Origin of the sequence: Pelomonas aquatica (assembly GCF_026712205.1) — a bacterium.
GTDB lineage: Bacteria > Pseudomonadota > Gammaproteobacteria > Burkholderiales > Burkholderiaceae_C > Pelomonas > Pelomonas aquatica.
In genome coordinates this window covers 1-51,956 of record NZ_JAPPUW010000017.1, presented here as the reverse complement: position 1 = coordinate 51,956, position 51,956 = coordinate 1, and the positions used below count along the sequence as shown (strand labels likewise).

Annotated in this window: 60 protein-coding genes, 2 tRNA genes, 1 pseudogene and 1 riboswitch (1 of these 64 running past the window's edge); of the genes and pseudogenes, 36 read left to right on the top strand and 27 right to left on the bottom strand. The window is 69.9% G+C overall.

Features of this window, described 5'->3' with window-relative positions; translation table 11 throughout:
* On the top strand, positions 1-305 hold the end of the coding sequence (locus tag NYP07_RS17615) for a glucosamine inositolphosphorylceramide transferase family protein (protein WP_268152762.1). It extends 616 nt beyond the left edge of the window; only the last 305 of its 921 coding nucleotides appear in the window; the start codon falls outside the window, past its left edge; the stop codon is at positions 303-305.
* Positions 306-366: 61 nt separating this feature from the next.
* Positions 367-1,635, top strand: a complete 1,269-nt coding sequence (locus NYP07_RS17610) for an amidohydrolase (protein ID WP_268152760.1) — start codon at positions 367-369, stop codon at positions 1,633-1,635.
* Here the strand turns inward: NYP07_RS17610 and NYP07_RS17605 are convergent.
* From NYP07_RS17605 to flgB, 8 genes are read right to left on the bottom strand one after another with little or no spacing between them, the layout of a single operon-like run.
* Positions 1,611-2,360, bottom strand: a complete 750-nt coding sequence (locus tag NYP07_RS17605) for a hypothetical protein (protein WP_268152759.1) — start codon at positions 2,358-2,360, stop codon at positions 1,611-1,613. The genes NYP07_RS17610 and NYP07_RS17605 overlap by 25 nt on opposite strands.
* A gap of 55 nt (positions 2,361-2,415) precedes the next feature.
* Positions 2,416-3,087, bottom strand: a complete 672-nt coding sequence (locus NYP07_RS17600; protein WP_268152758.1) for a flagellar basal body L-ring protein FlgH — start codon at positions 3,085-3,087, stop codon at positions 2,416-2,418.
* Between the two features lie 11 nt (positions 3,088-3,098).
* Positions 3,099-3,881 (bottom strand): flagellar basal-body rod protein FlgG, encoded by a 783-nt coding sequence (flgG, locus tag NYP07_RS17595; RefSeq protein ID WP_268152756.1) that lies wholly within the window; start codon positions 3,879-3,881, stop codon positions 3,099-3,101.
* Positions 3,882-3,883: 2 nt separating this feature from the next.
* The gene (gene flgF / locus NYP07_RS17590) at positions 3,884-4,609 is read right to left on the bottom strand and encodes a flagellar basal-body rod protein FlgF (RefSeq protein WP_268152754.1); all 726 of its coding nucleotides are present in this window, start codon (positions 4,607-4,609) and stop codon (positions 3,884-3,886) included.
* A 19-nt stretch (positions 4,610-4,628) separates the two neighbouring features.
* Positions 4,629-5,945: a flagellar hook protein FlgE gene (gene flgE, locus NYP07_RS17585; RefSeq protein WP_268152751.1), complete on the bottom strand. Its 1,317-nt coding sequence runs from the start codon at positions 5,943-5,945 to the stop codon at positions 4,629-4,631.
* Between the two features lie 31 nt (positions 5,946-5,976).
* Positions 5,977-6,621 (bottom strand): flagellar hook assembly protein FlgD, encoded by a 645-nt coding sequence (locus NYP07_RS17580; RefSeq protein ID WP_268152749.1) that lies wholly within the window; start codon positions 6,619-6,621, stop codon positions 5,977-5,979.
* A gap of 21 nt (positions 6,622-6,642) precedes the next feature.
* Positions 6,643-7,059 (bottom strand): flagellar basal body rod protein FlgC, encoded by a 417-nt coding sequence (gene flgC, locus NYP07_RS17575; protein ID WP_268152747.1) that lies wholly within the window; start codon positions 7,057-7,059, stop codon positions 6,643-6,645.
* 3 nt (positions 7,060-7,062) lie between these two features.
* Positions 7,063-7,476 (bottom strand): flagellar basal body rod protein FlgB, encoded by a 414-nt coding sequence (flgB, locus tag NYP07_RS17570; protein ID WP_268152746.1) that lies wholly within the window; start codon positions 7,474-7,476, stop codon positions 7,063-7,065.
* Positions 7,477-7,620: 144 nt separating this feature from the next.
* Between flgB and flgA the strand changes: the two genes are divergently transcribed.
* From flgA to NYP07_RS17555, 3 genes are all read left to right on the top strand, one after another.
* Positions 7,621-8,319 carry a flagellar basal body P-ring formation chaperone FlgA gene (gene flgA, locus NYP07_RS17565; protein WP_268152743.1) on the top strand — a complete coding sequence of 233 codons (699 nt, stop codon included), beginning with the start codon at positions 7,621-7,623 and terminating at the stop codon, positions 8,317-8,319.
* 139 nt (positions 8,320-8,458) lie between these two features.
* On the top strand, positions 8,459-8,803 hold the full coding sequence (gene flgM, locus NYP07_RS17560) for a flagellar biosynthesis anti-sigma factor FlgM (RefSeq protein ID WP_268152741.1): 345 nt from the start codon (positions 8,459-8,461) through the stop codon (positions 8,801-8,803).
* A 4-nt stretch (positions 8,804-8,807) separates the two neighbouring features.
* On the top strand, positions 8,808-9,200 hold the full coding sequence (locus NYP07_RS17555; RefSeq protein ID WP_268152739.1) for a hypothetical protein: 393 nt from the start codon (positions 8,808-8,810) through the stop codon (positions 9,198-9,200).
* 156 nt (positions 9,201-9,356) lie between these two features.
* Here the strand turns inward: NYP07_RS17555 and NYP07_RS17550 are convergent, their stop codons facing one another.
* From NYP07_RS17550 to kefF, 3 genes are read right to left on the bottom strand one after another with little or no spacing between them, the layout of a single operon-like run.
* The gene (locus NYP07_RS17550) at positions 9,357-9,788 is read right to left on the bottom strand and encodes a DUF1841 family protein (RefSeq protein WP_268152737.1); all 432 of its coding nucleotides are present in this window, start codon (positions 9,786-9,788) and stop codon (positions 9,357-9,359) included.
* Positions 9,789-9,828: 40 nt separating this feature from the next.
* Entirely contained in the window at positions 9,829-11,676 is a 1,848-nt protein-coding gene (gene kefC / locus NYP07_RS17545; RefSeq protein ID WP_268152735.1) for a glutathione-regulated potassium-efflux system protein KefC, read from the bottom strand.
* Positions 11,673-12,329: a glutathione-regulated potassium-efflux system oxidoreductase KefF gene (gene kefF, locus NYP07_RS17540; RefSeq protein ID WP_268152733.1), complete on the bottom strand. Its 657-nt coding sequence runs from the start codon at positions 12,327-12,329 to the stop codon at positions 11,673-11,675. Before kefF ends, kefC begins: the two co-directional genes overlap by 4 nt.
* A 51-nt stretch (positions 12,330-12,380) precedes the next feature.
* Here kefF and NYP07_RS17535 point away from each other — a divergent pair, with 51 nt between their 5' ends.
* Positions 12,381-12,836, top strand: coding sequence for a MaoC family dehydratase (locus tag NYP07_RS17535; protein WP_268152731.1), 456 nt, complete (start codon positions 12,381-12,383; stop codon positions 12,834-12,836).
* Between the two features lie 16 nt (positions 12,837-12,852).
* On the opposite strand, the gene NYP07_RS17530 is transcribed toward NYP07_RS17535, so the two are convergent.
* The 5 genes from NYP07_RS17530 to NYP07_RS17510 form a co-directional block, all read right to left on the bottom strand.
* Positions 12,853-13,695 (bottom strand): segregation and condensation protein A, encoded by an 843-nt coding sequence (locus NYP07_RS17530; protein ID WP_268152730.1) that lies wholly within the window; start codon positions 13,693-13,695, stop codon positions 12,853-12,855.
* 3 nt (positions 13,696-13,698) lie between these two features.
* Positions 13,699-13,902 carry a DUF3460 family protein gene (locus NYP07_RS17525; protein WP_268152728.1) on the bottom strand — a complete coding sequence of 68 codons (204 nt, stop codon included), beginning with the start codon at positions 13,900-13,902 and terminating at the stop codon, positions 13,699-13,701.
* A gap of 21 nt (positions 13,903-13,923) precedes the next feature.
* The gene (locus NYP07_RS17520) at positions 13,924-15,570 is read right to left on the bottom strand and encodes a SulP family inorganic anion transporter (RefSeq protein ID WP_268152726.1); all 1,647 of its coding nucleotides are present in this window, start codon (positions 15,568-15,570) and stop codon (positions 13,924-13,926) included.
* Between the two features lie 140 nt (positions 15,571-15,710).
* Positions 15,711-17,756, bottom strand: coding sequence for a methionine--tRNA ligase (metG, locus tag NYP07_RS17515; RefSeq protein ID WP_268152724.1), 2,046 nt, complete (start codon positions 17,754-17,756; stop codon positions 15,711-15,713).
* Between the two features lie 31 nt (positions 17,757-17,787).
* A complete protein-coding gene (locus NYP07_RS17510) occupies positions 17,788-17,976 on the bottom strand; it encodes a hypothetical protein (protein ID WP_268152722.1) in 189 nt (62 codons plus the stop codon).
* Between the two features lie 605 nt (positions 17,977-18,581).
* On the opposite strand from NYP07_RS17510, the gene minC reads away from it, so the two are divergent.
* From minC to minE, 3 genes are read left to right on the top strand one after another with little or no spacing between them, the layout of a single operon-like run.
* Positions 18,582-19,409 (top strand): septum site-determining protein MinC, encoded by an 828-nt coding sequence (gene minC / locus NYP07_RS17505; protein ID WP_268152720.1) that lies wholly within the window; start codon positions 18,582-18,584, stop codon positions 19,407-19,409.
* A 28-nt stretch (positions 19,410-19,437) separates the two neighbouring features.
* Positions 19,438-20,253 (top strand): septum site-determining protein MinD, encoded by an 816-nt coding sequence (gene minD / locus NYP07_RS17500; RefSeq protein WP_268152718.1) that lies wholly within the window; start codon positions 19,438-19,440, stop codon positions 20,251-20,253.
* 12 nt (positions 20,254-20,265) lie between these two features.
* Positions 20,266-20,529 carry a cell division topological specificity factor MinE gene (minE, locus tag NYP07_RS17495; RefSeq protein WP_268152716.1) on the top strand — a complete coding sequence of 88 codons (264 nt, stop codon included), beginning with the start codon at positions 20,266-20,268 and terminating at the stop codon, positions 20,527-20,529.
* On the opposite strand, the gene NYP07_RS17490 is transcribed toward minE, so the two are convergent.
* The 3 genes from NYP07_RS17490 to NYP07_RS17480 all read right to left on the bottom strand — a co-directional run bounded on the left by NYP07_RS17490 (position 20,526) and on the right by NYP07_RS17480 (position 21,764).
* Positions 20,526-20,765, bottom strand: a complete 240-nt coding sequence (locus NYP07_RS17490) for a VF530 family protein (RefSeq protein WP_268152714.1) — start codon at positions 20,763-20,765, stop codon at positions 20,526-20,528. The two genes, minE and NYP07_RS17490, sit on opposite strands and share 4 nt — an antisense overlap.
* A complete protein-coding gene (locus NYP07_RS17485) occupies positions 20,762-21,352 on the bottom strand; it encodes a 1-acyl-sn-glycerol-3-phosphate acyltransferase (RefSeq protein ID WP_268152713.1) in 591 nt (196 codons plus the stop codon). The genes NYP07_RS17490 and NYP07_RS17485 overlap by 4 nt, the downstream gene beginning before the upstream one ends.
* Before the next feature lie 130 nt (positions 21,353-21,482).
* Positions 21,483-21,764 (bottom strand): 2Fe-2S iron-sulfur cluster-binding protein, encoded by a 282-nt coding sequence (locus NYP07_RS17480; protein WP_268152711.1) that lies wholly within the window; start codon positions 21,762-21,764, stop codon positions 21,483-21,485.
* Between the two features lie 55 nt (positions 21,765-21,819).
* Positions 21,820-21,970: riboswitch (FMN riboswitch) on the top strand.
* Between the two features lie 88 nt (positions 21,971-22,058).
* Here NYP07_RS17480 and NYP07_RS17475 point away from each other — a divergent pair.
* From NYP07_RS17475 to NYP07_RS17465, 3 genes are read left to right on the top strand one after another with little or no spacing between them, the layout of a single operon-like run.
* Positions 22,059-22,541 (top strand): 6,7-dimethyl-8-ribityllumazine synthase, encoded by a 483-nt coding sequence (locus NYP07_RS17475; protein ID WP_268152709.1) that lies wholly within the window; start codon positions 22,059-22,061, stop codon positions 22,539-22,541.
* 56 nt (positions 22,542-22,597) lie between these two features.
* Positions 22,598-23,092, top strand: coding sequence for a M48 metallopeptidase family protein (locus NYP07_RS17470; protein ID WP_268152707.1), 495 nt, complete (start codon positions 22,598-22,600; stop codon positions 23,090-23,092).
* A 14-nt stretch (positions 23,093-23,106) separates the two neighbouring features.
* A complete protein-coding gene (locus NYP07_RS17465; protein WP_268152842.1) occupies positions 23,107-24,018 on the top strand; it encodes a tRNA dihydrouridine synthase in 912 nt (303 codons plus the stop codon).
* A gap of 20 nt (positions 24,019-24,038) precedes the next feature.
* Here NYP07_RS17465 and NYP07_RS23965 read toward each other — a convergent pair whose 3' ends face one another.
* The 3 genes from NYP07_RS23965 to NYP07_RS17445 all read right to left on the bottom strand — a co-directional run bounded on the left by NYP07_RS23965 (position 24,039) and on the right by NYP07_RS17445 (position 27,197).
* A complete protein-coding gene (locus NYP07_RS23965; protein WP_276597505.1) occupies positions 24,039-25,715 on the bottom strand; it encodes a methyl-accepting chemotaxis protein in 1,677 nt (558 codons plus the stop codon).
* 36 nt (positions 25,716-25,751) lie between these two features.
* On the bottom strand, positions 25,752-26,216 hold the full coding sequence (locus tag NYP07_RS17450; RefSeq protein WP_268152705.1) for a chemotaxis protein CheW: 465 nt from the start codon (positions 26,214-26,216) through the stop codon (positions 25,752-25,754).
* A gap of 321 nt (positions 26,217-26,537) precedes the next feature.
* A complete protein-coding gene (locus NYP07_RS17445; RefSeq protein ID WP_268152703.1) occupies positions 26,538-27,197 on the bottom strand; it encodes a peroxiredoxin in 660 nt (219 codons plus the stop codon).
* A gap of 125 nt (positions 27,198-27,322) precedes the next feature.
* On the opposite strand from NYP07_RS17445, the gene NYP07_RS17440 reads away from it, so the two are divergent.
* The 6 genes from NYP07_RS17440 to NYP07_RS17415 all read left to right on the top strand — a co-directional run bounded on the left by NYP07_RS17440 (position 27,323) and on the right by NYP07_RS17415 (position 32,872).
* The gene (locus tag NYP07_RS17440; protein WP_268152701.1) at positions 27,323-27,715 is read left to right on the top strand and encodes a hypothetical protein; all 393 of its coding nucleotides are present in this window, start codon (positions 27,323-27,325) and stop codon (positions 27,713-27,715) included.
* Between the two features lie 51 nt (positions 27,716-27,766).
* Positions 27,767-29,980, top strand: coding sequence for a S9 family peptidase (locus NYP07_RS17435; protein ID WP_268152699.1), 2,214 nt, complete (start codon positions 27,767-27,769; stop codon positions 29,978-29,980).
* Positions 29,977-30,321: a translation initiation factor Sui1 gene (locus tag NYP07_RS17430; protein WP_268152697.1), complete on the top strand. Its 345-nt coding sequence runs from the start codon at positions 29,977-29,979 to the stop codon at positions 30,319-30,321. The genes NYP07_RS17435 and NYP07_RS17430 overlap by 4 nt, the downstream gene beginning before the upstream one ends.
* Before the next feature lie 99 nt (positions 30,322-30,420).
* Positions 30,421-31,128 (top strand): hypothetical protein, encoded by a 708-nt coding sequence (locus tag NYP07_RS17425; RefSeq protein WP_268152695.1) that lies wholly within the window; start codon positions 30,421-30,423, stop codon positions 31,126-31,128.
* Positions 31,125-32,270, top strand: a complete 1,146-nt coding sequence (locus NYP07_RS17420; RefSeq protein WP_268152693.1) for a M48 family metallopeptidase — start codon at positions 31,125-31,127, stop codon at positions 32,268-32,270. Before NYP07_RS17425 ends, NYP07_RS17420 begins: the two co-directional genes overlap by 4 nt.
* A gap of 11 nt (positions 32,271-32,281) precedes the next feature.
* Positions 32,282-32,872, top strand: a complete 591-nt coding sequence (locus NYP07_RS17415; protein WP_268152691.1) for a hypothetical protein — start codon at positions 32,282-32,284, stop codon at positions 32,870-32,872.
* Positions 32,873-32,882: 10 nt separating this feature from the next.
* Here the strand turns inward: NYP07_RS17415 and NYP07_RS17410 are convergent, their stop codons facing one another.
* A complete protein-coding gene (locus NYP07_RS17410; RefSeq protein ID WP_268152689.1) occupies positions 32,883-33,377 on the bottom strand; it encodes a hypothetical protein in 495 nt (164 codons plus the stop codon).
* A gap of 150 nt (positions 33,378-33,527) precedes the next feature.
* Here NYP07_RS17410 and dbpA point away from each other — a divergent pair, with 150 nt between their 5' ends.
* A complete protein-coding gene (dbpA, locus tag NYP07_RS17405; protein ID WP_268152687.1) occupies positions 33,528-34,934 on the top strand; it encodes an ATP-dependent RNA helicase DbpA in 1,407 nt (468 codons plus the stop codon).
* A 123-nt stretch (positions 34,935-35,057) separates the two neighbouring features.
* Positions 35,058-35,279 carry a hypothetical protein gene (locus NYP07_RS17400; protein WP_268152685.1) on the top strand — a complete coding sequence of 74 codons (222 nt, stop codon included), beginning with the start codon at positions 35,058-35,060 and terminating at the stop codon, positions 35,277-35,279.
* Positions 35,280-35,300: 21 nt separating this feature from the next.
* On the opposite strand, the gene NYP07_RS17395 is transcribed toward NYP07_RS17400, so the two are convergent.
* The 4 genes from NYP07_RS17395 to NYP07_RS17380 all read right to left on the bottom strand — a co-directional run bounded on the left by NYP07_RS17395 (position 35,301) and on the right by NYP07_RS17380 (position 39,797).
* Entirely contained in the window at positions 35,301-37,067 is a 1,767-nt protein-coding gene (locus NYP07_RS17395) for a glutamine--tRNA ligase/YqeY domain fusion protein (RefSeq protein WP_268152683.1), read from the bottom strand.
* 56 nt (positions 37,068-37,123) lie between these two features.
* Positions 37,124-37,930 (bottom strand): hypothetical protein, encoded by an 807-nt coding sequence (locus tag NYP07_RS17390; RefSeq protein WP_268152681.1) that lies wholly within the window; start codon positions 37,928-37,930, stop codon positions 37,124-37,126.
* A gap of 12 nt (positions 37,931-37,942) precedes the next feature.
* Positions 37,943-38,200 carry a hypothetical protein gene (locus NYP07_RS17385; protein ID WP_268152679.1) on the bottom strand — a complete coding sequence of 86 codons (258 nt, stop codon included), beginning with the start codon at positions 38,198-38,200 and terminating at the stop codon, positions 37,943-37,945.
* 70 nt (positions 38,201-38,270) lie between these two features.
* Entirely contained in the window at positions 38,271-39,797 is a 1,527-nt protein-coding gene (locus NYP07_RS17380; protein ID WP_268152677.1) for a helicase HerA-like domain-containing protein, read from the bottom strand.
* A gap of 75 nt (positions 39,798-39,872) precedes the next feature.
* On the opposite strand from NYP07_RS17380, the gene NYP07_RS17375 reads away from it, so the two are divergent.
* The 16 genes and pseudogenes from NYP07_RS17375 to NYP07_RS17300 form a co-directional block, all read left to right on the top strand.
* Positions 39,873-40,595, top strand: coding sequence for a YebC/PmpR family DNA-binding transcriptional regulator (locus NYP07_RS17375; protein ID WP_268152675.1), 723 nt, complete (start codon positions 39,873-39,875; stop codon positions 40,593-40,595).
* A gap of 2 nt (positions 40,596-40,597) precedes the next feature.
* Positions 40,598-41,884, top strand: a complete 1,287-nt coding sequence (gene purD, locus NYP07_RS17370; protein ID WP_268152673.1) for a phosphoribosylamine--glycine ligase — start codon at positions 40,598-40,600, stop codon at positions 41,882-41,884.
* Positions 41,881-42,510, top strand: a complete 630-nt coding sequence (locus tag NYP07_RS17365; RefSeq protein ID WP_268152671.1) for a 1-acyl-sn-glycerol-3-phosphate acyltransferase — start codon at positions 41,881-41,883, stop codon at positions 42,508-42,510. Before purD ends, NYP07_RS17365 begins: the two co-directional genes overlap by 4 nt.
* Positions 42,507-43,442, top strand: coding sequence for an oxygen-dependent coproporphyrinogen oxidase (hemF, locus tag NYP07_RS17360; RefSeq protein ID WP_268152669.1), 936 nt, complete (start codon positions 42,507-42,509; stop codon positions 43,440-43,442). Before NYP07_RS17365 ends, hemF begins: the two co-directional genes overlap by 4 nt.
* Positions 43,439-44,026 carry a nicotinate-nucleotide adenylyltransferase gene (gene nadD / locus NYP07_RS17355; RefSeq protein WP_268152667.1) on the top strand — a complete coding sequence of 196 codons (588 nt, stop codon included), beginning with the start codon at positions 43,439-43,441 and terminating at the stop codon, positions 44,024-44,026. The genes hemF and nadD overlap by 4 nt, the downstream gene beginning before the upstream one ends.
* Positions 44,027-44,695, top strand: coding sequence for a ribosome silencing factor (gene rsfS / locus NYP07_RS17350; protein WP_268152665.1), 669 nt, complete (start codon positions 44,027-44,029; stop codon positions 44,693-44,695). It abuts the gene before it with no gap.
* Complete coding sequence (gene rlmH / locus NYP07_RS17345; protein ID WP_268152663.1) at positions 44,695-45,162, top strand: 23S rRNA (pseudouridine(1915)-N(3))-methyltransferase RlmH; 468 nt, start codon at positions 44,695-44,697, stop codon at positions 45,160-45,162. Before rsfS ends, rlmH begins: the two co-directional genes overlap by 1 nt.
* Before the next feature lies 1 nt (position 45,163).
* Positions 45,164-45,835, top strand: a complete 672-nt coding sequence (locus NYP07_RS17340) for a Maf family protein (protein WP_268152661.1) — start codon at positions 45,164-45,166, stop codon at positions 45,833-45,835.
* Between the two features lie 48 nt (positions 45,836-45,883).
* Positions 45,884-47,368, top strand: a complete 1,485-nt coding sequence (gene rng / locus NYP07_RS17335; RefSeq protein ID WP_268152659.1) for a ribonuclease G — start codon at positions 45,884-45,886, stop codon at positions 47,366-47,368.
* A 189-nt stretch (positions 47,369-47,557) separates the two neighbouring features.
* Entirely contained in the window at positions 47,558-48,835 is a 1,278-nt protein-coding gene (gene tolB, locus NYP07_RS17330) for a Tol-Pal system beta propeller repeat protein TolB (protein WP_268152657.1), read from the top strand.
* Between the two features lie 99 nt (positions 48,836-48,934).
* On the top strand, positions 48,935-49,474 hold the full coding sequence (pal, locus tag NYP07_RS17325) for a peptidoglycan-associated lipoprotein Pal (protein ID WP_268152655.1): 540 nt from the start codon (positions 48,935-48,937) through the stop codon (positions 49,472-49,474).
* Positions 49,474-50,253, top strand: a complete 780-nt coding sequence (ybgF, locus tag NYP07_RS17320) for a tol-pal system protein YbgF (RefSeq protein ID WP_268152653.1) — start codon at positions 49,474-49,476, stop codon at positions 50,251-50,253. The genes pal and ybgF overlap by 1 nt, the downstream gene beginning before the upstream one ends.
* Complete coding sequence (locus NYP07_RS17315) at positions 50,253-51,035, top strand: tRNA threonylcarbamoyladenosine dehydratase (protein WP_268152651.1); 783 nt, start codon at positions 50,253-50,255, stop codon at positions 51,033-51,035. The genes ybgF and NYP07_RS17315 overlap by 1 nt, the downstream gene beginning before the upstream one ends.
* Before the next feature lie 70 nt (positions 51,036-51,105).
* Positions 51,106-51,181: transfer RNA gene (locus NYP07_RS17310), tRNA-Lys, on the top strand.
* Between the two features lie 73 nt (positions 51,182-51,254).
* A tRNA-Lys gene (locus NYP07_RS17305) sits at positions 51,255-51,330 on the top strand.
* A 129-nt stretch (positions 51,331-51,459) separates the two neighbouring features.
* A pseudogene (locus NYP07_RS17300) lies at positions 51,460-51,831 on the top strand (site-specific integrase); the annotation flags it as partial.
* Positions 51,832-51,956: the final 125 nt, after the last annotated feature.

Genomic DNA, 51,956 nt, shown 5'->3' with positions numbered 1-51,956 from the left:
CGGCCGGCCGGCCCTTCGTCGGCCGCGACGGCCTGCTGACGCTGCCGGTGCAGGACAGCACGACCGGCTATGGCGGCGCGACGCGTCTGCTGCGCTTCCCGGTGCTGACGCCGCAGCGTGTCGTCATCGAGGCCGGCACCGAGCGCCTGACCGGCGACCTCGCCAGCGACACGCACACGGCGGGCCTGCACACGCTGTCGGCCTGCGGCGGCTTCACGCTGATCGACGTGAAGCGCATCGACCGCTCGCGCGTGCGGCAGTGGCTGGACTTCAAGCGCCGCCTGAGGAGGCTGGCGGGCGGCTGAAGGCTGCCGGCACGCGGCGCATACTCGGCCTCCATTCCAGCCCGGGGCCTGCCTGACCGCCATGACCGCCGCCGAAACCCTGACCGAGCGCATCGTCGCCCTTGCGGCCGAACTCGAACCCCAGGTCATCGCCTGGCGCCGCGACCTGCACCAGCATCCCGAGCTCGGCAACCGCGAGTTCCGCACCGCGGCCCTCGTTGCCGAGCATCTGCAGGCCCTGGGCTTCGACGAGGTGCGCACGGGCGTGGCCCACACCGGCGTCGTCGGCCTGCTCAAGGGCGGCAGGCCGGGCGCCGTGGTGGCGCTGCGCGCCGACATGGACGGCCTGCCCGTCACCGAGGAGGTGGACCTGCCCTTCGCGTCCCGGGCGCGCGCGGTCTGGAACGGCGAGGAAGTCGGCGTCATGCATGCCTGCGGCCACGACTGCCACGTCGCCATCCTGATGGGCGTGGCCAGCATCCTGGCCGGGCTGCGCGCCGAGATCCCGGGCAGCGTCAAGTTCATCTTCCAGCCTGCCGAGGAGATGCCGCCCGAGGGCGAGGAGGGCGGCGCGGCGCTGATGATCGCGGAGGGCGCGCTGCAGGCGCCCACGCCCGGCGCCATCTTCGGCCTGCACGTCACGTCGCGCCTGCCGGTCGGCGTCATCGGCTACCGGCCCGGGCCGACCATGGCCAGCAGCGACAAGCTGAAGATCACCGTGCACGGCAGGCAGACCCATGGCGCGGCGCCCTGGCTGGGCGTGGACCCCATCGTCACGTCGGCGCAGATCGTGCTGGGCCTGCAGACCATCGTCAGCCGCAACCTCGACCTGAACCGCGAGCCGGCCGTCGTGACCATCGGCGCGATCAAGGGCGGCGTGCGCGAGAACATCATCCCGGACACGGTCGAGATGCGCGGCACGATCCGCAGCTTCGACGAGGGCATGCGCGACGCCATCCACGAGCGCGTGACCGAACTGGCCGAGGGCATCTCGGGCGCCGCGCGCGCCAGCTGCCGGGTCTGCATCACGAAGAACTACCCCGTCACCGTCAACGACCCGGCGCTGACCGAGCAGATGCTGCCGACGCTGGCCCGCGTGGCCGGCAGCGGGCCGCGGCCCATGGGCCTGGAGCTCGTGCCCAAGGTCACCGGCGCCGAGGACTTCTCCTTCTTCCAGCGCCTGATCCCGGGGCTGTTCTTCTTCGTCGGCGTGACGCCGCCGGACATCGACCCGGCCCAGGCCCATTCCAACCATTCGCCGCGCTTCCTCGTCGACGAGCGCGGGCTGGAGGTCGGCGTGCGGGCGCTGGCCAGTCTGGCGCTGGACTACCTCGCCGCGCTCAGGGGCTGAGCGGCCATCCAGGCGCTGCTGCGCAGCCGCGCGGATTCGCCGCTGTCCTCCATCCGCTGCAGCATGTCGGCCAGGCGCGGCAGCAGCGCGCGATGCCGGCCGTGCAGCAGCGCGAACAGCGGTGCGACATGCAGGGGCGCCGGCAGCCGCGCAAGGCCGGCGAGCTGGGCCGGGTCGATGTCGGGCTCGCCGCTGGCGGCCGTGACGAGCGCGATGTCGACCATGCCGGCGCGCAGCAGGCGCAGCAGCTCCAGGCGGTTGGTCGCCTCCACGCGGTGCGGCAGCCCGGCCAGCAGGCCCTCCAGCAGCACGACGCCGCGCGGATAGCCGATGCGCCAGGGCGCGAGGCCGGCGATCTCGCGCGCGACGCTGGTGCCGCGGCGCACATAGCCGCGCACCTCGACGACGGCCAGCGGCACGGGCACGAGCAGCAGGTCGGGGTGGGCCGCCGCGACGGCGCGAATGCGCAGCGCCTCGCCGTCGAGCTGGCCGAGCTCGGTCATCGGCAGGGAGCGGCGCAGCGGCAGGGGCTCGAAGCGCACCTCCAGGCCGAGGCGCTCGAAGGCACGGCCCAGCAGCGCGCGTGCGCCGGGCGCGAGGCCGCTCTGGTCATTGACGTCGGTGGCGAAGCGCAGCGCCGGGCCGGCGAGCGCGGGGCGCGGCAGGCCTGCCGCCAGCAGCGCCAGCGTCAGCAGTCGCCGTCGATGTCGCGACAGGCCCCGCATCCCGACCTCCAGCCCCCGGCTTCGAAGCCTCCCCGGCTGGGGCCGATATTAGGCCTCAGCTCGGCGCGATGTTCAGGAAAAAGCGCGCCAGCCAGCCGATGGCGTGCGCGTCCGACGTCGCGCCGCGGCCGCGCTGCTCGATGCGCACATTGGCCACCGAGGCCGACGGCACGGCGTTGCCCTGGCCGATCATGCGCGGGTCGACCTGGCCGGAGAAGCGCAGCACGTCGACGTTGCGGTTCACGCCGATCTGCTTCTCGCCGCTGATCATCAGGTGGCCGTTGGGCAGCACCGCCGTGACGACGGCGGTGATGGTGCCGCTGAAGTCGTTGGTGTTCTGGTTGCTGCCCTTGCCCTTGTTGTCGTTGGCCGACGTGGCGCCGGCGCCGGCGCGGCCGAAGGAGTTGGACGAGATGCCGGGCAGGGCCGTCACGCCGGCCGACAGGCTGCCGGTCTTGCTCAGCTCGCTGGTGCTGGTCTGCGTGGCCGAGACCTTCTCGACGATGTGGATGGTCAGCGTGTCGCCCACCAGCCGCGCACGATGGTCCTCGAACAGCGGACGGTAGGCCGCGGCCTGGTAGATGGAGCCGTTGGTGGGCGCCATCGGCGCGACCGGCGGCAGGTCGACGACCGGCGTGTGCGACAGCTCGACCTGGGGCTCGGGGTAGGGCGTGGCGCAGCCGGCGAGCAGGGCGACTGCGGCGAGGATGGCGACGACGGACTTCATGGTGGTGCTCCTCAGATCTGGGCCAGCTTCTGCAGCATCTGGTCGGAGGTTTGCACCGCCTTCGAGTTCAGCTCGTAGGCGCGCTGGGTCTGGATCATCTGCACCAGTTCCTCGACGACGTTGACGTTGGAGGTCTCGACGAAGCCCTGCTGCAGCGCGCCCATGCCGTTGGCGTTGGGCGCGCCGGTGTTGGGCGTGCCGCTGGCGGAGGTCTCGGCGAACAGGTTCTGGCCCTTGGGGTCCAGGCCGGCCGGGTTCACGAAGTTGGCGAGCTGGATCTGGCCCACCGTCTGCGCCGTGGCCTGGCCGGGCAGCGTGATGCTGACGGTGCCGTCGGCGCCGATGGTCAGGCTCTGCGCGTTGGCCGGGATCGTGATGCCGGGCAGCACCGTGTAGCCGTTGCTCGTGACCATCTGGCCGTTGGCATTGAGCTGGAAGCTGCCGTCGCGCGTGTAGGCATTGGTGCCGTCGGGCATCTGGATCTGGAAGAAGCCGTCGCCCTTGACGGCCAGGTCGAGGTTGTTGCTGGTCTGCTGCAGATTGCCCTGGGTGTAGATGCGCGCGGTGGCGACGGGGCGCACGCCCAGGCCCACCTGCAGGCCGGTGGGCAGCGTGGTCTGCTCGGTGCTGTTGGCGCCGGCCTGGCGCAGGTTCTGGTAGATCAGGTCCTCGAAGACGGCGTGCGAGCGCTTGTAGCCGTTGGTGGCGACGTTGGCGAGGTTGTGCGAGATGTTGTCCAGCTGGGTCTGCTGGGCTTCCATGCCCGTCTTGGCGATCCAGAGCGAGCGCATCATGGTCAGGTACTCCCCAAAAGTTTGGCCGATTGCTGGCCTTGGGTCTGGGCAATCTGCAGCAGCTTCATCTGCTGCTCGAACTGGCGGCCCGCGGAGATCATGGCCACCATGGTCTCGACGGGGCTGACGTTGGAGCCCTCGAGGGCGCCGTCCTGCAGCCGGGCGGCCGGGTCGGCGGGCAGGTTGCCCTGGGCGGCGCGGAACAGGCCGTCGTCGCCGCGCGTCAGCGCCGCCTCGGGCGTGACCAGCTTGAGCCGGCCGATATTGGTCGGGCGCTGGTTGGCCGACTTGGCGGTGATGGTGCCGTCGCTGCCGATGTCCAGCGTGCTGTTGGGCGGCACGTTGACGGGGCCGCCGTCGCCCAGCACCGGCATGCCGTTGCGCATGACGAGCAGCCCTTCCGCGTTCACGTCCAGCGAGCCGGCGCGGGTGTAGGCCTCGGTGCCGTCGTTGGCCTGCACGGCCAGCCAGGCCTTGCCCTGCATGGCCACGTCGAGGTTGCGGCCGGTGGCCGTCAGCGGGCCGGGCGCGTCGTTGTAGCCGATGGTGGTCTCGAGCGCATAGGCGCGCGTGGACGCACCGTCGCCGCGCACCGGCACCGCGCGGAAGGCCTGCAGCTCGGCGCGGAAGCCGTTGGTCGTCACGTTGGCGAGGTTGTGCGAAAGCACGTCCTGCCGCTGCATGGCCGCCTTCGCGCCGGCCATCGAGAGGTAGATCATGCGGTCCACGCTTCAGCCCCGCTCGCGATCAGCGCAGGTTGACGATCGTCTGCAGGACCTGATCCTGCGTCTTGATCGTCTGTGCATTGGCCTGGTAGGCGCGCTGCGCCGTGACCATGTTGACGAGCTCGGCCGTCAGGTCGACGTTGCTCTCCTCCAGCGCGCCGGACTGCAGCGAGCCCATGTTGCCGTCGCCCGGCACGCCCACCACGGCGTCGCCCGAGGCTACCGTGCGCACCCAGACGTTGCCGCCCGTGGCCTGCAGGCCCTGCGGGTTGCGGAAGCTGGCCAGCTCGATCTGTCCGGCGGGCTTGCTCTGGCCGTTGGAATAGCGCGCCTGGATGATGCCGTTGTTGGCGACCTGGATGCCGGTGAGCTGGCCGGGGGCGTAGCCGTCCTGGGTCAGGCTGGTCACCGCGAAGCTGCTGCCGTTCTCGGTGGCGCCGGTCATGTTCAGCTGGATGCCGGGGATGGCCAGCGTCGGATAGCCGCGCGCACTCGTGCCGGCCGGCACGCTCATCGCGATGGGGGCGGTGGGTGAAACGGGTGAACCGCCGGTGGCCGGGAACGTGATCTTCGTGTACGGCGTGGTCGGGTTGCCGTTGGCGTCGAGCGGGATCGCCGCCCCCGAGGAGTCGGTGGCGAGGGGGGTGCCGTTGGCCGTTGCGTAGACGTTCCAGACGTCGTTGCCGTTGGCGGCGCTCGCGGCCCGCTGGAAGTAGAAGGTCACGGCGACGTCCTGGCCCTTGGCGTCGTAGACCGTCATCGACGTCGCGTTGTTGTAGGTCGTCGCATCCTTCAGGTTGATGCCGGTGCCCGTGCCACCGCCAGGGGCCGTCGCCTTGACCCGCGAGTCGAGGTTGAATTCCATCTTGACTGCCGTCGTCACGGCCGGCGGGATGCCGCCGGTGGGCAGCAACAGCGGCTGGGCCGTGCCGGGCTGGATGACGCCGGCGCCGTTGGCCGGGTAGCCCAGCAGCTTGAGGCCGTTGTTGTTGACGACGAAGCCGTCCTTGCTGACCTTGAACTGACCGTTGCGGCTGTAGCGCGCCGGGTTCACGCCGTCGCTGACCTGGAAGAAGCCGCCGCCGTTGATGGAGAGGTCCATCGGATTCTCGGTCGTCGTGATGTTGCCCTGCGTGAACTGCTGGGCGACGGACTGCAGCGTGGTACCGATGCCGACCTGGTTGCCGCCCGCGCCGTTCAACGCGGCGGCGTAGACGTCGGCGAACTCGGCCCGCGCATCCTTGAAGCCATAGGTGCCCGAGTTGGCGATGTTGTTGCCGATGACGTCGAGGTTCTTGGACGCGGCGTTGAGCCCGGAGAGGCCTTGCTGGAAGCTCATGGGGGAGTCCTTGCTGTCGTGCGGGGAGGTTTCAGTTGACGGCCGCGACGGCCGTGTAGTCGACGGAGCCCAGGCGGTCGAGGTTGAGCCTCAGCGTGCCGTTCTCGCTGTAGACCGCGTTGACCTTGTCGTAGGCATAGGTCGTCGACGAGACCGGTGCCGTGCCGTTGGTGGCCGTGATGCGGTACCTGACCGCGCTGCCCTCGGCCACCATCGTGCCGGCCTTCCAGCTGAAGGCCTGGCGGCCCGAGCCCTGGGCGCCGAGCTGCTGGGTGTCGATGACGTTGCCGGCCGGCCCGAGGATCTCCAGCTTGACCGCGCTGGCCGCGCCGCCGAGGTCGTAGCTGCCCTCGGCGACGCCGTTGCTCACCTGCAGGCTGTTGCTGGGCACGGCGACCTCGCGGCCCACCAGCGAGACCGACTGCAGGGCCTGCATCCGCCCGAGCTGGGTGCCCAGGCCGGTGATGCTGGTGTTCAGCGTGGACAGGCTCGTCACCTGCTGGATCTGCGCCATCTGGCTCGTCACCTGGGCGTTGTCCATCGGATTCAGCGGATCCTGGTTGTTCATCTGCGCGACGAGCAGCTTCAGGAAGCGGTCCTGGGTGTCGGCGGCGTTCTTCGTCGACGTCGAGCTGGTGCCGGTGCTGCTGCTGCCGTTGAGTGCGGTGACGTCCATGGTGGGCCTTCAGTTCAGCGGTCAGGACTGGCCGAGTTGCAGGGTCTTGAGCAGCAGGCTCTTGGCCGTGCCCATGACTTCGATGTTGTTCTGGTAGGAGCGCGAGGCCGAGATCATGTTGACCATCTCCTCCACCGGGTTCACGTTGGAATAGGTCACATAGCCGTCGGCATCGGCCTGCGGGTGCCTGGGGTCGTGCACGCGGCGGCCGGGCGTCTGGTCCTCGGTGATGTGGGTCACGCGCACGCCGGCGTTGCCGCTGTCGTTGCCCGCGCCCATCAGCGTCGTCTGGAAGACGACCTGGCGCGCCTTGTAGGCCTGGCCGTCCGGGCCGGCCACGGTGTCGGCATTGGCCAGGTTGCTGGCCACCACGTTGAGGCGCTGGCTCTGCGCGCTGACGGCGCTGCCTGAGACGCTGAAGATCTGGAACATCGACATGGCTTACCCCTGGTTCGGCGACTTCATCGCGTCCAGTGCGTTGCGCACCGAGCTGTTGATGAAGCGCAGCGTGGCCTCGTACTTCACCGAGTTGTCGGCGAAGCTGGCGCGCTCGCGGTCCATGTCCACGCCGTTGCTGTCCAGGTTGGTCTGGGCCTGCAGCGCGTAGTCCTTGCCGCTCTCGCCGCGTGCGCCCGCCAGCGGCGCCATGTGGCCGCGCTGCGTGGTGGCCAGCGCGCCCGGCGTGCCGACCTCACCCGTGGCCTCGCGCAGCGCCTGGGCGAAATTGATGTCGCGGGCCCGGTAGCCCGGCGTGTCGGCGTTGGCGATGTTGCTGGCGAGCAGGCGCTGGCGCTCCGCCCGCAGCGTCAGGGCCTGGGTCTGGAAGTTCAGCGTGTCGGTCAGTCGGTTCAGCATGTCGGGCCCCTTGAGTTGCACAGCCGGGGCGGCTCTTGCGCAAATTGTTCTGTCGCGGCCGCCAAAACATGAGCGGGATTAGCGGGTGCAAAGCCGCTCAATTCCAGCCAAGGGCGGCCGGGCGCCGTCCCTAGAGTGGCGGCCATGCTGCGTCGAACCGCCTTCCTGTCGTGCCTGCTGCTGGCCGGCTGGCCCGCCTGCGCGCAGAGCGTGCTCGACCCGGCCCTCGTCGAGCGCGTGCGCCAGCTGACCGAGACGGCCGCCCGCGCCAGCGCGCCGCCCAACACCCGCGTGAGCGTCGAGATCGGCGCGCTGGACGCCCGGCTGCGCCTGGCGCCCTGCCGCCAGGTCCAGCCCTATCTGCCGCCCGGCATGGCCGCCTGGGGCCGGACCCGCATCGGCCTGCGCTGCACCGATGGCGCCGTGCGCTGGAACGTCACGCTGCCCGTGCGCGTGGCCGTCTTCGGCCGCGCCGTCGTCGCCAGCGGCCCGCTGCCGGCCGGCGCGAGCCTGTCTCAAGACCATCTGGCCCTGGCCGATATCGACATCGCGGCCGAACCCGGCGCCGTCTTCGCCGACCCCGCCCAACTGGTGGGGCGCGTGCTGGCCCATCCGCTGGGGGCGGCCGACGCGGTGCGCGCACCGGTGCTCAAGGCCCGCCAGTGGTTTGCGGCCGGCGAGACCGTGCAGGTGCGCGTCGCCGGGGAAGGGTTCGCCGTCGCCTCCGAGGCCCAGGCGCTGGGCGCCGGCATCGAGGGCCAGGACGTCAGGGTGCGGTTCGAGAGCGGCCGCGTCGCCAGCGGCCGGGCGGTGGGCGAGCGCCGCGTGGACCTGTTGCTGTGAAGAATTTGCGACGGATCGCCGGAACTGGCCGGGAAAACCCGCCAATTCCCGCTCAAGAACTTCCGCCGGCGGCCGATACAGGAGGAAACTCCCCTGCAATGCCTGCCGCCGGGGCCCGCCCCGCACCCTGGAGAAGTTCATGAAGATCGGTAACAGCCCCGACGGCATCGCCAGCCCGCCCAAGGCCGAGCGCCGAGCCGAGGCCGCCGCAGCGCCGCCCAGCATTGCCGCGGCGCCGCCCAGCATCGCCGCTGTACGACCCAGCATTGCCGCGGCGCCGCCCAGCGCCCAGGTCGCCATTTCCAGTGCCGCCCAACTGGCCGCCAGCGCCGGCGCCGACGACGGCAGCTTCGACGCCGCCAAGGTCCAGCGCATCTCCCAGGCCATCAGTGAGGGCAAGTTCACGGTCGACGCGGATGCGATTGCCGACAAACTGGTGGCAAATGCGCAAGAATTGCTGAGCGCGCCCGCCAACAAGCATTGATCCCATGACAGCCACCGCCTCGTCCACGCCGCTCGGCCCCGAACTCGAACAGCCACTGCTGGCCGTCGAGGCCGCGCTGAACCAGCTGGGCGACGCGCTGGCCCGCCGTGACGCCGCCGCCATCGAGCAGCATGCGGCCGAACTGCATCAGCACCTGGCCCGCGCCGTGCAGAGCTTCGGCGAAGCCGCCCGCACCGGCAGCGTGCCGGCCGCGCTGCGCAACCGCCTCGTGCGTGCCGGCGGCCTGCTTGCCGCCCAGCGCGAGACGCTGGCCCGCGGCAACGCCTCGCTGGACCGTGCGCTGGACGTGCTGATCCCGAGCGAGCCGACCGGCCTCTACGGTGCCGGCGGCAAGGCCGAGCGCCGCGGCCTTGGCGGCGGCAGCTTCACGGCCTGATACGGGTTTGCAATCAAAGTGATAACAAGGCGCGAAGCCGCAGACAGTGCTTTGGCACGGCAAGGCGAAGCAACGCAGTGAGCGCTTTGATTGCGAAGCCGTATAAGTGGTCTTCTGACCCATGCAGCCACCTTCGGGTGGCTTTTTTGTGGCCGCTCAGCGCGTCGCCGCGCGGCGCACCTTGTCGAGGTAGGCGTGGCCGTCCGGCGGCAGGCTGCTGCGCTGCGACGCCCAGATCATCTCGCCCAGCGCCTCCATCGCGACATGGTGGGCCTCGTGGCGGGAATTGCGCCTCGCGGCCAGCAGGTCGATGGCCTGGCGGATGCCCGAGGGCTGGTCGATCGCGTGCTGCTCCGTGATCGTCAGGTGCATGGACAGGTGCAGGAAGGGGTTGGTGCGGCCTTCCTCGACCGTGTAGACCTTTTCCAGCGCCTGCGCCTCGTCGGCAAGGTCGTCGTGGTATTCCGGGTGCTCGGCGATCCAGTCCGCGGCCAGGGCCTCCATCGGGATCAGCGGGGCGCCCTCGCGCCACTTGCGGTAGGTGGCGCAGAAGAAGCGCCGGACTTCGAGCTGGGAGGGGGCGAACATGGCGCGATTGTCGCCGCCGGGCCGGCCAGGGCCTCGGCCTTCATGGCGCGGGGGCGCCGTCCTGCCTGTCCCAGCCGGCGCGCTGGGCCCGGCGATGGCCCTCCTCGGCGGCGCGCTCGGCGGCGATGAGCTGGTCGAACTGCTGCAGGCCCAGCTTGGCGGCGGCGATCAGCGCGCTCTCGTCGCGCTGCAGCGGCACCATGGTTTCGAGCAGTTCGAGGTTGTGGCGCCTGAAGCGCAGCGCCTGGCGGCGCGCGGCGTGGGGCTCAACGCCGGTCAGCTCCAGCACGCTGCGGGCGCTCAGCAGCGCGGACTCGAAGGTCTCGCGCTCGATGTGGCTGACGCCCAGCTCGCGCAGCTGGTAGTAGTGCTGCACATTGCGCGCGCGGGCCACGATGGCGAGCTGCGGGAAATGCTCGCGCGCCAGCGTGGCGAGCTCCACGCTCTGGCCGATGTCGTCGATGGCGATGACGAGGATGCGCGCGCTCGCCGCGCCGGCGCTCTTGAGCAGGTCCAGCCGCGTCGCGTCGCCGTAGTGGACCGTCCAGCCGAAGCGGCGCAGGCTCTCAATGGCCTCGGCGTCGTGGTCGAGCACGGTGGCATGCAGGCCGCTGGCGCGCAGCAGCCGGCCGATGACCTGGCCGTAGCGGCCGCTGCCGGCGATGAGGATGGGCGCGGGCGGCGGCGGCGCCTCCTCGCGCTTGCGCTGCCGGCCCAGGCGGGCGAGCTTCTGCGACATCAGCCGGTCGCCGCCGGTCAGCAGCAGCGGCGTCAGCGCGAGCGACAGCGCGATGGCCGCGACCAGGGCCGAGTTCTGGGCCGCGTCGATCATGCCCTCGCCCTGCGCGAGCTGGAACACGACGAAGCCGAACTCGCCGCCCTGGGCCAGCAGGATGACGAAGGCCGGGCGCTCGACGAGGGGGATCTTCATGGCCCTGGACATCAGCACCAGCACGAAGATCTTGCAGGCCAGCAGCGCCGCCAGCACGGCCGCGACGAAGCCCGGCCGGGCGGCCACGGCCTTCAGGTCCAGCCCCATGCCGACGGCGATGAAGAACAGGCCCAGCAGCAGGCCCTTGAAGGGCTCCAGGTCGGTCTCCAGCTCGCGGCGGTATTCGCTCTCGGCCAGCAGCACGCCGGCCAGGAAGGCGCCCAGCGCCATGGACAGGCCGACGAGCTGCATCAGCGCCGCCGTGCCCAGCACCAGCAGCAGGGCCGCGGCCGTGAAGATCTCGGGCGTCTTGCTGTGGGCGATCCAGCGCAGCGCGGGGCGCAGCAGCAGCCGTCCGCCGAAGATGATGGTCACGATGGCGCCCACCGCCTTGGCCGCGGCCAGCCAGGTGCGGCCGTCGCCGTCGTCGTGCGCGCCGCTGAGCGCCAGCACCGGCACCAGGGCCAGCACCGGGATGGCCGCGATGTCCTGCAGCAGCGCGACCGACAGGATGCTCTCGCCCGCCGTCGTGCGGCCCAGGTTGCGCTCGGCCATCACCGCGAGCGCGACGGCAGTGGACGACATCGCCAGGCCCAGGCCGACCACCAGCGACAGCCGCCACGGGTGGCCGGTGGCGATGCCCACGGCCGTCAGCACCGCCGCGCAGCCCAGCAGCTGCACGCTGCCCCAGCCGAAGATGGGCCGGCGCATGGCCCACAGCCGCTTGGGCTCCAGTTCCAGGCCGACGAGGAAAAGCATCAGCACGACGCCCAGCTCGGCGACCTCGGGGATGGCCGTGCTCTCGGGCACCAGGCCCAGCACCGCGGGGCCGACAGCCAGGCCCGCGACGAGATAGCCCAGGATGGCGCCCAGCCGCAGATAGCGCGCCAGCGGCACGGCCAGCACGGCGGCGGCCAGCAGGACGAGGGGCAGTTGCAGCCAGTGGGCCTGGCTCATGCTGCGCCTCCGGCCTCGAACTCCGTGAACATCGGCGGCCTCTCGTCCAGCGCCACGGCCTCTTCGTCGCCGACCTCGGGCGCGGCCAGGGACCGGCACCAGTCGGGGTAGTGCTGCAGCCGCTTCACGAACAGCCGGGCGTGCGCGTCGAGCTCGGCCTCGGTTGCGCGATGGGCCGCATGCAGGATCTGCGGCGGCAGACAGTGCATGCCGCAGGTCTTGGCGGACTGCTGGTAGGGCAGCAGGAATTCGCCGATGGCATGGTGGTTGTGGCCGGCTTCGGAATAGGCCTCGCCGCCGCCACCGGTGGAGGCCACCAGCCAGAAGTCCTTGCCGTGCAGGGCCGTGCCGCCGGGGCCGTAGGCCCAGCCCAGGCGCAGCACGTCGTCCAGCCAGAGCTTCTGCAGCGCCGGCATGCTGTACCAGTAGATGGGGTGAAGCATCACCACCAGCCTGGCGGCCTGCAGTGCGCGCTGCTCGGCCTCGACGTGGATGTGGAAGTCCGGGTAGAGGCGGTAGAGGTCGCGCAGCTCGACGCGGGCGGCGGCGGGCGAGGCGCGCAGCGCACGCAGCAGGGTCTGCGTGACCTGGGAGCGCGCCAGGTCGGGGTGGGCGGCGAGGACGAGGATGTCGCGGGGGCTACTTTCGGGCATGGGGGGCTAGGGTAACGTCCCCGCGTTTCAGCTCCACCCTCGTCTGCCCCGATGCGCCTCTTCGACACCCTTGCCGACCTTCAACCCCTGGTGGGCCAATCCTTGGGGCACAGCGACTGGATCACGGTCGACCAGCCCCGCGTCAATGCGTTCGCCGAAGCAACCGAGGACAGGCAGTGGATCCACACCGACCCCGAGCGCGCCCAGGCCGGGCCTTTCGGCGGCCCGATCGCGCATGGCTTCCTGACGCTGTCGCTGATCCCCTATTTCTTCGAAACCGGCTTCTCGGTGCGCGAAACGCGCATGGTCGTCAACTACGGCCTCAACAAGGTGCGCTTCACGGCGCCGGTGCCGGTGGGCAGCCGGCTGCGCGCGGCCTTCAGGCTGCTGGCGCTGGACGAGGTGGCGGGCGGCGCCACGCAGCTGACGGTGGAGGTGTCCATCGAGCGCGAGGGCGCGGACAAGCCGGTGTGCGTGGCCGAGAGCCTGGCTCGGCACTATCGTTGAACCCGGTCCCTGCAGCTCAGGTCGGCGTGTAGGCCAGCCGGACGTAGATCGGCGCGAAGGCCTCGGCCTGCGTGATCTCCAGCAGGCGCTCGCGCGCCAGCTCCAGCATCGCGATGAAGGTGACGACGAGCACGGCCTGGCCGCGCGTCACGTCGAACAGCTGCTCGAACTCGACGAAGCGCCGGCCCTGCAGCCGGCGCAGCACGATGCTCATGTGCTCGCGCACCGACAGCTGCTCGCGGCTGATCCGGTGGTGCTGGTTGAGCTTGGCGCGCTTGAGGATGTCCAGCCAGGCGTCACGCAGGTCGGCAGTGGAGACGTCGGGGAAGCTGGGCGTCAGCGACTGCTCGATGTGGATCTGCGCGCGCAGGAAGTCGCGGCCCAGCAGCGGCAGGCGGTCCAGCCGGGCGGCGGCCAGCTTCATCTGCTCGTACTCCAGCAGGCGCCGCACCAGCTCGGCGCGCGGGTCCTCGACCTCCTTGCCGTCCTCGCTCTTCTTGGGCGGCAGCAGCATGCGTGACTTGATCTCGATGAGCATCGCCGCCATCAGCAGGTATTCGCTGGCCAGTTCGAGGTTGTGCCGGCGGATCTGCTCGACATAGCTCAGGTACTGGCGCGTCACGTCGGCCAGCGGGATGTCGAGGATGTTGAAGTTCTGCTTGCGGATCAGGTAGAGCAGCAGGTCCAGCGGGCCCTGGAAGGCTTCCAGGAAGACCTCCAGCGCATCCGGCGGGATGTAGAGGTCCAGCGGCATCTGGAACAGCGGCTCGCCGTACAGGCGAGCGACGGCGACCGTGTCGACCGTCTCGGGCAGGTCGGACTCGGCCTGGCTGGGCTCGTCGGCCACGGCCGTCGTCACGGCTTACTTGTTGTCCGTCTGGTAGACGTAGGGCTTCTGGGGCACGCGGGCCTGGTCGAAGCCGGCCTGGGCGGCGCGGTCCTGGTCGCGGTCCCACAGCAGCGCACGGCCGGCGCGCTGCTCGGCCTCCAGCGTCGGGCGCTGGGCCTTGAGCTGGTCGATGAATTGGGTGACTTCGGACTTGTAGGGCTTCCAGAACAGCGGCATGGCGGGTCTCGCAGGGGGGGCTCAGGATTTTAGTTCGCCTAAAGAGGGCACGATGCCGGTCTCGCCCAGCTCGTCGGCCAGGCCGGAGCGCTGCAGCAGGCTCAGCGGCTGCAGGTTCACGTTGGCGAGGATGAGGGCGGTGTCGCGCTTGAGCAGCGCGCGGTGCAGCTCGCGCAGCGCCTCCATGCCCGAGGTGTCCATGACGACGAGGCGGTGCATCTCGAGCACGACGGCCCGCGTGCCCGCCGGCAGCTGCTCGGGCAGGGGTTCGAGCTTGCCGACGGCACCGAAGAACAGCGCGCCGTAGAGCTCGTAGGCGGCGACGCCGTCCGGCAAGGGTTGGTCCTCGACGCGCTTGAGCGTAAAAAGCTGGCCCATGCGCCAGACGAAGAAGACGCAGGAGGTCACGAGGCCGACCTCGACGGCCACGGTCAGGTCGGTGACGACCGTCAGCACGAAGGTGCCGATGAGCAGCGTGCGGTAGGTCAGGTTGAAGCGCCGCAGCCGCGCGAACTCGTGCCATTCGGCCATGTTCCAGGCGACGACGAGCAGGATGCCCGCCAGCGCCGCCAGCGGCACGTGCACGGCCAGCGGCGCGGCCACGAGCAGGATGCCGAGCAGCGTCAGCGCGTGCACGATGCCGGCCACCGGGCCGGTCGCGCCGGCGCGGATGTTGGTGACGGTGCGCGCAATCGTGCCGGTGGCGGGCAGGCCGCCGAACAGCGGCGCCGCGAGGTTGGCGAGGCCCTGGGCCATCAGCTCCTGGTTGGGGTCGTGGCGCGGCAGCTCGGGCGTCAGCTTGTCGGCGACGCGGGCGCAGAGCAGGGATTCGATGGCGCCCAGCAGGGCCAGCGTCAGCGTCGGGATGACGAGCTGCTGCATGCCGGACCAGCTCATGTCCGGCCAGGCCGGCGCCGGCAGCGTCTGCGGGATGCCGCCGAAGCGGCTGCCGATGGTCTCCAGCGGCAGCTGCAGCAGGGCCGTCGCCGTGGTGGCGCCGACCAGGGCGATGACGGTGGAGGGCAGCAGGGCCAGCCAGCGGCGGATGCCGGCGAGCGGCTTGTCCTGCACGATGTTCCTGGGCCAGAACAGCACCAGGGCCATGCAGGCGGCGGCCATCGCCGGCGCGACGGGGTTGAGGCTGCCGATGTGCTCTCGCAGCGCGGCGATCTGGCCGAAGAAGTCGGCCGGCATCTTCTCGATGCGCAGGCCGAGGAAGTCTTTCAGCTGTGCGAGCGCGATCAGCACCGCGATCCCGTTGGTGAAGCCGGTGACGATGGCCACCGGGATGTAGCGCACCAGCACGCCCAGGCGCAGCGCGCCCATCGCGAACAGCAGCACGCCCGCGCCCATCGTCGCCAGCAGCAGATTGGCCAGGCCGTGGCGCTGCAGGATGCCATAGACCACGACGATGAAGGCGCCGGCAGGCCCGCCGATCTGCACGCTGGAGCCGCCCAACACCGAGATCAGGAAGCCGGCGACGATGGCCGTGGCCAGGCCCTGCTCGGGGCGCAGGCCGGAGGCGATCGCAAAGGCGAGGGCCAGGGGCAGGGCGACGATGCCGACCGTCAGGCCGGCGCCGATGTCAGCGAGCAGGCGCTCGCGCGAGTAGCCCGCGAGCAGCTCGAGGCTGCGCGGGCGGAAGGGCTGGAGTCGGGGCAGCGGCATGGGACCTCCGAAGGTGCAAAAGCGACGCGGTGGGCGTCGCCTTCGGAGGTCCGCAGTGGTAGCGCTCGGCGATGAAGCGCCGACGCCGAGTCATGCCTCGAAGGCCGAGCAGCGAGCAGGGCGTCGCTCGGCACATGGGGTCAGCGCACCCGCATGCCCGGCTGCGCGCCGGTGTGGGGCTCGAGCACGAAGATGCCGGGGTTGGCCTTTTCGTCGGCATGGCTGGCGGCCAGCACCATGCCCTCGCTGATGCCGAACTTCATCTTGCGCGGCGCGAGGTTGGCGACCAGCACGGTCAGCTTGCCTTCCAGGTCCTCTGGCCTGTAGGCGGCCTTGATGCCGCTGAAGACGTTACGGGTCTTGCCTTCGCCGGCGTCCAGCGTCAGGCGCAGCAGCTTGTCCGAGCCCTCGACATGCTCGGCCTTGACGATCTTGGCGATGCGCAGGTCGACCTTGGCGAAGTCGTCGATCTTGATCTCGGGCGCGATGTCTTCACCGCCCGGGACGAGCTTGGGCGCGGGCGGGGCCTCGAACAGCTGTTCGACCTTGGCGAGGTCCACGCGCTGCATCAGGTGCTGGTAGGCGCCGATCCGGTGGGCGCCGAGGGCGCGGGCGCTGTCGCTCCACCGCAGCGGCTCGACCTTCAGGAAGGCCTCGACCTGGGCGCTGAGTGCCGGCAGCACGGGCTTGAGGTAGATCGTCAGCAGGCGGAAGGCCTCGATGCAGACGCTGCAGACGTCGTGCAGGGCCGCGTCCATGCCTTCCTGCTTGGCCAGCTCCCAGGGCTTGTTCTGGTCGACGAACTCGTTGACCTTGTCGGCCAGGGCCATGATCTCGCGCAGGGCCTTGCCGAACTCGCGGGTCTCGTAGAGCTCGGCGATGGCGGCGCTTTGCGCACGCAGCGCGTCCAGCAGCGTGAGGCCTTCCACGCCGAGGTCGGCGCTGAGCCTGCCGTCGAAACGCTTGGTCAGGAAGCCGGCCGCGCGCGACGCGATGTTGATGAACTTGCCGACCAGGTCGCTGTTGACGCGGGCGACGAAGTCCTCGGGGTTGAAGTCGATGTCCTCGACGCGGTTGTTCAGCTTGGCGGCGATGTAATAGCGCAGCCACTCGGCGTTCAGGCCCAGGCTCAGGTATTTCAGCGGATCCAGGCCGGTGCCGCGGCTCTTGCTCATCTTCTCGCCGCCGTTGACGGTCATGAAGCCGTGCACGAAGACGTGGTTGGGGGTCTTGCGGCCGCTGAAGTGCAGCATGGCCGGCCAGAACAGCGTGTGGAAATAGGTGATGTCCTTGCCGATGAAGTGCACCTGCTCCACGGACTCGTCGGCCATGAAGGCGTCGAAATCCTTGTCGATCTTGCCGAAGTAGTTCTTCAGCGAGGCCAGGTAGCCGATGGGCGCGTCCAGCCAGACGTAGAAGTATTTGCCCGGTGCGTCGGGGATCTCGATGCCGAAGTAGGGCGCATCGCGGCTGATGTCCCAGTCGCTGAGGCGGTTGTTGCCTTCCTCGTCGGGCTCGAACCACTCGCGGATCTTGTTCAGCACCTCGGGCTGCAGGCGGCCGGGCTCCTGGGTCCACTGGGTCAGGAAGTCGACGCAGCGCGGGTCGCTCAAGCGGAAGAAGTAGTGCTCGCTGGTCTTCAGCACCGGCGTCGCGCCGGACAGCACCGAGTAGGGGTTCTTCAGCTCGGTGGGCGCGTAGACCGCGCCGCAGACCTCGCAGGAGTCGCCGTACTGGTCCTTGGCGCCGCACTTGGGACATTCGCCCTTGATGAAGCGGTCCGGCAGGAACATGGACTTGGCCGGGTCGAAGAACTGCTCGATGGTCTTCGTCGAGATCAGCTCGTTATGGCGCAGCGCGAGGTAGACGGCCTTGGACAGCTCGTGGTTCTCGGCGCCGTCGGTGGAGTGCCAGTTGTCGAAGCTGATGTGGAAGCCGTCGAGGTATTGCCTGCGGCCGGCCGCGATGCCGGCGACGAAGTCCTGCGGCGTCTTCCCGGCCTTCTCGGCCGCGATCATGATCGGCGCGCCGTGGGCGTCGTCCGCGCAGACGAAGTGCACCTGCGAACCCGCCATGCGCTGGTAGCGAACCCAGATGTCGGCCTGGGTGTACTCCATGATGTGGCCGATGTGGAAACCGGCGTTCGCATAGGGCAGGGCGGTGGTGACGAAGAGCTGGCGGGTCATGGAGACGGCGGAACGGGGGAAACGGCGGATTTTAGGTTTGCGGCTCGGCCGGGTTGGTCTCGCCGGTCGTCGGCGCGGTATCGGCCTCGGCCTCGGTGCCGTCCGGCGCGGACTCGTCGGCCGGCTTGCCGCTCAGCTTGCGCTGGCGTTTTTCCTCGGCCTTGCGTTTCTTGGCCAGCTCGCGCTGGCGTTTCTCGTAGCTGTAGTTCGGCGTGGCCAAGGGCTTTTCTCCTGGGGCGCCCGCAAGGCCGCGGGCAGCGCCCAATGTAACCCGCCCATCCCGGCGGCATGCGGCCGCACTTGGCGGCGAAAGCTATAGAACGCATCAAGGAAGCGGGCTAAGTCACTGATCCGTAATGCTTCGGCAAGCTATCCACCGAGTCTGTGGAAAACTTTGTGGAGAACCCCCCTCCATCGCGGCCAAGCCCTTGTGCGATGCGGCTCCGCTTAGGTTGCTGAATTTTTGGGCAGTGGTGAGCGGGCTATATGAATCAACCACTTAGCGCGATGGCCGGGGATGTGCAAGCGGTGTCAGGGCTCAGGGTTCAAAACGCTTGACGCCTGCCAGATATGGGGATAAGTCAAGCCACGACGTGCGGATGTCACGCGTCTGGACGACAGCGCGACATGGTTTGTCCCCGTCAACTGTGGACAAGTCTGTGGGCCGGCTGACGACAGCGGCGCTAAGTGCCTGATCGGCCATTGGCGGCGCTGGCCTGCCCGTTTTTTGGGCGGCCTGCCCGGCGCTTTCGGGGCAGTCCCCGAGAAGTCGATCCGGGGCCGGCGGCTAAACTCGCGGCCTTTTGAACGGGCGGCGGCGGGGCAATGGCGGAGACGACGAGGGACAGCGGCGGGCGCAACAAGGGCGCAGCGCGCGCCGGCGCTTTCGAACTGAAGTCGCGCCGCTTCAGCCTGCTGGGCCTGGTGCTGCACAGCGCCGACATGGCGGAACTCGCGGCCGACTGGGCCGAGCGGGCCGGCCAGGGCGGCTTCGGGCATGAGCCCGTCGTCATCGACCTGAGCGGCGTGCAGCGCGCGCCGGCCGCGCCCGCCGAGGGCCAGGCCGCGCTGGCGCTGGACGGCCCGGCGCCGGTCGACCTCAGGGCCATCGTCGAACTGCTGCGCGCCAGCCAGCTGCAGCCCGTGGCCGTGGCGGGCGCGACGGCCGAGGAACTGGCCCTGGCCCATGAACTCGGGCTGGCCGACGCGGCCGACGAGCCGGCCACCGAACGCGCCGTGCAGGCGGCGCCTGCCGAGACCGTGCGCGAGGTGGTGCGCGAGATCACCGTCGAGAAGATCATCGAGAAACCGGCCGCGCCGGCGCCGACGCTGGTCATCGACAAGCCGCTGCGCTCGGGCCAGCAGGTCTATGCCAAGGGCGGCGACCTCGTCGTGCTGGCCGTCGTCAGCCACGGCGCCGAGGTCATCGCCGACGGCAGCATCCACGTCTATGCGCCGCTGCGCGGCAAGGCGATTGCCGGCGCGCGCGGCGACACCTCGGCGCGCATCTACACCCAGAGCCTGGAAGCCGAACTGCTGGCCATCGCGGGCATCTACCGCACCGCCGAGAACCCGCTGCCCGCCGACGTGGCGGGCAAGCCGGCCCAGGTCCATCTCCAGGGCGAGAAGCTGCTGCTGCAGCCCCTCACCTGAACGCCATTCACAGCAAGGAAACACCCAGATGACCAAGATCGTCGTCGTCACCTCCGGCAAGGGCGGGGTCGGCAAGACCACCACCAGCGCGAGCTTCGCCACCGGCCTCGCGATGCGCGGCCACAAGACCTGCGTCATCGACTTCGACGTGGGCCTGCGCAACCTCGACCTCATCATGGGCGTCGAGCGCCGCGTCGTGTACGACCTCATCAACGTCATCAACGACGAGATCAAGCTGACCCAGGCCCTCATCAAGGACAAGCAGCTCGACAAGCTCTTCATCCTGGCCGCCTCGCAGACGCGCGACAAGGACGCGCTGAAGCAGGAAGGCGTCGAGCGCGTGCTGGGCGAGCTCAAGGCGATGGAGTTCGACTACATCGTCTGCGACTCGCCGGCCGGCATCGAGACCGGCGCGCTGATGGCCATGCATTACGCCGACGAGGCCCTGGTCGTGACCAACCCCGAGGTCTCGTCGGTGCGCGACAGCGACCGCATCCTCGGCATGCTGAGCAGCAAGACCCGGCGCGCCATCGAGGGCAAGGAGCCCGTGAAGGAGCATCTGCTCATCACGCGCTACAACCCCAACCGCGTCGAGGGCGGCCAGATGCTGAGCCTGGACGACATCCACGAGATCCTGCGCACGCCGCTGATCGGCGTCATCCCCGAGAGCGAGAGCGTGCTGCAGGCCTCCAACCAGGGCACGCCGGCCATCCACCTGCAGGGCACCGATGTGGCCGAGGCCTACAAGGACGTCGTCGCGCGCTTCCTCGGCGAAGACAAGCCGATGCGCTTCACCGAGGCCGTGAAGCCGGGCTGGTTCAAGCGCGTCTTCGGGGCGAAGTAAGGAGGCCGAACGATGGGATTCCTGAACTTCTTCCTCGGCGAAAAGAAGAGCTCGGCCAGCGTCGCCAAGGAGCGGCTGCAGCTCATCCTCGCGCACGAGCGCAACGGCCGCAGCGCCAGCCCCGACTACCTGCCGCAGCTGCAGCGCGAACTGGTGGCCGTCATCAGCAAATACGTGTCGATCAACCCCGACGACATCAAGGTCCACATGGAGCGCCAGGGCGATCTGGAGGTGCTCGAAGTCAAGATCGAACTGCCGGAGCCTGGCGGTCGCTAAACCCTGGCGGCGCGGGCCTGCTCGCGCCGCATGAACAGGTAGAGACCCTCGACCTTGGCGCGCGCCCACGGCGTCTTGCGCAGGAACTTCAGGCTCGACGACACGCTGGGGTCGATGCGAAAGCACTTGATCTCGATGCGCTGGCCGAGTTCTGTCCAACCGAAATGTTCGACCAGCGCGTTCACGATGGTCTCCAGCGTCATGCCGTGCAGCGGGTCTTTGGGCGTCGTGTTCATTCGTGCGTGAACTGGTCCGAGTTCCTGCCCTTGAACTGGGCGTAGTAGCGCTTGATGGCCGCCATGTCGGCGTCGACGTCGCCCGTCGGCGTGAACAGCGGCCCCAGGCCGACCAGCTTGCGCGGGTAGTCCATGTAGGCCATGACGATGGGCAGCTTGGCCGTGACGGCGATCCAGTAGAAGCCCGTCTTCCAGTAGATCGTCCGGCTGCGCGTGCCCTCGGGCGGCACGATGAGCTGCACCGGCCCGTCGGCCGCCTGCAGCGCCTCGGCCGATGCGGCGACGAGGTTGCTGGACTTGCTGCGGTCCACCGGAATGCCGCCGAGGAAGCGCATCAGCGCGCCGAACGGGAAGCTGAAGATGGACGCCTTGCCCATCCAATAGGGCGTCAGGCGCAGCGCGAACGCGGCGAAGAGGGTGTAGGGCAGGTCCCAGTTGCTGGTGTGCGGGGCAGCGATGAAGACGCTCTTGCGCGCCTCGGGCGGCAGCCGGCCCTGCACGGTCCAGCCGGCCAGCCTGAGCCAGGCGAGCGAGACACCGCGCAGCAGCGTGCTGACCCCGGGTGTCGTGAAGATGGTGCGATGCATGGCCGCGATTGTCTCGTCGCGCCGGCCTGCCTCAATCTGAGGCAGCGCAAGAAAAGCCTTGTTGAGCCAAGCACTTGGCGCTTCCGCCCGCAGGCTGTTCACGGGTTTGTCCACAGCGGCTGTGGATGGCTCACAGCCATTGCAGCGTCAGGTCGCTGCGCGGCTCGGCCACGCAGGGCAGGATGAAGCCTTCGGCCTTTTCCTCGACCGACAGGCCCGGCCATTCGATGCGGTGCTCCACGCGGCCTTCGACCAGGCGCGCGATGCAGGTGCGGCAGGTTCCGTTGCGGCAGGACCAGGGCAGCGCGATGCCCGCCGCCAGGCCGGCCAGCATCAGCGGCTGGTCGGCCGCGCAGTCGAAGCTCTCGCCGCCGGGCCGCAGGGTCACGCGGAATGAATCTGTCTCGGACATGACCGACATCATGCCGCCGCGCCGTTAGCATGCGCGCGCCGATCCGCAAGATCGGCAGCGTTCTCAGGGCGGGGTGGAAGTCCCCACCGGCGGTATGTGCGCAAGCACGAGCCCGCGAGCGCCTTGGCCACTGCGCTGGCCAGGGGTCAGCAGACCTGGTGCGAAGCCAGGGCCGACGGTCACAGTCCGGATGAAAGAGATCGCGTCGCAGCGGTGCTTGCCTTCACGAGGCCAGGCACCGCTGCTGCGTGCGCTTGCCCTGATTCTGGCAAAACCGTCTTTCAAGAGGACACCATGAATCAGACCCTCACCACTCCCGCTCAACCGCCCCGCGTGGCCATCGTGGCCGCCAGCTGGCACAAGGACATCGTCGGCGTCGCCGTCTCGGCCATCCGCCATGAGTTCGACCGATGTCGGATTCCGGCGGAACAGGTCACCGTCATCGACGTGCCCGGCGCCTTCGAGATCCCGCTGCATGCCAGACGCCTCGCGCGCACGGGGCGCTTCGATGCCGTCATCGCCTGCGGCCTCGTCGTGGACGGCGGCATCTACCGTCACGACTTCGTCGGACAGGCCGTCATCAGCGCGCTGATGCAGGTGCAGCTGGAGACCGACGTGCCGGTGTTCTCCGCGGTGCTGACGCCGCACCACTTCCACGAGCACGGCGAGCACAAGCGCTTCTTCGCCGAGCACTTCTCGACCAAGGGCGTGGAGGTGGCGCGCGCCTGCCTCGCGACAATAGCGAGCCTGGACAGCCTGGATGCGCTGACCGCCTGACCTCGCTCCCGGCGCGGCTCCACCATGGCGCCGCGTCCTTCTTTCATCCCATTCGCATGCTTGCCGCCCGCTACCTCGCCGGCTATCCCCCCGAACTCATCCAGCAGGCCGAGCAGCTGCGCCTGGACGGCCGCCTGGCCGAGCACCTCGCGCGCCGCCTGCCCGAGTGCCACGAGGTGCGCAGCGACGGCGCGCTGTTCGACTATGTGCAGGCGCTGAAGACCCGCCATCTGCGCAACGCCGGCCCGCTGAACTTCGTCGGGTTTGATGCCAAGCTGCGTGTGCTGCAGCAGGCCCTGGGCACGCACACGCGCCGCACGCAGGTGCAGGGCGCAAAGCTGAAGATGCGCCGCGAGATCCGTGTCGCAACGCTGTTCAGGGAGGCACCCGCCGCGCTGCTGCGCATGATCGTCGTGCACGAGCTGGCCCATCTGCGCGAGCTGGACCACAACAAGGCCTTCTACCAGCTCTGCCAGCACATGGAGCCGGACTACTTCCAGCTCGAATTCGACCTGCGGCTGTATCTGATGAACATGGAGAACCCGCAGTGATCCTGTTGGCGCCCATGGAAGGGCTGCTGGATCACATCCTGCGCGACGTGCTGACCCGCGTCGGCGGCGTGGACCGTTGCGTCAGCGAGTTCATCCGCGTGACCGACCAGCTGCTGCCCAGCCGCGTGTTCACGCGCATCGTGCCGGAGCTGAAGACCGGCGGGCGCACGGCGGCCGGCGTGCCGGTGCATCCGCAGCTGCTGGGCTCCGATGTGCAATGCCTGGCCGAGAACGCCGCGCGCCTGGCCGAGCTGAGGCCCGAGGGCATCGACCTGAACTTCGGCTGCCCGGCCAAGTGCGTGAACCGCCACCGCGGCGGCGCCGTGCTGCTGGACGAGCCCGAGCTGATCCACGCCATCGTCGCCGCCGTGCGCCGCGCGGTGCCGGCCGACGTGATGGTGTCGGCCAAGATGCGCCTGGGCTATATGGACACGAGCAAGACGCTGGACGTGGCCCGCGCCATCCATGCGGCCGGCGGCAGCGAGATCGTCGTGCACGCCCGCACCAAGGCCGATGGCTACAAGCCGCCGGCCTATTGGGAGCGCATCGCCGCCGTGCGCGAGGCCGTGCCCATCACCGTCGTCGCCAACGGCGAGATCTGGACCGTCGAGCATGCCGGGCTGGCGCGCGAGCGCAGCGGCTGCGAGCACCTGATGCTGGGCCGCGGCATGGTGGCCGACCCCGGCCTCGCGCTGCGCGTGGCCGGCGCACGCGCCACGCCCGTGCCCTGGCGCGAGCTGCTGCCGCTGATGCAGATCTTTTTCGACCAGGTGCGCGCCACCGTCGCGCCGCGGCACCAGGGCGGGCGGCTCAAGCAGTGGCTGCACTACCTGAAGCGGGCCTACCCCGAGGCCGAAGCGGCCCATGCGGCGCTGCGCACCGTCAATGTCGCGGACGAACTGGCGCGGCGGCTGTTCGCCGAGTGAAGAGCGCCGCCGCGCGCGGGTCAGAACGATTCCCAGGTGAGCTCGTCGGCCGCGGCGCGCTTTGCCGGGCGGCGTACTGCCGGCAGCGGTGCGGGCGGCGCCACGGCGGCCTTCACCGCTGCCGGCGCGGCCACCGGCCTGGGCTTGGCGGCGCCGGCGGATTCGAGGCGGAAGGCCGCCACGGCCTCGGCCAGGGCCTGGGCCTGCTGGGCCAGGCTGCTGGCCGCCGCGGCGCTTTCCTCGACGAGGGCCGCGTTCTGCTGGGTGACCTGGTCCATCTGCGTGACGGCGGTGTTGACCTGCATGATGCCGTTGCTCTGCTCGTCGGCGGTGCCGGCGATCTCGCGGATCAGGTCGTTGACCTTGCCCACCTGCGCGACGATGTCCTGCATCGCCTGGCCGGCCTCGGCGACCTGGCGGCTGCCGGCCTCCACCTTGTCGGCGCTGTTGCCGATCAGGGCCTTGATCTCCTTGGCCGCCTCGGCGCTGCGCTGGGCCAGCACTCGCACCTCGCTGGCCACGACGGCGAAGCCGCGGCCCTGCTCGCCCGCGCGGGCCGCCTCCACGGCCGCGTTCAGCGCCAGGATATTGGTCTGGAAGGCGATGCCGTCGATGGTGCCGATGATCTCGACGATCCTGCGGCTGCTCGCGCTGATCTCGTCCATCGTGCCGACGACCTGGCTGACGACCGCGCCGCCGTGGCCGGCGGCCATGCTGGCGTTGGCCGCCAGGCCGCTGGCCGCGCGGGCCGCGTCGGCGTTCTGGCGCACGGTGGCCGTGAGCTGCTCCATCGAGCTGGCGGTCTCCTGCAGGCTGGAGGCCTGCTGCTCGGTGCGGCTGGACAGGTCCTGGTTGCCGGCCGCGATCTGGCCGGAGGCCGTGGAGACGGAGTCGACGCCGGCGCGCACGTCGCCGACGACGCGGCGCAGCGCGCCGACCGTGTCCGCCAGCGCGCGCTGCAGCTCGCCCAGCTCGTCGCCGCGGTCCGTCGCGACCTTGACGGTGAGGTCACCGCCGGCCACGGTCCTGAGGGCGGCCACGACCCGGGCAACCGGCCGCGTGACGGAGCGGGTCACGATGACGCCGGCCGCGACGGCCAGGGCCAGGCCCAGCAACGCGCCGCCGATCAGCAGCCTGGTGACCTTGTCGACGGTGGCGATGGTGGATTCGCCCGATTCGTGCATCAGGCGCTCCTGGAAGGCGACCAATTCGTTCAGGCCCTTCTGGTAGCTCTGCTGGCGCGGGCGCAGCTTCTCCAGCAGCAGGCTCTTGGCGGCGGCCGTGTCGCCGGCCTGCACCAGCCGCACGAGGTCGTCCAGTTCCGCGACGAAGCCGGTCCGCTCCTGCATCACCTTCTCGAACAGCAAGCGGGCTTCGGGCTTGTTCAGCCGGCTTCGCAGATCCTCGTAGGTTTTTGCGAGATGCTCGCGCGAGGTCCGGATTCTTACGATCCCCTGCTCGCGCTCGGCGCTCGAGTCCATGATGACGAGGTTGCGCGCGAGGCGGGCCTGCAGGTTCACGCCGTCGGTGATGTCGGCGAGGATCCTGACCTTCGCATAGCGGTCGTGCAGCACGGCGTCCATGTCGGCCCGCACGTTGGCCAGGCCCAGCCACCCGGCCGCGGCCAGCAGGATCATCAGCAGCGCCACGAGGGCGAAGGCGACACCCAGTCGGGTGCCGATGCGCAGGTTCTTCATTGCGATCACGGGAATCTCCTGGTGAGGGGTTGGCGTTCAGAGGTCGCGCAGCAGCGCGGGGATGTCGAGCAGCAGCAGCAGGCGCGGGCCTTGCGCGCCCTCGAGCGTGGCAAGGCCCCGGATGCAGTCGGCGGCAGGGCCGGGGCGGGGCCGCACCTGCCCGGGCTGCAGCGCCAGCACGTCGGACACCGAGTCGACGACCAGGCCCACGGTGCGGCGTGCGACGTTGACGACGACGGTGACCGTGTTCGCGCCGTATTCGGCCGGCAGGCCCATGCTGCGGCGCAGGTCCACGATGGGCACGATGACGCCGCGCAGGTCCGTGACGCCCAGCAGGTGGCCGGCGGCATTGGCAAGGCGGGTCGGCGCCTCGTAGCGGCGGATCTCCTGCACGGCGAGGATGTCGATGCCGTACTCCTCGGCGCCCAGGCGCGAGGCCAGCACCTCGGGCGCCGCAGCCGTCGCGACGGCCTTGTTCTCGATGATGGAAATTGCGGTCATGGTCAGCCTGTTGGGTTCGCAAAATGATAATTTTGATAAATTCATTTTGGCAATTTGCCGGCCGATGCGCATGACCTCCGTGCGTGCAGAATTCCTCGAAAATGTCGATGGATTGGGCGATTGGCGCAGGTCTGACCTCGGCGCGTCCGGGTCGGTGCGGCAGCCAGTGCCGATCGATCGGCTAATAATTGATAAAAATGTCAGAGTTGGCCTTGGCCCGGCGCGAGGCCGTCGACGCTGGAGACCGCGAACGGGTCCCGAAAGCACAGCGGCCGGGGCGGGCTCCCGCCCGCACCCGGCCGCGCCGCCGAGCGAAGACGCTCAGCCCGGCTGCTTGGTGATGCGCAGATAGGGCTTGGGCGCCCGCCAGCCCGCGGGGAAGAGGGCCTTGGCGTCTTCGTCCGACACCGAGCCGGCGATGATGACGTCCTCGCCCGGCTTCCAGTTCACCGGCGTGGCGACCTTGTGCTTGGCGGTCAGCTGCAGGCTGTCCAGCACGCGCAGGATCTCGTCGAAGTTGCGGCCCGTCGTCATCGGGTAGGTCAGCATCAGCTTGATGCGCTTGTCCGGGCCGACGATGAAGACCGAGCGCACGGTGGCGTTGGTCGCGGCCGTGCGGCCCTCGGACGTGCCTTCGATGTCGGCCGGCAGCATGTTGTAGAGCTTGGCCACGTGCAGGTCGTGGTCGCCGATCATGGGGTATTTGGGCAGGTGGCCCTGGGTCTCCTCGATGTCGGCGGCCCAGCGGTGGTGGTTGTCCACCGGGTCCACCGACAGGCCGATCAGCTTGGCGTTGCGCTTGGTGAACTCGGGCTCGATCTTGGCCATATAGCCCAGCTCGGTCGTGCACACCGGCGTGAAGTCCTTGGGGTGGGAGAACAGGATGGCCCACTTGTCGCCGATCCAGTCATGGAAGCCGATCTGGCCTTGCGTGGTCTGGGCGGTGAAGTCGGGGGCGATGTCGTTGATGCGCAGGGACATGGCGAGCTCCGTGAGTGCGTGGGAGCTGAATGATAGGAACGAAGCAAGGGCCTGTTGCGCATGAGCTTGTTCGCAGAACTTCTATTGCTGCAGCGCGGCCACCGGGCGTAGGCTCGTTGACCGCCATGTCCGAAGTCCGCGCCCTCGACCTCAGCCGCATCGACGACGAGACCCGTCCCTGCGTTCTCGAATGGCTGCGCGACCGCAGCGCCTTCCACAGCTGGTTCTCGTCGCTGGTGACGGGCAGCTTCGTCGTCATCACCGTGTTCGGCAGCAAGCCCGGCTTTTCGACGCCCGACGGCGTCGTGCTGGCCATCGCCGTGGCCTTGCTGCTGCTCAGCCTGCTGGCCAATCTGGTCGCCGTCTGGTCCATCCCGAGCTGGAAGTTCCGCGTCGCCACCGGCGCCTTGAAAAGCGGCACGACGATGCGCCGCGAGCTGGCCATCACGGCCTGGTTCGGCGTCGTCTGCTTCGTCGGCGGGCTGACGCTGGGCTTCATCGGCGGCACACCGGGCTGAGAGGCCTCGAGCAGGCGCCGGGCGTCCGCGCGGCGCGCTTAGCATGCGCGCATGAAACTGCCTGTTCCTCTCCTCCTCGCCGCTGCGCTGTTGGCTGGCGGCGCGCATGCCGAACCCGCGCTGACGCTCGAGTGCATCACCGCCGACCCGCCGCTGGCCGGCCGCCTGCCGCGCCAGGCCGAGGTCTCGCCCGGCGGCCAATGGGTCAGCTTCCTGCGGCCCTCGCAGGCCGACAGCGAGGTGCTGGAGCTGTGGGCCCAACCCGCCGCCGGCGGCGAGCCGCGCAAGCTGGTGGCCGCGGCCGACCTGCTCGGCGGCGCCGCGCAGAAGCTCAGCGAAGCCGAGAAGATGGCCCTGGAGCGCCAGCGCATCAACCAGCGCGGCATCACCGGCTACCAGTGGTGCGGCCAGGACGACCAGGCACTGCTCTTCCCGCTGTCGGGCGACCTCTACCTGGTGCACCTGGGCGCCCATGGCCCGGAGCCCCAGCGCCTGACGCATTCGCCCGACGCGCCCAAGCAGGACCCGCGCTGCACGCCCGATGGCCGGAACCTGGCCTATGTGCAGGGCGGCAACCTCTTCGTGCTGCCGCTGGCCGCGGGCGCCCAGCCGCGCCGGCTGACGAGCGACGGCAGCGCCACCGTGGGCTGGGGCCTGGCCGAGTTCATCGCCGCCGAGGAGCTGTCGCGCCAGCGCGGCTACTGGTGGAGCAAGGACGGCAAGTCGCTGCTGGCCCTGCGCGTGGACGAGTCCGGCGTCGCCGTCAAGACCCGCGCCCAGATCTTTGCCGACCGTACGGCGATGACGCAGCAGCGCTACCCGGCGGCGGGCGAGGCCAATGCCAGGGTCGCGGCCTTCGTCATCGACGCCGCGACCGGCCAGCGCCGCGAGCTGCCGCTGCCCGCGGCGGCCGAATACATCCCGCGCGCCGGCTGGTTCGCCGACGGCACGCCCTGGCTGCAGTGGTTCACGCGCGACCAGACGCGGCTGACGCTGGCCGAGTTCAAGCCCGGCGCCGCGCCGCACGACATCACCGTCGAGACCGACCCGGCCTGGGTCGAGGTGCAGGACGACCTCATCGAGACGCCGCGTGGCCTGCTCTGGTCCAGCGAGGCCTCGGGCCGGCGCCAGCTGCTGCTGGTCGACCGCGCCAGCGGCCGGCGCACGCCGCTGACCCAGCAGGCCGAGCCCGTGGCCCATGCCATCTGCGCCAACGCCGAGCAGCTCGTCTTCGCGGCGGCCGGCGACGTTGGCAAGGCGCAGGAGCTCTACGCCCAGCCGCTGGCCGGCGGCCAGGCCCGCTTGCTGCCGGGCGCGGCCAGCCGCCAGTGGCGCGACGCCAAGGCCGACAGCGCCTGCACGCGGCTGCTCGTCACGCGCTCGGCCTGGAGCGAGCCGCCGCGGCTGGAACTGCGCAGCCTCGGCCAGGACACGGCCATCGCGCTGGCCGGCGACCCGCCCTCGCCCGACCTCAAGGCCTATGCCAACACGCCGCTGGCGCTGGCGCTGACCGCGGCCGACGGCCGCACGCCGCTGAACGCCTTCTTCTTCGCCGCCCAGGACCGCCGCGAAGGCAGGCACCCGGTCATCGTGATGGCCTATGGCGGCCCCGGCTCGGCCACCGTGAACTGGGCCTGGGGCCGCGACATGCCGCTGATCGCCTACTGGCAGCAGCGCGGCTACGGCGTGCTGATGCTGGACACGCGCGGCATGCAGCACCGCGACCGCGAGTTCACGCGCGCCCACCACCATGCCTTCGGCAGCAACGAGGTGGCCGACCTGTTCGCCGCCGTGCGCGAGCTGCCCGGCCGCGTGCCGGGCGTGGACCCGGCGCGCATCGGCTTCTTCGGCTGGAGCTATGGCGGCTTCCTGGCCGCGAGAGCGGTGCTGGATGCGGACACGCCCTTCGCCGCCGCGGTGGCCGTGGCGCCGGTGACGGACTGGACGCTCTACGACACCGCCTACACGGAGCGTTATCTCGGCATGCCCGATGCCGGCAGGGCCGAGCCCTATGCCGGCGCCAACCTGCCGGCCCGCGCCGCGCTGCTGAGCCGGCCGCTGCTGCTGATGCACGGCACGGCCGACGACAACGTGCTGTTCGAGCACACGCTGCGCCTCGTCGAGGCCCTGCAGACCGCCGGCAAGAGCTTCGACCTGCAGATCTACCCCGGCAAGGCCCACGGCATCGCCGGCCGCGCGGCGCGGCTGCACCTCTACCGCACGATGGACGCCTTCTTCGACAGACATTTGAAGCCCGGCCAATGACTCTCGTCTATTCGACCGACTTCGGCCGCGCCTGCGCGGGCTGCGGCAAGCCCGTCGCGCAATGCGCCTGCAAGGCCAAGGCCAGGCCGGCCGGCGACGGCATCGTGCGCGTCAGCCGCGAGACGGCGGGCCGCAAGGGCAAGGGCGTCACCGTCGTGCGCGGCCTGCCGCTGGACGATGCGGCGCTGGCCGCGCTGGCCAAGCAGCTCAAGGCCGCCTGCGGCAGCGGCGGCACGGTGAAGGACGGCGTCGTCGAGATCCAGGGCGACCATGCCGACAAGCTCATGGCCTGGCTGCAGGCTCGGCCCGAGGGCTGGACCGTCAAGCGCGCCGGCGGCTGACGGAAAAATTCACGGACCTTGGCGAGGTCCGTGAAAACCTTCAGCCCGACCGTCATCCGGCGCCGCTACATTCGCGGCCGTCACGAGGGAGGACGGAAGATGAACAAGACATTGCGTGCGTTGCTGGCCGGCGCGCTGGTTGGCGCGGCCACGCTGGCCGCGGCGGCGGCCGACAACAGCAAGAACCTGGCGCCGGGCTTCGTCGCTCTTCCCCAGGCCGCCAGGCTGGTCGTCATGCCGGTGGATGTGGAGCTCTATTCCCTGTCGGCGGGAGGCGTGCCCGAGCCCAAGGCCGACTGGACGGCCCATGCGCAGACGTACATGAAAGCCGAGCTGGTGCGGCGCACGCAGTCGATCGGCCTGACGGCCCAGCTGATGGACGACAAGGCGGCCGACGAGTTCGCCGAGCCCATGGCCCTGCACGCCGCTGTGGCGCGCTCGATCGCGCTGCACCATGCCACCGGCGGCGTGTGGTCGCTGCCGACCAAGGGCGGCAAGCTGGATTGGAGCTTCGATGACGCGCTGCGCGACCTGCAGGCCAGGAGCGGCGCCGACTACGGCCTGTTCATCTGGGTGCGCGACAGCTATGCCAGCGCCGAGCGCAAGCTGGCCATGGTCGGCCTGGCCCTGCTCGGCGTCGGCCTGACCGGCGGCATGCAGATGGGCTATGCGTCCCTGGTGGACCTGAACAGCGGCAAGGTGCTGTGGTTCAACCGGCTGGCCCGTGGCAGCGGCGACCTGCGCGAGGCCAAGGAGGCCGCCGAATCCATCGAAGTGCTGCTGACCGGCTTCCCCAAGCCGCAATGAAGCGCCGCGCGCTGATCGGCTGCGCCCAGTGCCTGGCGCTGTCCGGCCTGCTCGGCCCGGCCGCGAGCCGAGCGCAGGGCAGCTGGCTGGCTCCGCCGCGATTCGAGCGCCCCGACGTGGCCACCGAGGAAGGCGGCCTGTGGGCCATGATGGACCGCGAGGAGACGAGGCTGCGCCGCAGTCCCTTCCTGGTGCGGGATGCGGCCCTGCAGAAGTATCTGCAGGACATGGCCTGCAAGCTGGCCGGCAACCACTGCCCCGACGTGCGCGTCTACCCGGTGCGCACCCCCTTCTTCAATGCCAGCATGGCGCCCAACGGCATGATGCAGGTCTGGACCGGCCTGCTGCTGCGCGTGGACAACGAGGCCCAGCTGGCCGCCGTCATCGGCCACGAGATCGGCCACTACCTGCAGCGCCACACGCTGGAGCGGCTGCGGGACGTGAAGTCGCGTTCGGCCTTCGGCATGTTCCTGGGCATGTTCGGCCTGGTCGGCCTGGTGGGGCAGATGGCGACGCTGGCCGGCGCCTTCGGCTTCTCCCGCGACCAGGAGCGCCAGGCCGACCAGATCGGCCTGGCCTTGATGCGTCAGGCCGGCTACGACACCCACGAGGCGCCCAAGGTCTGGGACAACCTGCAACTGGAACTGGCGGCCATGCACGGGGGCGACCCCGGCCTTCGCAACCCCTTGTTCGCGAGTCACCCCGGCTCCGCGGAGCGCGGCGACAAGCTGCGGGAACTGTCCGCCGGCGACGAGGCCAGCTATGTCGGCGAGGCGGAGCACCGCCGCGCGTTGGCGGGTCTCCAGACGCAGATGCTGGAAGACGAGCTCAAGCGCGGCCAGACCCGTGAAACCCTGGCCCTGCTGAATCGCCTCGTCGAACGCCAACCCGAGCGCGCCGACCTGCTCTATGGCCGCGGCGAGGCGCGGCGCCTGCGCGCGGCCGACGGCGACCTGGATCTGGCGCAGGCCGACTTCCAGCGGGCCATCGCGCTGGGCAGCGAGCCGGCCGAGGTCTACCGGTCGCTCGGCTATCTGCATCGCAGCCGTGACGACGCCGAACAGGCCCGCGAAGCCTTCGGGCGCTATGTCGAGAAGGCGCCGGCCGCGCCCGACGTGGCCATGATCAAGAGTTTGCTGTGAGGAGGAACACCATGAACAAGACCATCCGCGCCCGCCTGGCGATGCTGGCATTCAGCCTGCTGCTGGCGGCCTGCGCCGCACCCGTCACTCGCGTCGAGGTTGGCGAGGTCACCGTCGGCAAGCGCATGGCCGTCAAGGTCGACGCCGCCTGGAACCAGTTCGGCGGCGGGCTGACGGCGGGCATCCCGACCTGGACGATGGAAGGCATCACCATCGACGCGCTGCGCTTCTACACGGACGTCAAGGATGGCCAGACCTTCGGCCCGGCCCATCCGCCCAAGGGCCGCCAGCCGCTGATCTTCAAGGCCGCGATGCAGCCGGCCGACATCGTGGCGCTTTTCCAGTCGTTGCAGACCCAGGACGGCTCCAGCTTCACGCTGGACAAGCTGGAGCCGGCGGAGTTCCTCGGCGGCAAGGGTTTCCGTTTCGAATACTCGACGATCCGCAAGGTCGACGAAGTGCCGCTCAAGGGCGTGGCCTATGGGCGCGTGAGGGACGGCGAGCTTTTCCTGGTCAGCTACAGCGCGCCGCGCCTGGTCTTCTTCCCGCGCTATCAGCCGCGAGTGGAGAGCCTGATCCGGAGCGTCAGCCTGCGCGGCTGAGCACAAGCACCTACCGGGCCTGCTGCCTGGCCTTCTCGCGGGCCAGATAGCTGGCCTGCGCCTGGTCGCGCTCGCGCTGCAGGCGGGCTTCGTGCGTCTCCCAGTCGGCGCACTGGAAATAGGAGCCGCCGAACAGCCAGCCGAGCACGCCGGAACCGTCGGCGGCGCGGGCATCGCCGCCCGTGCAGACCATCGAGGCCTTGGAACTGCTCTGCTCGGTCAGGACCTGCTGCACGAGCATGGAGCGCGATATCAGCACCGCAGCCGGCATCCCCACGGCCAGCAGCACGCCGCCGATGACGAAGCCCTTCAGCCAGCGCGGCGTGGCCGGCTTCGCGGTGGCCCGGCCGGCCTGCGGCCCGGGCCGCTGCACGGGCACGGTGGCCCTGGCGGTGGAGGCTTCGGTGCGCGGCGCGCTGCGCCGGTCGCGGCCGCCACCCGCGCCGCTGAGAAGGCGCGGCTCGGCCGTGCGGCCGGGCGTGGAAGAGGGCGGAGGGGTTGGCATGCGGATCGGGGCGCGCGGGCAAGCCGGATGCTAGGAGTCGAGGGGCTGACCGCGCTGTGAGCAATTGCAAGCCCGGCCGGCGGCCCGGGCCGCCTCGTGCGGGAAATCACGCCGGCCGGCCGCGTGCGGCCCAGCCGCGACAATCCGGCGATGACAGAGACCGCCTTTTCCCGCCTGCCGCTGAGCCCGGCCATGCAGGCCAACCTCGACCAGCTCGGCTATGCGCAGATGACGCCCATCCAGGCCGCCAGCCTGCCGCTGGCCCTGGCCGGCTGCGACCTCATCGGCGAGGCCCAGACCGGCTCCGGCAAGACGGCGGCCTTCGCGATCGCGCTGCTGCACCGGCTGAAGGCCGACTTGGCCGCCGTGCAGTCGCTGGTGCTATGCCCCACGCGCGAGCTGGCCGATCAGGTCACGCAGGAGATCCGCCGCCTGGCCCGCGCGGCGGACAACATCAAGGTGCTGAGCCTGTGCGGCGGCAGCCCGATGCGCCCGCAGGTCGAGAGCCTGAGCCACGGCGCCCACGTCGTCGTCGGCACGCCGGGCCGGCTCATCGACCACCTGGAGCGCGGCACGCTGGACCTGGCGGCGCTGAACACGCTGGTGCTGGACGAGGCCGACCGCATGCTGGACATGGGCTTCCTGGACGACATCAAGGCCGTCGCCAGGCGCGCGCCCGCCAACCGGCAGACGCTGCTGTTCTCGGCCACCTTCCCCGACGGCGTGACGGACATCGCCGCGAAGTTCATGCGCGAGCCACAGACGGTCAAGGTCGCCGGCGCCGGGGGCAGGCCGGGCGCGGCGGCGTCGACGATCCGCCAGATCGCCTTCGAGGTGACCGAGGCCCAGCGCCTGGACGCCGTGCCGCGCCTGCTGCGCGCCTTCCGCCCCGAGTCGGCCATCGCCTTCTGCAACACCAGGCAGCAGTGCCGCGATCTGGAGGCCGTGCTCGCCGCGCAAGGCTTCGTCGCGCTGGCCCTGCACGGCGACCTGGAGCAGCGCGACCGCGACCAGGTGCTGATCCAGTTCGCCAACCGCAGCGCGTCGGTGCTGGTGGCCACCGATGTGGCCGCGCGCGGCCTGGACATCGCCAACCTGGCCTGCGTCATCAACGTGGACATCAGCGCCGACGTCGAGCAGCACGTGCACCGCATCGGCCGCACCGGCCGAGCCGGCGCTTCAGGGCTGGCGCTGAGCCTGGCCAGCCTGGACGAGATGGGCCGCATCGGCCGCATCGAGCAGCTGCAGGGCGCCGAATTCAAGTGGCAGCCGCTCGGCGATTTGCGCGATGCGCCCGGCGGCCCGCTGCTGCCGGCGATGGACACGCTGCAGATCCTCGGCGGGCGCAAGGAGAAGATCCGCCCCGGCGACATCCTCGGCGCGCTGACCGGCGAGGCCGGCTTTGCGGCGGCCCAGATCGGCAAGATCAACGTCACCGATTTCCACAGCTATGTCGCCGTGGAGCGCGCCATCGCGCAGGAGGCCGTGAGGCGGCTGTCCCTGGGCAGGCTCAAGGGCCGCAAGGTCAAGGTCAGGCGGCTGGCGGACCTGGAGTGACGCCGGGCCGAGGGGTTTGTCACGCGCTGCCGCGTTCGGGGGAGGTCGCTCCGCGGCGTGCGACCTTTTCACGCGCGGGCGGGTGGTGCGGCGCCTAGTCTGGACATCAAGACGAGGTACCCCATGAACACACGCCCCATGCCATTGAGCGACGACTACGAGCTGCGGTTCGAATCCCTGTTCCAGGCCGGCCGAGCGCTCGCCTTCCCCTGCGATGCGGCGGGCGGCGTGCGCCTGGACGGGCTCAGCGAGCGGGCGCGGCAGAACTATCTGTTCGCGCGGGCGGTGGTGGGGCGGGAGTACGCCATGCCGATCGTGTTGCGTTGCGGCGGCGCGAGGGGCTGAAGCGAGGCCGACTGGGCCGAATCACTTCGCGAAGCCGTCCTTCAGCCCGGTGATCTTGTTGAACACCGGCCGGTCGGCGCGGTGGTCGACGCGGTCGGTCACGAAATAGCCGTGGCGCTCGAACTGCCAGCGCTGCTCGGCGGCGGCGGCGGCCAGCGAGGGCTCGACGAAGCCCTGCACGACGCGCAGCGAGTTCGGGTTGACGAATTCGAGGAAGTCGCGCCCGCCGGCATCCGGCTGGGGCTCGGTGAACAGGCGTTCGTACAACCTCACCTCGGCAGCCACGGCCTCGTGGGCGCCGACCCAGCCGATGGTGCCCTTGACCTTGACCGCATCCGCGCCCGGTGTGCCGCTCTTGGTGTCGGGGATGACGGCGGCCAGCACGGCCGTGACCTTGCCGGCCGCATCCTTCTCGGCGCCGGTGCATTCGATGATGTAGCCGGCCTTCAGGCGCGCCTTGTTGCCCGGAAACAGCCGGAAATAGCCCTTGGGCGGCACTTCGACGAAGTCCTCGGCCTCGATCCAAAGCTCGGGGCCGAGCGAGAAGCTGCGCTGGCCCAGCTCCGGCTTGTGCGGGTGGGCGGCGGTCTCGCAGGGCTCGCGGTGGTCGCTGCTGCCGAACACCTCGGCGTAGTTGGTCAGCCTGAGCTTGAGCGGCTGCAGCACGGCGAAGGCGCGCGGCGCCTGCGGCTCCAGGTCGGCGCGCAGGGCCTGGTCGAGCACGGTGTCGTCGATCCAGGCGTTCTGCTTGCTGGCGCCGGTGGCCTCGACCATCGCGCGGATGCTGGCCGGCGTGAAGCCGCGGCGGCGCAGGCCGACGAGGGTGGGCATGCGCGGGTCGTCCCAGCCGCCGACGTGCTGCTCTTCGACCAGCTGGCGCAGCTTGCGCTTGCTGGTGACGACGTAGTTCAGGTTCAGGCGGCCGAACTCGATCTGCTGCGGCAGCGGCCGGGCCAGCAGGCCGAGGTCGGCGAGCTGGTTCAGCAGCCAGTCGTAGAAGGGCCGCTGGTCCTCGAACTCCAGCGTGCAGATGCTGTGCGTGATGCGCTCCAGCGCGTCCTCGATCGGATGAGCGAAGGTGTACATCGGGTAGATGCACCATTTGCTGCCGGTGGCATGGTGTTCCGCATGCTTGATGCGGTAGAGCGTCGGGTCGCGCAGGTTGATATTGGGCGAAGCCATGTCGATCTTGGCGCGCAGCACCATCGCGCCGTCGGCATGCCGGCCGTCGCGCATCTCGCGCAGGCGGGCGAGGTTGTCCGCGGCGGAGCGGTCGCGGAAGGGGCTGTTCACGCCCGGCTTGCCGAAGTCGCCGCGGTTGGCGCGCATCTCGTCGGCGCTCTGCTCGTCCACATAGGCATGGCCGGCGTCGACCAGGGCCTCGGCCGCCGCGTACATGAAGTCGAAGTAGCTGCTGGCCTCGAACAGGTTGTCGCCCCAGGACCAGCCCAGCCACTGCACCATCTCCTTGATCGCGTTGACGTACTCCAGTTCCTCCTTCTCGGGGTTGGTGTCGTCGAAGCGCAGATGGCAGGCGCCGCCGAAGTCGCGCGCCAGGCCGAAGTTCAGGCAGATGCTCTTGGCATGGCCGATGTGCAGATAGCCGTTGGGCTCGGGCGGGAAGCGGGTGCGGATGCGCGCCTCGTCCAGCGGGCCGGCGCCATGGTGGGCCGCGTCGCCCGGCGTGCCGGCAAAACGGCGGCCGGCAAAGGCGCCGGATTCGAGATCATGCTCGATGCGCTGGCGCAGGAAGTTCGTCGCGGGGGCGGCGGGGGCGTGTTGGCTCATCGTCGGCTCTGAAATGGAAGCGGGCCATGCCATGGCCCGTCGTGATGCCGCAGATTCTAAGGATGAGCCCGCAGCGGCAGCCGCACGTGTGCGAGGGCTATGCTGATCCAGACGGCCACGCTGAAGTAGAGCGTCATCCAGACGACCTCGCTGCGCCAGTGCGCCCAGTCGTGCGCCACATGCCAGCGGTAGGCCGCGTCCGCCGCACCGGCGGCGAGGCTGGGGTAGCTGCGCCCGGCGGCCTCGTCGGCCAGCCAGCGCGACCAGTACATGGGCACGTCCACCGCGAACATATAGGCCGCATAGGCCAGGCCCGCCGCGATGGCCAGCGCCAGCCAGCGCCGGCCCCGGGCCGAGGCGCGCGGCCACTGGCCCAGCAGGGCCAGCACGCTGAGCACGGCCACCGTGCCCCACAAGGTTTCCTCGGCGACGTGGCCGAGGTTGCGCGTCGTCAGCACGGCGTACCAGGAGTTGAACTCGGCCAGCGCGATCAGCGGCAGCACGGCATGCGCGACGCGCAGGCTGGGCCGGTGGCCGGTGGCCAGCGCCGCGCCGCGCAGCAGCAGCGCCCATTGCGCGGCGAAGCTCAGCTCGGCCAGCGTCGCGACCGTGCGGCCGACCAGCACGCTGGAGGCCCAGCTGTCCACCATGACGACGCGCGGCACGTCGAACACCGGCAGCAGCGAGCGGTAGCCGCAACCCAGCACATACAGCGCCGACAGCAGCAGCTGCAGCCGCTGGTGGGGCCAGGTCGTGCCGTCCGGCCGGTTGCGGTGCAGCCAGGCGGTCGAGACCGTCCAGGCGACGAGGTTGAGGCCGGCGATGCCGCAGAGCAGATGCCACCAGTAGGTCGCGTCGGTCATGGGCTGCTCCTCTCACCCGCCTGACTTCGGCGGGCGTCCTGTCTTGACCGGCACCAGCCGGTCCAGCGCCGCGGCCAGCGCCTCGGCGTCCAACTCGGCCAGCGCATGCAGGCCGGCGCGCAGCAGTTCGCTCTTCCTGGCCTCGCGCTTCACGTCGTGGAGGCGATGCTTGAGCGCCTTCAGCAGCTCGTAGTCGGCCTCGGGCATCGTGAAGCCGTCGCGCACGAGCTTGGCGCGCTCGGGAGGCGGGGGCTTGCGGTCGTGGCTCATAAACGATGAAAACCGTTTATACGGTTTTCATCGGCGCCGCGCCAGCGGCTTTGCAGAGGCGCCTGCCGTCTCAGCTGCGCCGGCTGCCGCTGCCGCCGAGGATGGAGCCGAGCACGCCGCGGATGATCTCGCGGCCGACGGCCGTGCCCATGCTCCTGACCGCCGAGCGCGCGGCCGACTCGGCCAGGCCTTCGTGGCGGCCGCCGCGCGGGCCGGTGCTGCCGAACAGCATGTCCTTCAGCCCGTCCAGCAGGCCGCCGCCCGTGTCGGCGGGCGGCGCGCTGCCGGCGCCGCCTGCAGGCGCGGGTGCCGCGACGGCCGTCGTGCCCTTGCCGGTCAGCTTCTCATAGGCCGATTCGCGGTCGAGCTGTTCCTCGTAGACGCCGGCGACGGTGGAGTCCTCGATCAGCGCCCGGCGCTGCTCCGCCGTGATCGGGCCGATCTGGCTGCCCGGCGGCAGCACGAAGACGCGTTCGGTCACGCTGGGCCGGCCCTGCTCGTCGAGCAGGCTCACCAGCGCCTCGCCGACGGCCAGCTCGGTGATGGCGGCCTCGATGTCGAGGCCGGGCTTGGGGCGCATGGTCTCGGCCGCGCTCTTGACGGCCTTCTGGTCGCGCGGCGTGAAGGCGCGCAGCGCGTGCTGCACGCGGTTGCCGAGCTGGCCGAGCACGTTGTCAGGGATGTCCAGCGGGTTCTGCGTGACGAAATAGACCCCCACGCCCTTGGAGCGCACCAGGCGCACGACGAGTTCGATGCGCTCGATCAGCGCGGCGGGCGCGTCCTTGAACAGCAGATGGGCCTCGTCGAAGAAGAACACGAGCTTGGGCTTGTCCAGGTCGCCCACCTCGGGCAGCATCTCGAACAGCTCGCTCAGCATCCACAGCAGGAAGGTCGCGTACAGCCGCGGCGAATTCATCAGCTTGTCGGCGGCCAGCACGTTGATGACGCCCAGGCCGTTGTCCGTCTGCATGAAGTCGGCGATGTCGAGCATGGGCTCGCCGAAGAATTTGTCGCCGCCCTGGGCCTCGATCTGCAGCAGGCCGCGCTGGATGGCGCCGACGCTGGCGGCCGACACATTGCCGTACCGCGTCGTGAACTGGCTGGCGTTGTCGCCGACGTATTGCAGCGTGGCGCGCAGGTCCTTCAGGTCCAGCAGCAAGAGACCCTGGTCGTCGGCGATCTTGAACACCATCTGCAGCACGCCGGCCTGGGTCTCGTTGAGCGCCAGCATGCGGGCCAGCAGCAGCGGCCCCATGTCCGACACGGTGGCGCGCACCGGGTGGCCCTGCTCGCCGAAGACGTCCCACAGCGCGGTGGGGCAGGCGATGCTCTCGGGCGCTTCCAGGCCGCGCGTCTTCAGCAGGGCCAGCAGCTTGTCGCTCGGGCGGCCCGGCTGGCTGATGCCGGTCAGGTCGCCCTTCACGTCGGCCATGAAGACGGGCACGCCCAGCCTGGAGAAACTCTCGGCCAGCTTCTGCAGGCTGATGGTCTTGCCGGTGCCGGTGGCGCCGGTGATGAGGCCGTGGCGGTTGGCCAGCGCCGGCAGCAGCAGGCACTCGGTCTGCGCGCTGCGGGCCAGCAGGATCGGGTCGGTCATGGGGCGTCCTCTAAAATCGGGGGCTATTCAACGATAAACGGGCTGCTGCAACGGCAGCCTTCCAGGAGCCAACCTATGGCCGGTCATTCCAAATGGGCCAATATCCAGCATCGCAAAGGTCGCCAGGACGAGAAGCGCGGCAAGATCTGGACCCGCATCATCCGTGAGATCACGGTGGCCGCGCGCCAGGGCGGCCCGGACATCAAGGACAACCCGCGCCTGCGCCTGGCCGTCGACAAGGCCAAGGCCGCCAACATGCCGGCCGACCGCATCAAGTACAACATCGACAAGGCCAGTGGCAACCTCGACGGCCTGACCTACGAGGAAATCCGCTACGAGGGCTATGGCATCGCCGGCGCTGCCATCATGATCGACACGATGACGGACAACCGCGTCCGCACCGTTGCCGAGGTGCGCCACGCCTTCAGCAAATACGGCGGCAATATGGGCACGGACGGCTCCGTGGCCTTCCAGTTCAGGCACGTCGGCCAGCTGCTGTTCGCGCCGGGCACGTCGGAGGACAAGGTCATGGAAGCGGCCCTGGACGCCGGCGCCGAGGACGTCGTCACCGGCGACGACGGCGCCATCGAGGTGCTGACCGCACCTAGCGACTACGAGGTCGTCAAGGCCGCGCTGGAGGCCGCCGGCCTGGTGCCGGAACTGGCCGAAGTGACGATGCGCCCCGAGAACACCATCGAGCTGAGCGGCGACGACGCCGAGCGCATGCAAAAGCTGCTGGACGTCATCGAAGACCTCGACGACGTGCAGGCCGTCTATCACAACGCCGAACTGGGCTGAACATGAAAGTCCTCGTCATCGGCAACGGCGGCCGTGAACACGCCCTGGCCTGGAAGCTGGCCCAGGGCCAGCGCGTCAGCCAGGTCTTCGTCGCCCCCGGCAACGGCGGCACGGCCCGCGACGCGCGCCTGGAGAACGTGGCCATCGCGCCCACCGACGCGAAGGCGCTGGCCGACTTCGCCGAGCAGCAGAAGATCACGCTGACCGTCGTCGGCCCCGAGGCCGCATTGGCCGCCGGGGTGGTGGACGAGTTCCGCGCCCGCGGCCTGCGCATCTTCGGCCCGACCAAGGCGGCGGCGCAGCTCGAGAGCTCCAAGGCCTTCGCCAAGGACTTCATGAAGCGCCACGGCATCCCGACCGCGGCCTACGAGACCTTCTCCGACGCTGCGGCGGCCCACGCCTACGTCGACGGCCGCGGCGCCCCCATCGTCATTAAGGCCGACGGCCTGGCGGCGGGCAAGGGCGTCGTCGTCGCGATGACGCTGGACCAGGCCCACGAGGCCATCGCCTGGATCCTGGAGGACAACAAGCTCGGCGTGACCCACAACGAAGGCGGCGCCCGCGTCGTCATCGAGGACTTCCTCGCCGGCGAGGAGGCCAGCTTCATCGTCGTCTGCGACGGCAGGCATGTCGTGTCGCTGGCCACCAGCCAGGACCACAAGCGCCTGCTGGACGGCGACGAAGGCCCCAACACCGGCGGCATGGGCGCCTACTCGCCCGCGCCGGTCGTCACGCCCAATGTGCATGCCAAGGTCATGCACGAGATCATCCAGCCGACCATTGCCGGCATGGCCAAGGACGGCCACCCCTTCACCGGCTTCCTGTACGCCGGGCTGATGATCGACGAGCACGGCCAGCCGCGCACCGTCGAGTTCAACACCCGCATGGGCGACCCCGAGACCCAGCCCATCCTGATGCGTCTCAAGAGCGACCTCTTCGAGCTGCTGATGCATGCGACCGACGGCACGCTGGACCAGGTCGAGCTGCAGTGGGACCGCCGCGTGGCCCTGGGCGTCGTGCTCGCGGCCGAGGGCTATCCGCTGAATCCGCGCAAGGGCGACGCCATCGACGGCCTGCCGGCCGACGAGGACGAGGCCATGGTCTTCCACGCCGGCACGGCCGAGGTGAACGGCAAGCTGCTCACCAGCGGTGGCCGCGTGCTGTGCGTGACGGCGCTGGGCGAGTCCGTGCGCACGGCGGCGCAGCGCGCCTACGACGCCGCCTCGGGCATCCAGTTCAACGGCCGGCAATTCCGTTCGGACATCGGCCACCGGGCCATCAAGCGTTGACGTCCGCACCTGCCGTCCTGACCGGGCCGCTGCACCCCCACGGCCGCGCGAGCCGCGTGGCCCGCTGGGTGCTCAGCCTGTTTGGCTGGACGGTGGACGCGCCGGGCCTGCCGGCGGAGCAGGGCGTCATCCTGGTCTATCCGCACACCTCCAACTGGGACTTCGTCGTCGGCGTGCTGGCCAAATGGGCCATCGGCCTGCAGCTGCGCTTCTGGGGCAAGGACAGCCTGTTCCGCGTGCCGCTGCTCGGGCGCTGGGTGCGCTGGATCGGCGGCGTGGCCGTGGACCGTGCCAGCCCGCATGGCATGGTGGCGGACACGGTCGCGCAGATGCGCGCGGCCGCGGCGCGCGGCGAGCGCTTCTGGCTGGCCGTGGCGCCCGAGGGCACGCGCTCGCTGACGACCGGCTGGCGCACCGGCGCCTACCAGGTCGCCGTGCAGGCCGGCGTGCCGGTGGGCCTGTGCTATTTCGATTTCCAGCGCCGCGTCGTGTCGCTGAACCGTTTCGTCCGGCTGACCGGCGACCTGCAGGCCGACTTCGCCGCCTTTGCCGACTACCTCGGCCCGCGCATGGGCAGGCGCCCGGCGCTGGCCAGTCCCATTCAACCCAAGCCGCCGCGCCCATGAACTCGCAAGCCGTCCGGGACTATCTGCTGGGCCTGCAGCAGCGCGTCGTCAGCGCGCTGGAAGCGGCCGATGGCAATGCCTTCCTCAGCGACGGCTGGAGCCGCGAGCCCGGCGGCCGGCTGGAGGGCGACGGCCTGAGCCGGCTCATCGAGGGCGGCTCGGTGTTCGAGCGCGGCGGCGTCAACTTCTCGCACGTGAAGGGCCGCGTGTTGCCGCCCTCGGCCACGCAGCACCGCCCCGAGCTGGCCGGCGCGCCCTTCGAGGCCATGGGCGTGTCGCTGGTGCTGCATCCGCACAACCCCTTCGTGCCGACCGTGCACATGAACGTGCGGATGTTCGCGGCCCTGCCGGCCAATGCGCCGGCCGTGACCTGGTTTGGCGGCGGCATGGACCTGACGCCCTACTACGGCTACGAGCGCGACGCCCAGCATTTCCACCGCGTCTGCCGCGACGCGCTGCAGCCGCATGGCGAGGCGCTGTACCCGAGGTTCAAGGCCTGGTGCGACGACTACTTCTTCCTGAAGCACCGCAACGAGCCGCGCGGCATCGGCGGCATCTTCTTCGACGATTTCGCCGAAGGTGGCTTCGACAAGGGCTTTGCGCTGATCCAGTCGGTCGGCGACGCCTTCCTCGCCGCCTATCTGCCCATCGTCGAGCGCCGCCAGGGCTATGCCTATGGCGAGCGCGAACGCGACTTCCAGGCCTACCGGCGCGGCCGCTATGTCGAGTTCAACCTGGTCTGGGACCGCGGCACGCTGTTCGGCCTGCAGTCCGGCGGGCGCACGGAATCCATCCTGATGTCCATGCCGCCGCAGGTGACGTGGCGCTACGACTGGGCGCCCGAGCCGGGCACGCCCGAGGCGCGGCTCTACAGCGACTTCCTGCGCCCGCGCGACTGGGCCGACGAAACCTCGACGCCGCTGTGGCTTTGAAGCTTGCCATCTTCGGCGGCAGCTTCGACCCGCCCCATCTCGGCCATCTGGCCTTCGCCCGCTTCGCGCTGCAGGCGCTGGCGCCCGACCGCCTGCTGTGGCTGCCGGCCGGCCGGCAGTGGCAGAAGCCCGACCAGGTCATGGCCGCGCCGGTGCACCGCGTGGCGATGATCCGCGAGCTGATCGCGGGCGATGCGCGGCAGGCGGTCGACGAGCGCGAGCTGCAGCGCCGCGGCCCCAGCTTCACGGCCGACACGCTGCGCGAGCTCGCGGCCGAGCGTCCGGGCGCCGAGCTGATGTTCCTGATCGGCCAGGACCAGTACGCACGGCTGCCGACCTGGTACCGCGCCGAGGCCATCGCCGGGCTGGCGACTCTCGTCGTCGTGCCGCGCGCGGGCGAGGCCGTCGTCACGCCGTCCGGCCTGCCCCCGCATCGCCTGCAGGTGCTGGAGCTGCCGGACCTGCCCATCTCATCCACCGCCGTGCGCGAGGCCATCGCGCGCGGCGACGACATCTGCCCCTTGGTGGGCGCCGACGTGGCGAGCTATATTGCCTCGCACCGTCTCTACGGGAAGAAGCCCTGAATGGATATTCGCAAGCTGCAACGCGCCATCGTCGATGGCCTGGAAGACGTCAAGGCTCAGAACATCGTCGTGTTCAACACCGAGCATCTGTCGCCGCTGTTCGAACGCGTCATCATCGCGTCCGGCACCAGCAACCGGCAGACCAAGGCCCTGGCCTCCAGCGTGCGTGAAACGGTCAAGGGCCGTGGCATGCAGGTCATGCGCACCGAGGGCGAGGACAACGGCGAATGGATCATCGTGGACTGCGGCGCCGCCGTCGTGCACGTGATGCAGCCGGCCATCCGCGACTACTACCACCTCGAAGAGATCTGGGGCGACAAGCCGGTCAAGCTCAAGCTTGGCAGCGCCGAGGTCAAGCTCGTGAAGGCCTCGGAGCCCGAGCCGGCCGCGAAGAAGGCGCCGGCGAAGAAGGCTGCCGCGCCGGCCAAGAAGGCGCCGACCGCGAAAAAGGCCGCGCCCGCGAAGAAGGGCGTCAGCCGCGTCGTCGGCAGCAAGACGCCGGCGGCCAAGACCATCAAGGTCGGCGCGGCCAAGCCGGCCGCGAAGAAGAAGACGGCGGCCAAGGCGGTACCGGCCAAGAAGGCCGCGCCGGCGAAGAAGGCGGCTCCCGCGAAGAAGGTCGTCGCGAAGAAAGCCCCGGCCAAAAAGGCCGCTGCCAAGAAGGCCTGATGCGCCTCTTGCTCGTCGCCGTGGGCCAGCGCCAGCCGGCCTGGGCCGACACGGCCTACGAAGATTTCGCGAAGCGCTTCCCGCCCGAACTGAAGCTCGAACTCAAGGCCGTCAAGGCCGAGACGCGTGGCAGCAGGACGGCCGAGCAGCTGATGGCGGCCGAGGCGGCGCGCATCGAGGCGGCACTACCGAAGGGCGTGCGCCGCGTCATCCTGGACGAGCGCGGCGAGCGTCGCACGTCGGTGCAGCTGGCCGAGCGGCTGAAGCTGTGGATGGGCGAGGGCCGCGACGCGGCCCTCATCATCGGCGGCCCGGACGGCCTGCATCCCGACCTCAAGGCCACGGCCGACGAGACGCTGCGCCTGTCCGACCTGACGCTGCCGCATGCCTTCGCCCGCGTGCTGCTGGCCGAGGGCCTGTACCGCGCCTGGACCGTGACGACCGGGCATCCCTACCACCGCGAATAGCATGTCAGCCCCCAAGACGACTTCGTCGTCGGCCCCCCAAGGGGGCGCGTCCGGCTCGGGGCGGCCCAGCGCCGGACCCTTCATCTACCTCGCCTCGCAGAGCCCGCGCCGCCGCCAGCTGCTGCAGCAGATCGGCGTGCGCCACGAACTGCTGCTGCCCGGCGCCGACGAGGACGCCGAGGCGCTGGAGGCCATCCATGCCGGCGACCTGCCGGAGAGCTACTGCGCCCGCGTGACGGCCGCCAAGCTCGACGCCGCGCTGGCCCGGCTGGCGGCGCGCGGCCTGCCGGCGGCGCCCGTCCTGTGCGCCGACACGACGGTGGCGGTGGACGACCTCATCCTCGGCAAGCCCGAGGACGAGGCCGACGCGCGGCGCATCCTGACGCTGCTGTCGGGCCGCAGCCACCGCGTCATCACGGCCGTCGCCGTGGCCGACGCGATGCAGCGCGCGGCTGCGCTGAACGTGTCCCGAGTCGAGTTCGCGCCGCTGTCTGCTGCGCAGATCGGCCGTTACGTCGCCAGCCGCGAGCCCTTCGGCAAGGCCGGGGCCTATGCCATCCAGAGCCAGGCCGCGGCCTGGATCGTGAACATTGCCGGCAGCTACTCCGGCATCATGGGGTTGCCCCTCTTTGAGACGGCCTCGCTGTTGGAGAAATTCGGTTTCGAGTTCTGATGCCTGCCGCCCCGGCCGGCGGCACGCATCAGCATTCAAGGGTTCGCGATGGAAGACATCCTGATCAACTGGTCCCCGCAGGAGACGCGGGTGGCCGTGGTCGAGAACGGCGCCGTGCAGGAGCTGCACATCGAGCGCACGCTGGAGCGGGGCCTGGTCGGCAACGTCTACCTCGGCAAGGTCGTGCGCGTGCTGCCCGGCATGCAGTCGGCCTTCATCGACATCGGCCTGGAGCGCGCGGCCTTCCTGCATGTGGCCGACCTGCACAGCGCCTCGCAGTTCGGCCACGGCCGCAATCACAACGCGGACGCGCCGCCCACGCCCATCGAGCGCCTCGTCTTCGAGGGCCAGCCGCTGACCGTGCAGGTCATCAAGGATCCGATCGGCACCAAGGGCGCGCGCCTGTCCAGCCAGATCAGCATCGCCGGTCGCATGCTGGTCTATCTGCCGCAGGACGAGCACATCGGCATCAGCCAGAAGATCGGCTCGCCCGAAGCGCGCGAGGCGCTGCGCGCACGCATGGCCGCGCTGGTGGGCACGAAGGAGCAGGGCGGCGGTGGCGGCTTCATCCTGCGCACCAATGCCGAGGATGCGTCGGACGAAGAGCTGGCCGCCGACATCGCCTACTTGCGCAAGACCTGGCAGCAGATCCGCGAAAAGGCGCTGACGACGCCGCCGGCCAGCCTGCTGCACCAGGACCTCAGCCTCGTCGAGCGTGTGCTGCGCGACCTGGCCAGCGAGCGCACCGGCGCCATCCGCATCGACTCGCGCATGCAGTACGACGTGCTGCGCCAGTTCGGCGAGACCTTCATGCCGGCGGCCACGGCCAAGCTGGAGCACTACCGCGGCGAGCGGCCCATCTTCGACCTGTGCAATGTCGACGCCGAGATCGCGCGGGCGCTGGCGCGCAAGGTGGAGCTGAAGTCCGGCGGCTCGCTGGTGTTCGACCAGACCGAGGCGATGACGACCATCGACGTCAACACCGGCGGCTTCGTCGGCGCCAGGAACTTCGACGACACCATCTTCAAGACCAACCTGGAGGCGGCCGGCGCCATCGCGCGCCAGCTGCGCCTGCGCAACCTGGGCGGCATCATCATCGTCGACTTCATCGACATGACCCGCGACGAGCACCGCGCCGCCGTGCTGGCCGAGTTCAGGAAGCAGCTCGCACGCGACCGCACCAAGGTCACCGTCGGCGGCTTCACGCAGCTCGGTCTGGTGGAGATGACGCGCAAGCGCACCCGCGAATCGCTGGCCCGCATGCTCTGCGAACCCTGCCCGACCTGCGAGGGCCGCGGCCAGATCAAGACGGCGCGTTCGGTCTGCTACGACATCCTGCGCGAGATCCTGCGCGAGGCGCGGCAGTTCTCGCCCCGCGAGTTCCGCGTCGTCGCTGCGGCCAATGTCGTCGAGATGCTGCTCGACGAGGAGAGCGCCCACCTGGCCGGCCTGTCCGACTTCATCGGCAAGCCCATCTCGCTGACGGCCGAGCCGGCCAACCAGACGGAGCACTACGACATCGTGCTGCTCTGAGAGTTTGAGCCACGGAGAAAGCTGTCTCCGTGGCTCTGTGGCTCTGTGTTTGCACTTCTGCATTTCTCCTGTCCGCTGCGGGTGATGCGCAGCGTCATGGACAACCGATCCCGCCCAGGCGGCGTGCGTGACGCCGGGCGAGGGCACGCGGCGGCTGCGGCAAAATTCGCGACCATCCGGAGTGCCTTCATGCCCTTGAACCTTTCCCGGCGCCGCGGCCTCGCGGCGCTTGCCGCCTGGTCCGCTGCACCTGCGTTCGCCCAGCTGCGCATCGACATCGCCGGCGTCGGCGGCTCGCGCGTGCCGGTGGCCATCGCCGATTTCCGCGACGAGTCCAGGTCGCCCCAGCCCATCGCGGCCATCGTGCGCGCCGACCTCGAGCGCAGCGGCCAGTTCCGCAGCGTCGATGCGCCCGGCGCGCTGAACGAGACCAGCAGCCCCGTCTGGCCCGACTGGCGCGCCCGCCAGGCCGATGCCCTCGTGGCCGGCTCGGTCAGCCGCCTGGCCGATGGCCGCCTGGACATCCGCTTCAAGCTCTGGGACGTCGTCAAGGGCGCCGAGCTGGTCGGCCAGGCCCAGGCCGTGCTGCCCGACGACGCGCGCCTCGCGGCCCATCGCATTGCCGACGTCATTTACGAGAAGCTCACCGGCGACAAGGGCGCGTTCGCGACCCGCATGGCCTATGTCACCAAGGCCGGCCCGCGCTACAGCCTCGTCGTCGCCGACGCGGACGGCGAGGGCGCCAGGGTCGCGCTGACCAGCCCCGAACCCATCATCTCGCCGGCCTGGGCGCCCAACGGCCGCGAGCTGGCCTATGTGTCCTTCGAGAGCCGCAAGGCCACCGTGCGCGTCCAGGACGTGCAGACGGGCCAGCGCCGCGTGCTGGCCGACTTCAGGGGCACGAACAGCGCGCCCGCCTGGTCGCCCGACGGCCAGCAGCTCGTGCTCAGCCTGTCGCGCGAAGGCGGCACCCAGCTCTTCGTCATCAACCGCGACGGCTCGGGGCTGCGCCGCCTGACGCAGAGCAGCGCCATCGACACCGAGGCCTGCTACTCGCCGGACGGCAGCAAGATCTATTTCGTCAGCGACCGCGGCGGTGGCCCGCAGGTCTACCGCATGCCCGCGGGCGGCGGCGCGGCCGAACGCGTCACCTTCAGCGGCAGCTACAACATCAGCCCGGCGATCAGCCCCGACGGCCGTACGCTGGCCTATATCGCCCGTGTAAGCGGCAATTTCCGCCTGTGCGTGATGGACCTGGCCAGCGGCCAGGTGCAGCAGATCAGCGAGACCAGCGACGACGAGAGCCCGGATTTCTCGCCCAACGGCAAGCTGATCGTCTACGCGACCCGCGCCGGCGGCAAGGAAGTGCTGATGACCACGACGCTGGACGGCAAGATCAAGACGCCGCTGCTCGTCACGCTGGCCGAGGTGCGCGAACCCACCTGGGGGCCGTTTACACGTCAGTAACTTGACGGTCCGCACCATGTTGGACAATAGCCGGCCCGCGTCGCCGCGGCCCCTGCCCCCCAACCCTCGCTCGCTTTGCCCGTTCTGGAGAACACTCGAATGAAGCTGACCCGCTACGCGCTCACCCTGGCCGCCGCCGCTGCCCTCGCCGGCTGCGGTTCCACCGTCAAGCTGGACGAACCGGCGCCGGTCAAGGACATCTCCACGACGACGGCCCCCGCCGGCAGCACCTCGCAGGGCAAGACCGAGCCGGTCGGCGCGTCCCAGGTGGCGACGGTCGACCTGTTCAGCGAGCTCTCCCAGCAGGTCAAGGACAAGCGCGTCATCTACTTCGACTTCGACAGCGACGTCGTCAAGGAGGAGTACCGCGGCCTCGTCGACCTGCATGCCCGCCGCCTGAAGGCCAGCAAGCAGGCCGCGCTGAACCTCGAAGGCCACACCGACGAGCGCGGCGGCCGCGAATACAACCTGGCCCTGGGCCAGCGCCGCGCCGAGGCCGTCGCCAAGTCGCTGACGCTGCTGGGCGCCGGCACCGGCCAGGTCGAGGCCGTCAGCTTCGGCAAGGAGCGCCCGGCCGTGCAGGGCGGCACCGAGGAAGCCTGGGCCAAGAACCGCCGCGTCGAGCTCAAGGACAAGTGATGCGGGCTCTGCGTCTGGCGCTGGTCGCGTGCGCGGTCGGCGCAGCCTTCGTCCAGCCGGCCCGTGCGGGCCTGTTCGAGGACGACGAGGCCCGCAAGGCCATCCTCGAACTGCGCGGCAAGGTCCAGGCCAACGAGGATCTCGCCAACAAGCGCGCCGACCAGCTGAACTCGCTGGTCCAGGACCAGATCCAGCCGCTGCGCCGCAGCGTGCTGGACCTGAACGCCCAGATCGACGCGCTGCGCGCCGAGATCGCCAAGCTGCGCGGCGCCAACGAGCAGCTGGCGCGCGACCTGGCCGACACCCAGCGCAAGCTGACCGACCAGTCGCAGTCCGTCGATGCGCGGCTCAAGCCGCTGGAGCCGCAGAAGGTCAACCTCGACGGCCGCGAGTTCCAGGTCAGCCCCGACGAGCGCAGCCAGTACGAAGCCGCCATCGGCCTCGTGCGCCGCGGCGACTTCGCCGAGGCCGTGGCCGCGCTGAACGCCTTCCTGAAGCGCTACACCGCCAGCGGCTACACCGACTCGGTGCGCTTCTGGCTCGGCAATGCGCAGTACGGCAAGCGCGACTACCGCGATGCGATCGCGACCTTCAAGGCCTTCATCGCCGGCAACCCCGACCATCCGCGCGCCGGCGAAGCCCTGCTCGCGCTGGCCAACTGCCAGATCGAGCTGAAGGACAACAAGTCCGCGCGCCGCAGCCTTGAAGACCTCATCAGGGCCTACCCCGGCACCGAAGCCGCACAAGCGGGCAAAGAGCGCCTGGCCGCGCTGAAGTGATGGCCGCGGATCAGCTCGACGCTGATCTGGAGCGTCGCTTCGGCGGCCTGCGCCGCCTGCACGGCGACGCCGCCTACCAGCGCCTGCGCGCCGCCCGCTTCGCGGTCGTGGGCCTGGGCGGCGTCGGCTCCTGGGCCGTGGAGGCGCTCGCGCGCTGCGGCGCGGCCGAGCTGCTGCTGATCGACCTGGACCAGGTCTCCGAATCCAACATCAACCGCCAGATCCAGGCCCTGGGGTCGACCGTCGGCATGGCCAAGGCCGAGGCGCTGCGCCTGCGCATCGCCGACATCCACCCCGGCTGCACGGTGCGGGTCGTCGAGGAATTCGTCGAGCCCGACAACTGGCCGGCACTGATCGGCGGCGCCGAACTCGACGGCCTCATCGACTGCTGCGACCAGGTGCGTGCCAAGGCCACGCTCGCCGCCTGGGCGCGCGAGCGGCGGCTGCCCTTCGTCACCGTCGGCGCGGCCGGCGGCAAGCGCGAGCCGCAGCGCGTGCAGATCGACGACCTGAGCGCCACGACGCACGACCCGCTGCTGGCCTCGCTGCGCCAGCGCCTGCGCAAGCACCATGGCGCGCCGCGCGGCGGCCACATGGACGTCGCCTGCGTCTACTCGCGCGAACCGGTGCACCTGCCGCAGCAGGGGGCGGGCGAGGCCTGCGCCGTCGACGGCAGCCTGAACTGCCATGGCTACGGATCCAGCGTCGCCGTCACGGCGACCTTCGGCCTGTGCGCCGCGGCCGAACTGCAGCGCCTGCATCTGGCCCGGCAGCCGGGCTGAACGACATTCCGATGAAAATTCTTGCGAGCCTGCCGAAAACCTGCCTATAATGGCAGGCTCTGCTTGACGCGGGATGTTAGCTCAGTCGGTAGAGCAGCGGACTTTTAATCCGTTGGTCGCAGGTTCGAATCCTGCACATCCCACCAGACTTTCTGGCGGCGATTCGAAAGAATCGCGCTATAATCGCTGGCTCAGCAAGGCACGCGCCGAACTGAATCAGGGCTCTTAGCTCAGTTGGTAGAGCAGCGGACTCTTAATCCGTTGGTCGAAGGTTCGAATCCTTCAGGGCCCACCAAAATTCTCTATGCAAATCATGCACTTAGCGCTCAGGCGCTAAGTGATTTTTGCTTTACGGCGGTACAAAATTGACCGTCGGTACGAATTCAGTACAGTGCCGCAACGCTCGTTGCCCTGAACCGACCTGATGCCGACCATCGTCAAGACGCCTTCCGGCACCTGGAAAGCCGTCATCCGCAAGACCGGTTTCCCCACCACGATCAAGACCTTTCGCCTGAAGAAGGACGCCGAGGACTGGGCGCGGCGATCCGAGGACGAGATGGTGCGCGGCCTGTTCGTTCAGCGTGCTCCGGCGGAGAAGATGACCTTTGCCAAGACCATAGAGCGGTATCTGGAAGAGGTCAGCAAGACGAAGCGGCCCGGCACTCAAAGCCGCGAGGTCAAGCGCGTGACCCCGCTCATCGCCTTTTTTGGGCGGCACTCTCTTGCTGGCATCACACCCGACCTGGTTGCTCAATACCGCGACAAGCGGCTCGCCGGTGAAGATCGGCGGGGCAAGGCGGGTGATACTAACTCGCGTTCAAACGTATAGAAGTTATCCATTTGAATCCAGTCATGGACTGGGTTCGGATGGGATCCGCTTCCAGTTGGACGAGCCCGGCAGCGAGGGTGTCCTGGACGGCG

Excerpts from the sequence above, each read along its gene's own strand:
- NYP07_RS17610 (WP_268152760.1), top strand. The coding sequence starts at position 367 with ATGACCGCCGCCGAAACCCTGACCGAGCGCATCGTCGCCCTTGCGGCC.
- NYP07_RS17605 (WP_268152759.1), bottom strand. The coding sequence starts at position 2,360 with ATGCGGGGCCTGTCGCGACATCGACGGCGACTGCTGACGCTGGCGCTG.
- NYP07_RS17600 (WP_268152758.1), bottom strand. The coding sequence starts at position 3,087 with ATGAAGTCCGTCGTCGCCATCCTCGCCGCAGTCGCCCTGCTCGCCGGC.
- flgG (WP_268152756.1), bottom strand. The coding sequence starts at position 3,881 with ATGATGCGCTCGCTCTGGATCGCCAAGACGGGCATGGAAGCCCAGCAG.
- flgE (WP_268152751.1), bottom strand. The coding sequence starts at position 5,945 with ATGAGCTTCCAGCAAGGCCTCTCCGGGCTCAACGCCGCGTCCAAGAAC.
- NYP07_RS17580 (WP_268152749.1), bottom strand. The coding sequence starts at position 6,621 with ATGGACGTCACCGCACTCAACGGCAGCAGCAGCACCGGCACCAGCTCG.
- flgC (WP_268152747.1), bottom strand. The coding sequence starts at position 7,059 with ATGTCGATGTTCCAGATCTTCAGCGTCTCAGGCAGCGCCGTCAGCGCG.
- flgB (WP_268152746.1), bottom strand. The coding sequence starts at position 7,476 with ATGCTGAACCGACTGACCGACACGCTGAACTTCCAGACCCAGGCCCTG.
- flgA (WP_268152743.1), top strand. The coding sequence starts at position 7,621 with ATGCTGCGTCGAACCGCCTTCCTGTCGTGCCTGCTGCTGGCCGGCTGG.
- flgM (WP_268152741.1), top strand. The coding sequence starts at position 8,459 with ATGAAGATCGGTAACAGCCCCGACGGCATCGCCAGCCCGCCCAAGGCC.
- NYP07_RS17555 (WP_268152739.1), top strand. The coding sequence starts at position 8,808 with ATGACAGCCACCGCCTCGTCCACGCCGCTCGGCCCCGAACTCGAACAG.
- NYP07_RS17550 (WP_268152737.1), bottom strand. The coding sequence starts at position 9,788 with ATGTTCGCCCCCTCCCAGCTCGAAGTCCGGCGCTTCTTCTGCGCCACC.
- kefC (WP_268152735.1), bottom strand. The coding sequence starts at position 11,676 with ATGAGCCAGGCCCACTGGCTGCAACTGCCCCTCGTCCTGCTGGCCGCC.
- kefF (WP_268152733.1), bottom strand. The coding sequence starts at position 12,329 with ATGCCCGAAAGTAGCCCCCGCGACATCCTCGTCCTCGCCGCCCACCCC.
- NYP07_RS17535 (WP_268152731.1), top strand. The coding sequence starts at position 12,381 with ATGCGCCTCTTCGACACCCTTGCCGACCTTCAACCCCTGGTGGGCCAA.
- NYP07_RS17525 (WP_268152728.1), bottom strand. The coding sequence starts at position 13,902 with ATGCCGCTGTTCTGGAAGCCCTACAAGTCCGAAGTCACCCAATTCATC.
- NYP07_RS17520 (WP_268152726.1), bottom strand. The coding sequence starts at position 15,570 with ATGCCGCTGCCCCGACTCCAGCCCTTCCGCCCGCGCAGCCTCGAGCTG.
- metG (WP_268152724.1), bottom strand. The coding sequence starts at position 17,756 with ATGACCCGCCAGCTCTTCGTCACCACCGCCCTGCCCTATGCGAACGCC.
- minC (WP_268152720.1), top strand. The coding sequence starts at position 18,582 with ATGGCGGAGACGACGAGGGACAGCGGCGGGCGCAACAAGGGCGCAGCG.
- minD (WP_268152718.1), top strand. The coding sequence starts at position 19,438 with ATGACCAAGATCGTCGTCGTCACCTCCGGCAAGGGCGGGGTCGGCAAG.
- minE (WP_268152716.1), top strand. The coding sequence starts at position 20,266 with ATGGGATTCCTGAACTTCTTCCTCGGCGAAAAGAAGAGCTCGGCCAGC.
- NYP07_RS17490 (WP_268152714.1), bottom strand. The coding sequence starts at position 20,765 with ATGAACACGACGCCCAAAGACCCGCTGCACGGCATGACGCTGGAGACC.
- NYP07_RS17485 (WP_268152713.1), bottom strand. The coding sequence starts at position 21,352 with ATGCATCGCACCATCTTCACGACACCCGGGGTCAGCACGCTGCTGCGC.
- NYP07_RS17480 (WP_268152711.1), bottom strand. The coding sequence starts at position 21,764 with ATGTCCGAGACAGATTCATTCCGCGTGACCCTGCGGCCCGGCGGCGAG.
- NYP07_RS17475 (WP_268152709.1), top strand. The coding sequence starts at position 22,059 with ATGAATCAGACCCTCACCACTCCCGCTCAACCGCCCCGCGTGGCCATC.
- NYP07_RS17470 (WP_268152707.1), top strand. The coding sequence starts at position 22,598 with ATGCTTGCCGCCCGCTACCTCGCCGGCTATCCCCCCGAACTCATCCAG.
- NYP07_RS17465 (WP_268152842.1), top strand. The coding sequence starts at position 23,107 with ATGGAAGGGCTGCTGGATCACATCCTGCGCGACGTGCTGACCCGCGTC.
- NYP07_RS23965 (WP_276597505.1), bottom strand. The coding sequence starts at position 25,715 with ATGAAGAACCTGCGCATCGGCACCCGACTGGGTGTCGCCTTCGCCCTC.
- NYP07_RS17450 (WP_268152705.1), bottom strand. The coding sequence starts at position 26,216 with ATGACCGCAATTTCCATCATCGAGAACAAGGCCGTCGCGACGGCTGCG.
- NYP07_RS17445 (WP_268152703.1), bottom strand. The coding sequence starts at position 27,197 with ATGTCCCTGCGCATCAACGACATCGCCCCCGACTTCACCGCCCAGACC.
- NYP07_RS17440 (WP_268152701.1), top strand. The coding sequence starts at position 27,323 with ATGTCCGAAGTCCGCGCCCTCGACCTCAGCCGCATCGACGACGAGACC.
- NYP07_RS17435 (WP_268152699.1), top strand. The coding sequence starts at position 27,767 with ATGAAACTGCCTGTTCCTCTCCTCCTCGCCGCTGCGCTGTTGGCTGGC.
- NYP07_RS17430 (WP_268152697.1), top strand. The coding sequence starts at position 29,977 with ATGACTCTCGTCTATTCGACCGACTTCGGCCGCGCCTGCGCGGGCTGC.
- NYP07_RS17425 (WP_268152695.1), top strand. The coding sequence starts at position 30,421 with ATGAACAAGACATTGCGTGCGTTGCTGGCCGGCGCGCTGGTTGGCGCG.
- NYP07_RS17420 (WP_268152693.1), top strand. The coding sequence starts at position 31,125 with ATGAAGCGCCGCGCGCTGATCGGCTGCGCCCAGTGCCTGGCGCTGTCC.
- NYP07_RS17415 (WP_268152691.1), top strand. The coding sequence starts at position 32,282 with ATGAACAAGACCATCCGCGCCCGCCTGGCGATGCTGGCATTCAGCCTG.
- NYP07_RS17410 (WP_268152689.1), bottom strand. The coding sequence starts at position 33,377 with ATGCCAACCCCTCCGCCCTCTTCCACGCCCGGCCGCACGGCCGAGCCG.
- dbpA (WP_268152687.1), top strand. The coding sequence starts at position 33,528 with ATGACAGAGACCGCCTTTTCCCGCCTGCCGCTGAGCCCGGCCATGCAG.
- NYP07_RS17400 (WP_268152685.1), top strand. The coding sequence starts at position 35,058 with ATGAACACACGCCCCATGCCATTGAGCGACGACTACGAGCTGCGGTTC.
- NYP07_RS17395 (WP_268152683.1), bottom strand. The coding sequence starts at position 37,067 with ATGAGCCAACACGCCCCCGCCGCCCCCGCGACGAACTTCCTGCGCCAG.
- NYP07_RS17390 (WP_268152681.1), bottom strand. The coding sequence starts at position 37,930 with ATGACCGACGCGACCTACTGGTGGCATCTGCTCTGCGGCATCGCCGGC.
- NYP07_RS17385 (WP_268152679.1), bottom strand. The coding sequence starts at position 38,200 with ATGAGCCACGACCGCAAGCCCCCGCCTCCCGAGCGCGCCAAGCTCGTG.
- NYP07_RS17380 (WP_268152677.1), bottom strand. The coding sequence starts at position 39,797 with ATGACCGACCCGATCCTGCTGGCCCGCAGCGCGCAGACCGAGTGCCTG.
- NYP07_RS17375 (WP_268152675.1), top strand. The coding sequence starts at position 39,873 with ATGGCCGGTCATTCCAAATGGGCCAATATCCAGCATCGCAAAGGTCGC.
- purD (WP_268152673.1), top strand. The coding sequence starts at position 40,598 with ATGAAAGTCCTCGTCATCGGCAACGGCGGCCGTGAACACGCCCTGGCC.
- hemF (WP_268152669.1), top strand. The coding sequence starts at position 42,507 with ATGAACTCGCAAGCCGTCCGGGACTATCTGCTGGGCCTGCAGCAGCGC.
- rsfS (WP_268152665.1), top strand. The coding sequence starts at position 44,027 with ATGGATATTCGCAAGCTGCAACGCGCCATCGTCGATGGCCTGGAAGAC.
- rlmH (WP_268152663.1), top strand. The coding sequence starts at position 44,695 with ATGCGCCTCTTGCTCGTCGCCGTGGGCCAGCGCCAGCCGGCCTGGGCC.
- NYP07_RS17340 (WP_268152661.1), top strand. The coding sequence starts at position 45,164 with ATGTCAGCCCCCAAGACGACTTCGTCGTCGGCCCCCCAAGGGGGCGCG.
- rng (WP_268152659.1), top strand. The coding sequence starts at position 45,884 with ATGGAAGACATCCTGATCAACTGGTCCCCGCAGGAGACGCGGGTGGCC.
- tolB (WP_268152657.1), top strand. The coding sequence starts at position 47,558 with ATGCCCTTGAACCTTTCCCGGCGCCGCGGCCTCGCGGCGCTTGCCGCC.
- pal (WP_268152655.1), top strand. The coding sequence starts at position 48,935 with ATGAAGCTGACCCGCTACGCGCTCACCCTGGCCGCCGCCGCTGCCCTC.
- ybgF (WP_268152653.1), top strand. The coding sequence starts at position 49,474 with ATGCGGGCTCTGCGTCTGGCGCTGGTCGCGTGCGCGGTCGGCGCAGCC.
- NYP07_RS17315 (WP_268152651.1), top strand. The coding sequence starts at position 50,253 with ATGGCCGCGGATCAGCTCGACGCTGATCTGGAGCGTCGCTTCGGCGGC.